Source organism: Micromonospora sp. R77 (genome assembly GCF_022747945.1).
Classification (GTDB): Bacteria; Actinomycetota; Actinomycetes; order Mycobacteriales; family Micromonosporaceae; genus Micromonospora.
On the sequence record NZ_JALDST010000001.1, the window covers coordinates 1,603,707 to 1,660,599 of the forward strand.

General features: G+C 72.7%; 49 protein-coding genes and 3 pseudogenes (2 of these 52 only partly in view). 14 read left to right on the forward strand and 38 right to left on the reverse strand.

Going from position 1 to position 56,893, the window contains the following annotated elements; all coding sequences use genetic code 11:
* The 4 genes from MRQ36_RS07280 to MRQ36_RS07295 form a co-directional block, all read right to left on the reverse strand.
* A protein-coding gene (locus MRQ36_RS07280) for a SigE family RNA polymerase sigma factor (RefSeq protein WP_242794061.1) crosses the window boundary here: on the reverse strand, positions 1–144 show its 5' portion. Its footprint begins 351 nt before the window's first position; only the first 144 of its 495 coding nucleotides appear in the window; its start codon is at positions 142–144; the stop codon falls past the left edge of the window.
* Positions 145–185: 41 nt separating this feature from the next.
* Complete coding sequence (locus MRQ36_RS07285) at positions 186–1,976, reverse strand: 3-hydroxyacyl-CoA dehydrogenase family protein (RefSeq protein ID WP_242794063.1); 1,791 nt, start codon at positions 1,974–1,976, stop codon at positions 186–188.
* Between the two features lie 119 nt (positions 1,977–2,095).
* Positions 2,096–3,160, reverse strand: coding sequence for an alpha/beta hydrolase (locus MRQ36_RS07290; protein ID WP_242794065.1), 1,065 nt, complete (start codon positions 3,158–3,160; stop codon positions 2,096–2,098).
* Between the two features lie 83 nt (positions 3,161–3,243).
* Positions 3,244–3,708 carry an FHA domain-containing protein gene (locus MRQ36_RS07295; protein WP_242794066.1) on the reverse strand — a complete coding sequence of 155 codons (465 nt, stop codon included), beginning with the start codon at positions 3,706–3,708 and terminating at the stop codon, positions 3,244–3,246.
* Between the two features lie 239 nt (positions 3,709–3,947).
* Between MRQ36_RS07295 and MRQ36_RS07300 the strand changes: the two genes are divergently transcribed.
* Positions 3,948–5,450 carry an aldehyde dehydrogenase family protein gene (locus MRQ36_RS07300; protein WP_242794067.1) on the forward strand — a complete coding sequence of 501 codons (1,503 nt, stop codon included), beginning with the start codon at positions 3,948–3,950 and terminating at the stop codon, positions 5,448–5,450.
* Positions 5,451–5,492: 42 nt separating this feature from the next.
* Here the strand turns inward: MRQ36_RS07300 and nucS are convergent, their stop codons facing one another.
* On the reverse strand, positions 5,493–6,152 hold the full coding sequence (gene nucS, locus MRQ36_RS07305; RefSeq protein ID WP_242794068.1) for an endonuclease NucS: 660 nt from the start codon (positions 6,150–6,152) through the stop codon (positions 5,493–5,495).
* Between the two features lie 71 nt (positions 6,153–6,223).
* On the opposite strand from nucS, the gene MRQ36_RS07310 reads away from it, so the two are divergent.
* Entirely contained in the window at positions 6,224–6,841 is a 618-nt protein-coding gene (locus MRQ36_RS07310; RefSeq protein WP_242800902.1) for a DUF4126 domain-containing protein, read from the forward strand.
* Positions 6,842–7,036: 195 nt separating this feature from the next.
* On the opposite strand, the gene MRQ36_RS07315 is transcribed toward MRQ36_RS07310, so the two are convergent.
* Positions 7,037–7,624 (reverse strand): hypothetical protein, encoded by a 588-nt coding sequence (locus tag MRQ36_RS07315; RefSeq protein WP_242794069.1) that lies wholly within the window; start codon positions 7,622–7,624, stop codon positions 7,037–7,039.
* Positions 7,625–8,247: 623 nt separating this feature from the next.
* On the opposite strand from MRQ36_RS07315, the gene MRQ36_RS07320 reads away from it, so the two are divergent.
* Positions 8,248–8,544 carry a DUF1540 domain-containing protein gene (locus MRQ36_RS07320; protein ID WP_242794070.1) on the forward strand — a complete coding sequence of 99 codons (297 nt, stop codon included), beginning with the start codon at positions 8,248–8,250 and terminating at the stop codon, positions 8,542–8,544.
* A gap of 215 nt (positions 8,545–8,759) precedes the next feature.
* Here MRQ36_RS07320 and MRQ36_RS07325 read toward each other — a convergent pair.
* A pseudogene (locus MRQ36_RS07325) lies at positions 8,760–10,765 on the reverse strand (protein meaA).
* A gap of 153 nt (positions 10,766–10,918) precedes the next feature.
* Between MRQ36_RS07325 and MRQ36_RS07330 the strand changes: the two are divergent.
* From MRQ36_RS07330 to MRQ36_RS07340, 3 genes are all read left to right on the forward strand, one after another.
* Complete coding sequence (locus tag MRQ36_RS07330; protein ID WP_242794080.1) at positions 10,919–11,767, forward strand: ABC transporter ATP-binding protein; 849 nt, start codon at positions 10,919–10,921, stop codon at positions 11,765–11,767.
* Complete coding sequence (locus MRQ36_RS07335) at positions 11,764–12,609, forward strand: ABC transporter permease (protein ID WP_242794082.1); 846 nt, start codon at positions 11,764–11,766, stop codon at positions 12,607–12,609. Before MRQ36_RS07330 ends, MRQ36_RS07335 begins: the two co-directional genes overlap by 4 nt.
* An 83-nt stretch (positions 12,610–12,692) precedes the next feature.
* On the forward strand, positions 12,693–13,505 hold the full coding sequence (locus MRQ36_RS07340) for an alpha/beta hydrolase family protein (RefSeq protein WP_242794084.1): 813 nt from the start codon (positions 12,693–12,695) through the stop codon (positions 13,503–13,505).
* A 37-nt stretch (positions 13,506–13,542) separates the two neighbouring features.
* Here the strand turns inward: MRQ36_RS07340 and MRQ36_RS07345 are convergent, their stop codons facing one another.
* Entirely contained in the window at positions 13,543–14,391 is an 849-nt protein-coding gene (locus tag MRQ36_RS07345; protein ID WP_242794086.1) for a 3-hydroxyacyl-CoA dehydrogenase family protein, read from the reverse strand.
* Between the two features lie 86 nt (positions 14,392–14,477).
* On the reverse strand, positions 14,478–15,911 hold the full coding sequence (murA, locus tag MRQ36_RS07350) for a UDP-N-acetylglucosamine 1-carboxyvinyltransferase (protein ID WP_242794097.1): 1,434 nt from the start codon (positions 15,909–15,911) through the stop codon (positions 14,478–14,480).
* Between murA and MRQ36_RS07355 the strand changes: the two genes are divergently transcribed.
* Entirely contained in the window at positions 15,910–16,482 is a 573-nt protein-coding gene (locus tag MRQ36_RS07355) for a cob(I)yrinic acid a,c-diamide adenosyltransferase (RefSeq protein WP_242794106.1), read from the forward strand. The genes murA and MRQ36_RS07355 overlap by 2 nt on opposite strands.
* The gene (locus MRQ36_RS07360) at positions 16,458–16,880 is read left to right on the forward strand and encodes a VOC family protein (RefSeq protein WP_242794108.1); all 423 of its coding nucleotides are present in this window, start codon (positions 16,458–16,460) and stop codon (positions 16,878–16,880) included. Before MRQ36_RS07355 ends, MRQ36_RS07360 begins: the two co-directional genes overlap by 25 nt.
* A gap of 163 nt (positions 16,881–17,043) precedes the next feature.
* Here the strand turns inward: MRQ36_RS07360 and MRQ36_RS34350 are convergent.
* The 14 genes and pseudogenes from MRQ36_RS34350 to glyA form a co-directional block, all read right to left on the reverse strand.
* Positions 17,044–17,314: pseudogene (locus MRQ36_RS34350) on the reverse strand (hypothetical protein); the annotation flags it as partial.
* Between the two features lie 493 nt (positions 17,315–17,807).
* The gene (locus MRQ36_RS07370) at positions 17,808–18,263 is read right to left on the reverse strand and encodes a DUF2550 domain-containing protein (protein WP_242794110.1); all 456 of its coding nucleotides are present in this window, start codon (positions 18,261–18,263) and stop codon (positions 17,808–17,810) included.
* Positions 18,264–18,275: 12 nt separating this feature from the next.
* Entirely contained in the window at positions 18,276–18,554 is a 279-nt protein-coding gene (locus MRQ36_RS07375; protein WP_242794112.1) for a F0F1 ATP synthase subunit epsilon, read from the reverse strand.
* A 140-nt stretch (positions 18,555–18,694) separates the two neighbouring features.
* Positions 18,695–19,843, reverse strand: coding sequence for an LCP family protein (locus MRQ36_RS07380; RefSeq protein WP_278187453.1), 1,149 nt, complete (start codon positions 19,841–19,843; stop codon positions 18,695–18,697).
* 209 nt (positions 19,844–20,052) lie between these two features.
* Entirely contained in the window at positions 20,053–21,489 is a 1,437-nt protein-coding gene (gene atpD, locus MRQ36_RS07385) for a F0F1 ATP synthase subunit beta (protein WP_242794114.1), read from the reverse strand.
* Entirely contained in the window at positions 21,489–22,418 is a 930-nt protein-coding gene (locus MRQ36_RS07390; RefSeq protein ID WP_242794116.1) for a F0F1 ATP synthase subunit gamma, read from the reverse strand. The genes atpD and MRQ36_RS07390 overlap by 1 nt, the downstream gene beginning before the upstream one ends.
* Positions 22,419–22,421: 3 nt before the next feature.
* A complete protein-coding gene (gene atpA, locus MRQ36_RS07395; RefSeq protein WP_242794122.1) occupies positions 22,422–24,074 on the reverse strand; it encodes a F0F1 ATP synthase subunit alpha in 1,653 nt (550 codons plus the stop codon).
* Between the two features lie 86 nt (positions 24,075–24,160).
* Positions 24,161–24,982, reverse strand: a complete 822-nt coding sequence (locus MRQ36_RS07400) for a F0F1 ATP synthase subunit delta (RefSeq protein ID WP_242794123.1) — start codon at positions 24,980–24,982, stop codon at positions 24,161–24,163.
* Positions 24,982–25,527 (reverse strand): F0F1 ATP synthase subunit B, encoded by a 546-nt coding sequence (locus tag MRQ36_RS07405; protein WP_242794124.1) that lies wholly within the window; start codon positions 25,525–25,527, stop codon positions 24,982–24,984. Before MRQ36_RS07405 ends, MRQ36_RS07400 begins: the two co-directional genes overlap by 1 nt.
* A gap of 29 nt (positions 25,528–25,556) precedes the next feature.
* A complete protein-coding gene (locus MRQ36_RS07410; RefSeq protein ID WP_242794125.1) occupies positions 25,557–25,790 on the reverse strand; it encodes an ATP synthase F0 subunit C in 234 nt (77 codons plus the stop codon).
* A 68-nt stretch (positions 25,791–25,858) separates the two neighbouring features.
* Positions 25,859–26,656 carry a F0F1 ATP synthase subunit A gene (gene atpB / locus MRQ36_RS07415; protein ID WP_242794126.1) on the reverse strand — a complete coding sequence of 266 codons (798 nt, stop codon included), beginning with the start codon at positions 26,654–26,656 and terminating at the stop codon, positions 25,859–25,861.
* 11 nt (positions 26,657–26,667) lie between these two features.
* Positions 26,668–26,904: an AtpZ/AtpI family protein gene (locus MRQ36_RS07420; RefSeq protein WP_109800244.1), complete on the reverse strand. Its 237-nt coding sequence runs from the start codon at positions 26,902–26,904 to the stop codon at positions 26,668–26,670.
* A 175-nt stretch (positions 26,905–27,079) separates the two neighbouring features.
* Positions 27,080–27,511, reverse strand: coding sequence for a hypothetical protein (locus tag MRQ36_RS07425; RefSeq protein WP_242794127.1), 432 nt, complete (start codon positions 27,509–27,511; stop codon positions 27,080–27,082).
* The gene (gene glyA, locus MRQ36_RS07430) at positions 27,504–28,793 is read right to left on the reverse strand and encodes a serine hydroxymethyltransferase (RefSeq protein WP_308194786.1); all 1,290 of its coding nucleotides are present in this window, start codon (positions 28,791–28,793) and stop codon (positions 27,504–27,506) included. Before glyA ends, MRQ36_RS07425 begins: the two co-directional genes overlap by 8 nt.
* Before the next feature lie 35 nt (positions 28,794–28,828).
* On the opposite strand from glyA, the gene MRQ36_RS07435 reads away from it, so the two are divergent.
* Positions 28,829–30,313 (forward strand): SDR family oxidoreductase, encoded by a 1,485-nt coding sequence (locus MRQ36_RS07435; RefSeq protein WP_242794128.1) that lies wholly within the window; start codon positions 28,829–28,831, stop codon positions 30,311–30,313.
* 90 nt (positions 30,314–30,403) lie between these two features.
* On the opposite strand, the gene MRQ36_RS07440 is transcribed toward MRQ36_RS07435, so the two are convergent.
* From MRQ36_RS07440 to prmC, 4 genes are all read right to left on the reverse strand, one after another.
* Positions 30,404–32,518, reverse strand: coding sequence for a transglycosylase domain-containing protein (locus MRQ36_RS07440; RefSeq protein ID WP_242794129.1), 2,115 nt, complete (start codon positions 32,516–32,518; stop codon positions 30,404–30,406).
* Positions 32,519–32,652: 134 nt separating this feature from the next.
* The gene (locus MRQ36_RS07445) at positions 32,653–33,264 is read right to left on the reverse strand and encodes a phosphotyrosine protein phosphatase (RefSeq protein ID WP_242794130.1); all 612 of its coding nucleotides are present in this window, start codon (positions 33,262–33,264) and stop codon (positions 32,653–32,655) included.
* A gap of 1 nt (position 33,265) precedes the next feature.
* The gene (locus MRQ36_RS07450; protein ID WP_242800908.1) at positions 33,266–33,910 is read right to left on the reverse strand and encodes an L-threonylcarbamoyladenylate synthase; all 645 of its coding nucleotides are present in this window, start codon (positions 33,908–33,910) and stop codon (positions 33,266–33,268) included.
* A complete protein-coding gene (prmC, locus tag MRQ36_RS07455) occupies positions 33,910–34,857 on the reverse strand; it encodes a peptide chain release factor N(5)-glutamine methyltransferase (RefSeq protein ID WP_242794131.1) in 948 nt (315 codons plus the stop codon). The genes MRQ36_RS07450 and prmC overlap by 1 nt, the downstream gene beginning before the upstream one ends.
* Positions 34,858–34,931: 74 nt before the next feature.
* On the opposite strand from prmC, the gene MRQ36_RS07460 reads away from it, so the two are divergent.
* Positions 34,932–36,467 carry a diguanylate cyclase gene (locus MRQ36_RS07460; RefSeq protein ID WP_242794132.1) on the forward strand — a complete coding sequence of 512 codons (1,536 nt, stop codon included), beginning with the start codon at positions 34,932–34,934 and terminating at the stop codon, positions 36,465–36,467.
* A 9-nt stretch (positions 36,468–36,476) separates the two neighbouring features.
* Here MRQ36_RS07460 and prfA read toward each other — a convergent pair whose 3' ends face one another.
* Both prfA and rpmE read right to left on the reverse strand, forming a co-directional pair.
* Positions 36,477–37,565, reverse strand: a complete 1,089-nt coding sequence (gene prfA, locus MRQ36_RS07465) for a peptide chain release factor 1 (RefSeq protein WP_242794133.1) — start codon at positions 37,563–37,565, stop codon at positions 36,477–36,479.
* Between the two features lie 106 nt (positions 37,566–37,671).
* Positions 37,672–37,896: a 50S ribosomal protein L31 gene (gene rpmE / locus MRQ36_RS07470; RefSeq protein WP_242794134.1), complete on the reverse strand. Its 225-nt coding sequence runs from the start codon at positions 37,894–37,896 to the stop codon at positions 37,672–37,674.
* A gap of 272 nt (positions 37,897–38,168) precedes the next feature.
* Between rpmE and MRQ36_RS07475 the strand changes: the two genes are divergently transcribed.
* Positions 38,169–39,065 (forward strand): AAA family ATPase, encoded by an 897-nt coding sequence (locus tag MRQ36_RS07475; RefSeq protein WP_242794135.1) that lies wholly within the window; start codon positions 38,169–38,171, stop codon positions 39,063–39,065.
* A 114-nt stretch (positions 39,066–39,179) separates the two neighbouring features.
* On the opposite strand, the gene MRQ36_RS07480 is transcribed toward MRQ36_RS07475, so the two are convergent.
* Positions 39,180–41,756, reverse strand: coding sequence for a phosphodiester glycosidase family protein (locus MRQ36_RS07480; protein ID WP_278187960.1), 2,577 nt, complete (start codon positions 41,754–41,756; stop codon positions 39,180–39,182).
* A 137-nt stretch (positions 41,757–41,893) separates the two neighbouring features.
* Here MRQ36_RS07480 and MRQ36_RS07485 point away from each other — a divergent pair, with 137 nt between their 5' ends.
* The gene (locus tag MRQ36_RS07485) at positions 41,894–42,307 is read left to right on the forward strand and encodes a hypothetical protein (RefSeq protein ID WP_242794137.1); all 414 of its coding nucleotides are present in this window, start codon (positions 41,894–41,896) and stop codon (positions 42,305–42,307) included.
* Between the two features lie 30 nt (positions 42,308–42,337).
* Positions 42,338–42,514, forward strand: coding sequence for a hypothetical protein (locus tag MRQ36_RS07490; RefSeq protein WP_242794138.1), 177 nt, complete (start codon positions 42,338–42,340; stop codon positions 42,512–42,514).
* A gap of 277 nt (positions 42,515–42,791) precedes the next feature.
* On the opposite strand, the pseudogene rho reads toward MRQ36_RS07490, so the two are convergent.
* Together rho and thrB are read right to left on the reverse strand one after the other, a co-directional pair.
* A pseudogene (gene rho, locus MRQ36_RS07495) lies at positions 42,792–44,943 on the reverse strand (transcription termination factor Rho).
* 296 nt (positions 44,944–45,239) lie between these two features.
* Positions 45,240–46,178, reverse strand: coding sequence for a homoserine kinase (gene thrB / locus MRQ36_RS07500; protein ID WP_242800910.1), 939 nt, complete (start codon positions 46,176–46,178; stop codon positions 45,240–45,242).
* A gap of 112 nt (positions 46,179–46,290) precedes the next feature.
* On the opposite strand from thrB, the gene MRQ36_RS07505 reads away from it, so the two are divergent.
* Positions 46,291–46,842 (forward strand): hypothetical protein, encoded by a 552-nt coding sequence (locus MRQ36_RS07505; protein WP_242794139.1) that lies wholly within the window; start codon positions 46,291–46,293, stop codon positions 46,840–46,842.
* Positions 46,843–47,363: 521 nt separating this feature from the next.
* On the opposite strand, the gene MRQ36_RS07510 is transcribed toward MRQ36_RS07505, so the two are convergent.
* From MRQ36_RS07510 to lysA, 6 genes are all read right to left on the reverse strand, one after another.
* A complete protein-coding gene (locus MRQ36_RS07510; RefSeq protein ID WP_242794140.1) occupies positions 47,364–48,608 on the reverse strand; it encodes an MFS transporter in 1,245 nt (414 codons plus the stop codon).
* Between the two features lie 21 nt (positions 48,609–48,629).
* Positions 48,630–49,439 carry a polysaccharide deacetylase family protein gene (locus MRQ36_RS07515; RefSeq protein ID WP_242794141.1) on the reverse strand — a complete coding sequence of 270 codons (810 nt, stop codon included), beginning with the start codon at positions 49,437–49,439 and terminating at the stop codon, positions 48,630–48,632.
* Positions 49,440–49,578: 139 nt separating this feature from the next.
* Positions 49,579–52,848 carry an efflux RND transporter permease subunit gene (locus tag MRQ36_RS07520; protein WP_242794142.1) on the reverse strand — a complete coding sequence of 1,090 codons (3,270 nt, stop codon included), beginning with the start codon at positions 52,846–52,848 and terminating at the stop codon, positions 49,579–49,581.
* 265 nt (positions 52,849–53,113) lie between these two features.
* Positions 53,114–54,163, reverse strand: a complete 1,050-nt coding sequence (thrC, locus tag MRQ36_RS07525; RefSeq protein ID WP_242794143.1) for a threonine synthase — start codon at positions 54,161–54,163, stop codon at positions 53,114–53,116.
* Between the two features lie 105 nt (positions 54,164–54,268).
* Positions 54,269–55,594: a homoserine dehydrogenase gene (locus MRQ36_RS07530; protein WP_242794144.1), complete on the reverse strand. Its 1,326-nt coding sequence runs from the start codon at positions 55,592–55,594 to the stop codon at positions 54,269–54,271.
* Positions 55,591–56,893: the 3' portion of a diaminopimelate decarboxylase gene (lysA, locus tag MRQ36_RS07535; RefSeq protein ID WP_242794145.1), read on the reverse strand. 80 nt of this gene lie beyond the right edge of the window; the window shows 1,303 of its 1,383 coding nt (coding positions 81–1,383); the start codon falls outside the window, past its right edge — the gene reads right to left on this strand; its stop codon occupies positions 55,591–55,593. The genes MRQ36_RS07530 and lysA overlap by 4 nt, the downstream gene beginning before the upstream one ends.

Consider the following 56,893-nt stretch of genomic DNA (forward strand, 5'->3'; position numbering starts at 1 on the left):
CCGGTCGATCTTCCGCCAGTGCACGTACGCGCGGGCCAGCACGTCCTGGGTCAGGTCCTCGGCCCGGTGCTCGTCGCCGGTCAGCAGCCGGGCCAGGCGGATCAGGGCCGGGCCGCGGCTGCCGACGTACTCCTCGAAGGTCACACCCTCATGACGCCGTCACCGGCGTGCGGCGTTGACCCGGGTCAGCGGTTGGTGTGGTCGCGGAAGCCGCGACCGCTCTTGCGGCCGAGGTAGCCGGCCGTGACCAGGTGCTCCAGCAGCGGCGCGGGGGCGAAGCCCGGCTCCCGCAGCTCCAGGTAGAGCTCCCGCTGGATGGCCAGCGAGACGTCCAGGCCGACGACGTCGAGCAGTTCGAACGGCCCCATCGGGTAGCCACAGCCGAGCTTCATCGCGTGGTCGATGTCGTCGGCGGTGGAGTAGCTCGCCTCCAGCATCTTCACCGCGTCGTTCAGGTACGGGAAGAGCAGCGCGTTGACGATGAAGCCGGACCGGTCGCCGCAGACCACGCCGGTCTTGCCGAGCGCCGCGCAGACCGCGCGGGCGGTGGCGGTGGTCTCCGCCGAGGTGCGGATGGTCTGCACCACCTCGACCAGCGGCATGATCGGCGCCGGGTTGAAGAAGTGCAGGCCGACCACGTCGGCGGGGCGCTGGGTGGCCATCGCGACGTCGATCACCGGCAGCGACGAGGTGGTGGTGGCGAGCACGACGCCCGGCTTGCAGATCTCGTCCAGGCTGGCGAAGAGGGCCTTCTTGACGCTCAGCTCCTCGACCACCGCCTCGACCACCAGGTCGACGTCGGCGAGGTGGTCCAGCGTGGCGGACCAGTTGATCCGGCCGAGTGCCGCGTCCCGGTCGGCCTCGCTGAGCTTGCCGCGTACCACGCCCTTGTTGAGCGAGGTCTTCACCGTCTCGAAGACCTTGGCGGACTTCTCCGCGCCCCGGGTCACCGAGACGACCTCGTAGCCGGCCTTCGCGAAGACCTCGATGATGCCGGTGGCCATCGTGCCGGAGCCGACCACGCCGACCTTCGCGATGGCCCGCGCGCCGTCGGCGAGCGCGGGCCCCGTCGTGGTCGGGGTCTGCTCGTCGGGTACGACCCTCGGCGAACCGGGCTTCTCGTAGGTGTAGAAGCCCCGGCCGGACTTCCGGCCGAGCAGCCCGGCGGTGACCATCTGCTTGATCAGCGGCACCGGGGCGTGCCGGCGGTCCCGCCCGCCGCGCCGGTACATGGTGTCCAGGATCTCGTAGGCGGTGTCCAGGCCGATCAGGTCCATCAGCGCGAGCGGGCCCATCGGCAGCCCGCAGCCGAGCTTCATCGCGGCGTCGATGTCCTCGCGGGTGGCGTACCTGCCCTCGAACATGCTCACCGCGTGGTTGAGGTAGCCGAAGAGCAGCGCGTTGGCGATGAAGCCGGCGCGGTCGCTGATCGTGACGTCGACCTTGCCGAGCCGCTCGCACAGCGCCTCGACGTCGGCCACCACGTCGGCGGAGGTGACCACCGTGCGGACCACCTCGACGAGCTTCATCACCGGCGCCGGGTTGAAGAAGTGGATGCCGATGACCTGGTGGGGCCGGGTGGTGGCGACCGAGATCTCGGTGACGCTCAGCGACGAGGTGTTGGTGGCGAGGATGGCCTCGGGCTTGCAGACCCGGTCCAGCTCGGCGAAGATCCGCTGCTTCAGGTCGAGCTGCTCGGGGACCGCCTCGATCACCAGGTCGACCGAGTGCAGCGCGTCCAGCCCGACCTGGAAGTCGACCCGGGCGTGCAGGGCGTCCCGGTCCGCCTCGGCGAGCTTGCCCTTGGCGACGGCCCGGTCCGTGGAGCCCTTCAGGGTGGCCCGGCCGCGCTCCAGCGCGTTCGCCGAGATCTCCACGGCCACCACGTCGACGCCGTTGCGGGCGAAGACCTCGACGATGCCGGCACCCATGGTGCCCAGACCCACCACACCGACGCTGGTGAACTCGCGCGCCACGACCGGCCTCCCAGAAAGCTCCGCGCCGCCGACATGAACGGCCGCTAAGGTTATGCGCCGGAGTCTGCCACGTGACGCTGGGTTGTCGAGACGCCGTGGGATATTTCACGCAGGACGCCTCAGGGCGTCGCGGGCACCCCCGTGAGGGCCAGCAGCTCCGCCACGAACTCCGCCGGACGCTCCAGGTGCGGGCTGTGCCCACAGCCGGGCAGGACCACCTCCCGGTACGTCCCGCCGGCCGCCGCGTAGCGCTCCAGCACCGCCCGGGTCTGCCCGACCATCGGCTGCGGCGGGCAGTCGTCCGCCCCCGGCCAGCCCGGCACCACCCCCAACTGCCCCAGGTGGGCCAGGTCGAACAGCGAGGTGTCCGAGACGATCACGTCGGCGTCGCCGCGTACCCAGGTGACCGGGGGCTTCACCGCGGCGGAGACCAGGTCGTCGGCGACCCGGAAGTGGGCCGGCGCGAGGGCGTTGAGCACGCCCCGCTCCCCCGGCGCGGTGCCCGGCCAGTGCGCCGAGGCGACCGCCGTACCCGGATAGTTGTCGTCCCCGACGGCGGTGGAGAGCATGCTCTCCAGCAGCAGTTCCTCGTCGGCGCCGAGCGAGGCCGGGTCGGCGACGTAGGTGGCCCGCAGCACGTTGCGGGGGCTGGTCGGGGCGTCGTCGCTCCGGTCACCGGCGGCGAGCCGGGCGACGAAGTCCGGGTTGACCGTGCCGGCCCCGGTGCCGGCGAAGTCCGGCGTGGTGGGGCTGCCGTCGAGGTCGCGGGTGCCGCCGAAGCCGTACGGGGAGACCGGCGCCTCCAGCAGCAGGGCGGCCACCCGCTCGGGGCGGGCGGTCAGCAGGCGCATCGCCACGCCGCCGCCCAGGGAGTGCCCGACCACGACCGGCCGGGCCTCGGGGGCGAAGAGCCCCGGTACGTCGAGCAGGGCGGCGACGTCGTCGGCGAGGTCGGCGAGCCCCCGGGTGGCGTCCACCGGGGCGGTCTGCGTGTCGCCGTAACCGCGCAGGTCGGGCGCGACCACCCGGAGCGTCGCGGGGAGCCGCCGGATCAGCGGCTCCCAGAACGCCGACGACGAGGCGTTACCGTGCACGAGCAGCACCGGTACGCCGTCCGGCGGCCCGGCCACCCGGACCGCCTGGGTGATGCCGTTGGCGGACACGGTGTGCGCTGCGCTCTCCATCCGCGGCATGCTGCCACGGCACCGCGGTGCGGTCCATGTGCCGGACCCCCACGACCCGGCACCGGACGGTGTGCCCCGTACGGTCAGCGACCGCCCGGGAGCGCCGGTTCCCCGCTCCACGCCTCGGCGGCCGGCCGACCGGCGGGCGAGGTGGCGATGGGCAGCGGCACGGTCGGCCGACGGTGGTCGGTACGCGGCGCGGAGAAGCGCAGCCCCACCGGGTCGGTCCGGGCCAGCCCGGGGTCGAAGAAGCGCAGGTCGGTGCGGCCGATCCGGATCACGTCACCGTCGGTGAGGTATTCCGGGCCGGCGATCCGGCGGTCGTTGAGCCAGGTGCCGTTGGTCGAACCCAGATCCATCAGCACCACGCCGTCGGCGGTGAGCGTGACGCTGGCGTGCCGCCGGCTCAGGTGCGGATCCGCGAGCGGGATGTCGACAGTCGGCGCCCGGCCGATGACCTGCGGTCGGTGCGAGACCCGGAAGCTCACCCCCCGCGTCGGCCCGCCGGCCACCGTCAACAACGGCATCAGTTCCGGATGATCCTCCATGGACAGTCCTCCACCCCACCGGTCGCCCCGCGCGCCAGCCTGCCACCTCATGATGCGGGACCCCACCACCGCGCGGCTACCTCCTGATCCCCGGGCGGTCAACTCCCGTTCGCCGGTTCGGCGGGTGCACGTGGTTCGATCCCCCGGCCGCAGCGGGGTGCAGCGACGTCGATGTCGGGCGGTCCGATCCGCCGACCGGAGCCCTACCGGCGGGTAATCTGCGGGTCTAGACTTCCGCCATGACGGCTGTGCATGCCCCGGGTACCCCGGTCATCGAGGACGGACGACTGGTCTCGACGAGCCCGGCGACGGGCGCGGAAGCCGGACGCTTCCCGGTGGCGACCGCCGAGGACGTCGAGCGCGCGGTCGCGCGGGCCCGCCCGGCCGGCGAGTGGTGGGCCGGGCTCGGCTTCACCGGCCGGCGGGACCGGCTGCTGCGCTGGCGCTCCGTGCTCGCCCGCCGGATCGAGGAACTGGCCGACCTGATGCACCTCGAGGGCGGCAAGCCGGTCGGCGACGCCGTCGTCGAGATCCTCACCGCGCTCGAACACGTCGACTGGGCCGCCCGCAACGCCCCGCGGGTGCTCGGGCCCCGCAAGGTCCGCTCCCGGCTGATCCTCGCCGAGTTCACCGGTCACCTCGAATACCAGCCGTACGGCGTGGTCGGCGTGATCGGTCCGTGGAACTACCCGGTCTTCACCCCGATCGGCTCCGCCGCGTACGCCCTCGCCGCCGGCAACGCCGTGGTCTTCAAGCCCAGCGAGTACACCCCGGCGGTCGGGCAGTGGCTGGTGGACCGGTTCGCCGAGGTGGTGCCCGAGCAGCCGGTCCTCACCGCCGTGCACGGCCTCGGCGACACCGGCGCCGCGCTGTGCCGCTCCGGCGTGGGCAAGCTGGCCTTCACCGGCTCCACCCGCACCGCCAGGAAGGTGATGGCGGCCTGCGCCGAGACGCTGACCCCGGTGCTGCTGGAGGCGGGCGGCAAGGACGCCATGATCGTGGACGCCGACGCCGACCTGGACGCCGCCGCCGAGGCGTGCGTCTGGGGCGCGCTCACCAACGCCGGCCAGACCTGCATCGGCATCGAACGGGTCTACGCCGTGGACCAGGTCTTCGACACCTTCGTCGACAAGGTGGTGGCCCGCGCGGGCCGGCTGACCGTCGGCCCCGACGGCGCCGACCTCGGCCCGATCACCATGCCGGCCCAGATCGACATCATCCGGCGGCACATCGACGACGCGGTCGCCCGGGGCGGGCGGGCGGTGCTCGGCGGGCCCGACGCGGTCCAGCCGCCGTACGTCCACCCGACCGTGCTGGTGGACGTGCCGGAGGACTCGGCCGCCGTCCGCGAGGAGACGTTCGGCCCGACCATCACCGTCAACCGGGTCCGCGACGTCGACGAGGCCGTCGAACGCGCCAACGCCCTCCCGTACGGCCTGGGTGGTTCGGTCTTCGGCCGCAAGCGGGCGGTGGCGGCCGCGCGGCGGCTGCGCTCCGGGATGGCGGCGGTCAACTCGACGCTCACCTTCGCCGGGATGTCCACGCTGCCGTTCGGCGGCGTCGGCGACTCCGGCATCGGCCGGATCCACGGCGAGGACGGGCTGCGCGAGTTCGGCCTGGCCAAGTCGGTCACCCGGCGACGGGCCCGCTCGCTGCTGCCGTCGATGACCTTCGAGCGCACCCCGGCGGACATCGCGCGCCTGGTCAAGGTCGCCAAGCTGATGTACGGCCGGAACCGCTGACGCACTCCGGGTCGGCGCGCGGGGGTCCGCCCCGCGCGCCGCTCAGAACAGGGTCAGCTCGTCCCGCTCGATGCCGCGCAGCTTGTCGTAGTCGACCACCACGCAGCGGATGCCCCGGTCGGTGGCGAGCACCCGGGCCTGCGGCTTGATCTCCTGCGCCGCGAAGACGCCGGTCACCGGGGCGAGCAGCGGGTCCCGGTTCATCAGCTCCAGATAGCGGGTGAGCTGCTCCACGCCGTCGATCTCGCCGCGCCGCTTCACCTCGACGGCGACGGCGCCGGAGTTGGCGTCCCGGCAGAGCAGGTCGACCGGCCCGATCGCCGTCATGTACTCCCGGCGGACCAGCGTGTACCCCTCGCCGAGGGTGCCCGGGTTGGCCGCCAGCAACTCCTGCAGGTGCGCCTCGACGCCGTCCTTGCGCAGCCCCGGGTCCAGACCCAGCTCGTACGAGGTGTCCTGGAAGATCTCCTCCAGGGTGATCCGCAGCTCCTCACCGGCCTTGTTGACGACCCGCCACACCCCGGGGGCCTCCTCCAACCGGCACGGAGGGCTCATCCAGTTCAACGGCTTGTATGCCCGGTCGTCCGCGTGGATCGACACCGAGCCGTCCGCCTTCACCATGAGCAGCCGGGTGGCCGGCGGCAGGTGTGCCGAGAGCCGTCCGACGTAGTCCACCGAGCACTTCGCAATCACCAACCGCACCCGACGAGGGTAGCCGAGACCCCCGCCGGCGCCGACGAGCGCCACTGGCACGGCGGTGCGATATTGAGATGGTGTTCGAAGTCCTCACCGGTTCCGGTCTCGCCGCCTCCGCCGGCCTGAACGCATACATCCCGCTGCTCCTGATGGGTCTGCTGGCCCGCTACACCGACCTGGTCGACCTGCCCAGTGGCTGGCAGTGGCTCGGCAACGGCTGGGTCATCCTGATCCTCGCGGTGCTGCTCGCCGTCGAGGTGGTCGCCGACAAGGTGCCCGTGGTCGACCACGTCAACGACGTGGTGCAGACGGTCGTCCGGCCCACCGCCGGTGGCCTCGCCTTCGGTGCCGGATCGAGCTCCGAGACCGTCACGGTCAGCAACCCGGACACCTTCTTCTCCTCGCACCAGTGGGTGCCGGTGGTGACCGGTGTGCTGATCGCCCTCGGCGTGCACCTGCTCAAGTCGGCCGCCCGCCCGGTGATCAACGCGACCACGGCCGGCTTCGGCGCACCCGTCGCCAGCACCGCCGAGGACGCGACGAGCGTGGTCATGTCGGTGGCGGCGATCCTCCTGCCGGTGCTGGTGCTGGCGTTCCTGGTCGGCTTCGTGGCGTTCCTCTTCTGGTTCCTGCGCCGACGCAAGGACCGGCGTCGGGAGCGTCAGGCGGCTCGTGCTGCGGGGTTCCGGGTCTGATCTCTGGTTTCATTGGTTGCGGTCGAGGGCTGGGGGCGACCGTGCCCCGCTCCGGGCGGTCAGGCTTGATCCCTGCGCCGGGCACGGTCGCCCCCAGCCCCGCCGCGCGCCCGGTCCGCGGAGATCCATGGACGGATACGCCGCTGGCCGGCACCCCGGGTTCGGGGTGCCGGCCAGCGGCGGTTGCTCCTTGGCTCAGCTGGTCCAGTGCTGGGCGACGAGGTCGGCGGCCTGCTGCTCCCACTGCGCGTACGCGTCCGGGTACGCGGACACCTGCACGGTCTGGGCGGCGTCGGTCAGCGGCATGTCCTGCCACCCGTCGACCTGCTTCAACCCCTTCAGGAACGCCAGCGTCGAGTGCTCGGGGTCGGTGATCTGCTCCGGCGTACCCCAACCACTGGACGGGCGCTGCTGGAACAGACCCAGCGAGTCATGATCGTTCTTGTCACCCAGGTGGCCCAGGTTCTCCAGCTTCGACTCCTGCAGACTCGTCGCGATCGAGATGACCGCGGCCCGCTCCGGCAGACCCGCCTTCTTCGTCGCGGCGATGATCGCCTTCGCGTTCGACACCTGCTCGCCGTTCAGGTCGATGTGCGACTGCGCGCCCTGCACACCGTGCGGGATCAGCTTGCTCGTGTCGGGCTTGTCGGCCTGCACCGCCGCGACCGGCTTACCGGCCGCCACGGGAGTGTCGGCGTGAGCGGCGATCGGACCGGCGAACACACCACCGGCGAAAGCCAGACCAGCAATACCCAGCACACTCTTACGCAGCATCGTGTTCATCGAAAGCTCCTCGGGGGTCGGCGCTCCCCATAGGGGCGGGGAACGCAAGCACCGTCAGGCGCTCACACACAAAGGGGGAAGTCTTCGTCCGGCTGGCTCGCGGGGCGGGGGGGGCCTCTTCGCGGCACCGGGACCAGGTGTAACGACCGGCCGCCCACCCGCCTTCCGGGGTCAGCACCCGACGTGTGGCCTGCACCAGCCTGCCGGTGGGCTCGTTCACCGGGTGCTGGTGCTCGGTCGTACGGGGACTGTAACGACCCGCCCCCCGCCACGATTCCGGCCTGACGATGGCCCCGGTCACCCCCCGACCCGGACAGCCGCCCAGAAACCGCCCACCCGGCCCCGACAACCGACCGCCAACGGACCCGGTCTGCACCCCCGGCGCGTCGATCATGGAGCAGTGGTGCCCAATAGGTGACTTTCACGGCTTTCGTTCACCACCACAACTCCATGATCGACGCGAGGCGTGCTGCGCGCGACGGGGGGTCTGCTCCGCGTCGGCGCGCTCGTGGTCTCGTCCACGTCTCGGGCGGAAGGCGGGTGACGGGGAAGGCGGTGAAAGGGCGGGTGGAGCAAACGGTCAAATGCCTAGAATTGGGGCACCGAGCCTAAGGAGGGTCGCCATGACCGCGGCGATTCAGATGCCCCGGGTCCAGGAGTGCACCGTCGCGTCCTGCGCCTACAACCACACCAACGACTGCCACGCCTTCGCCATCACGATCGCCAGCAGCGACCACGCCCACTGCCACACCTTCGTCGACATGCCGGTACGCGGCGGCAACGACCAGCTGGTCGCGCAGGTGGGGGCCTGCACCCGGTCGGACTGCCAGCACAACTCGGGCCTCGAGTGCCACGCCCCGGCGATCAGCGTCGGCCCGGCCACGGACCTGGCCGACTGCCTCACCTACCAGAGCCGCTGAACCCACCGGCGCCACCGAACCCCACCGGCCCCCGAACCCACCGGCCCCACCGAACCCACCGGCCCCACCGCTGCGCCGACCACCGGCGCCGCTGAACCACCGGTGCGCCGACCACAAGCGCCACCGAGCCAGCGGCGCCAGGGAACCCGCCAGAGCCGCCGAACCCGCCGACACCGCTGGACCCGCCGGCCGCCGATGGCCGGCGGGGCTGACTCTCAGCTCAGGTCGTTGGCCTCGCGGATCACGGTGACGAGGTCGTCGATGATGTCGGTGAGCGCGAAGTCCTTCGGGGTGAAGACGCGGGCCACCCCGGCGGCGCGCAGCGTGTCGGCGTCGGCGGCGGGGATGATGCCGCCGACGACCACGGGCAGGTCGGGGCGGCCGGCGGCGCGCAGCCCGTCGAGGACCGCCGGCACGGCGGCCAGGTGCGAGCCGGAGAGGACGGAGAGGCCGACGAGGTCGACGTCCTCCTCGACGGCGGCGGCGACGATCTGCCCGGCGGTGAGCCGGATGCCCTGGTAGACCACCTCGAAGCCGGCGTCGCGGGCGCGTACCGCGATCTGCTCGGCGCCGTTGGAGTGGCCGTCCAGGCCGGGCTTGCCGACCAGCAGCCGCAGCCGGCCGCTGCCGAGTTCGCGGGCCGTCGCGGTGACCCGCTCGCGGACGGTGGCCAGTCCCGCGTCGCCGCCGGCACCGGCACCGCCGGCGAGGCCGGTGGGCGCCGGTACTCGCCGAAGACCTGGCGCAGGGCGGCCGACCACTCGCCGGTGGTCACCCCGACCCGCACGCACTCCAGGGTCGCCGGCATCAGGTTCGTGGTGGTCGCGGCCTCCGCGCGGAGCCGGGCCAGCGCCGCGTCGACCGCCGCGTCGTCCCGCCCGGCCCGCCATTCGCGTACGGCGGTGACGGCGGCGGCCTCGACGGCCGGGTCGACCTGTTCGACGGCCTCGGCACCCGCCGCGGTCAGCGGCGACGGCTCGGTCTCGGTGAAGCGGTTGACGCCGACCACCACGTCGGCGCCGGACTCGATCCGCCGACGCCGCTCGGCGAGCGAGGCGACCAGGGCGCTCTTGAGGTAGCCGGTCTCCACGGCGGCCACCACGCCGCCCATCTCCAGCACCTTGTCCAGCTCGACCCGGGCCCCGTTGACGATGTCGTCGACCAGCGCGGTCATCACGTGCGAGCCGGAGAAGAGGTCGGGGTATTCGAGCAGGTCCGACTCGTACGCCAGGACCTGCTGCATCCGCAGCGACCACTGCTGGTCCCAGGGGCGGGGCAGGCCGAGCGCCTCGTTCCAGGCGGGCAGCTGCACGGCGCGGGCGCGGGCGTCCCGGGAGAAGGTCACGCCGAGCATCTCCAGCACGATGCGCTGGATGTTGTTCTCCGGCTGCGCCTCGGTGAGGCCGAGCGAGTTGACCTGCACGCCGTACCGGAAGCGGCGCTGCTTGGGGTTCTGCACGCCGTAACGCTCGCGGGTGATCTCGTCCCAGAGCGCGCCGAACGCGCGCATCTTGGCGATCTCCTCGACGAAGCGCACCCCGGCGTTGACGAAGAAGGAGATCCGCTGGACGACGTCACCCATCCGCTCGGCGGGCACCTGACCGGAGTCGCGGACCGCGTCGAGCACGGCGACCGCGGTGGCGAGGGCGAAGCCGACCTCCTGCACCGGCGTCGCGCCGGCCTCCTGGAGGTGGTACGAGCAGATGTTGACCGGGTTCCACTTCGGCATCGTCTTCAGCGTGTGGGCGACGATGTCCGCGGTCAGCCGCAGCGAGGCAGCCGGCGGGAAGATGTAGGTCCCCCGGGACAGGTATTCCTTGATGATGTCGTTCTGGGTGGTGCCGGAGAGCATCTCGGCGGTCCAGCCCTGCTCCATGGCCACCGTGCCATAGAGGGCGAGCAGCCACATCGCCGGCGCGTTGATGGTCATCGAGGTGTTCATCTCGGCCAGCGGGATGCCGTCGAAGAGGGCCCGCATGTCGCCGAGGTGCGCCACCGGCACGCCGACCCGGCCGACCTCGCCCGAGGCCAGCTCGTGGTCCGGGTCGTAGCCGGTCTGGGTCGGCAGGTCGAAGGCGACCGAGAGCCCGGTCTGCCCCTTCGCCAGGTTGCGGCGGAAGAGCGCGTTGGTCGCGGCGGCCGAGGAGTGCCCGGCGTAGGTGCGCATCACCCAGGGCCGGTCGCGCTCCGGCAGCCGCCCCGAGGGAGCCTTCTCATCCATGGCCGGAGTCTAAGTTACCGTTCAGTAAAACGGGCTGTGGAAAACCACACAGGTCCATGTCGCGGACACCCGGGGCGAGAACGCCCGGCATGGGCCGGGACCACCACACCCCCCTGCTCCCCCGGATTGTCGCCAGGTCGCACACTTGACGGCATGGATGACGAGCTCGCGATCTCCGTACGGGGGCTGCGCAAGGCGTACGGCGACAACGTCGCGGTGGCGGGGGTGGACCTGGACGTCCACCGGGGCGAGGTGTTCGCCCTGCTCGGCCCGAACGGCGCGGGCAAGACCACCACGGTGGAGATCCTGGAGGGCTATCGGCGGCGCGACGCCGGCGAGGTGTCGGTGCTCGGCAGCGACCCGGCCCACCCCGACCCGAGCTGGCGGTCCCGGGTCGGCATCGTGCTCCAGGGCACCGGCGAGTTCGACGAGCTCACCGTCGCCGAGGTGGTCGGCCACTTCTCCGGCTTCTACCCGGAGGCCGACGACCCGGCCAAGGTGATCGAGCGGGTCGGGCTGGCCGGCAAGGCCACCGCCCGCACGCACACCCTGTCCGGCGGGCAGAAGCGGCGGCTCGACGTGGCGCTCGGCATCATCGGCCGCCCCGAGCTGCTCTTCCTCGACGAGCCGACCACCGGCTTCGACCCGGAGGCCCGGCGCGAGTTCTGGGAGCTGATCCGGGACCTGGCCGCCGCCGGCACCACCATCGTGCTCACCACGCACTACCTGGACGAGGCAGAGGCGCTGGCCGACCGGGTCGGCGTGATCGCCGGCGGCCGACTGGTCGAAATGGCCCCGCCGAACCTGCTCGGCAACCGGCAGGAGGCGCTGGCGACGGTCTCCTGGCGTACCCCGGACGGGACGCTGGAGACCGCGCAGAGCGCGACGCCGACGGCGCTGGTGGCGGAACTGGCCGCGCGGCACGGCGGCGAGGTCCCCGGCCTCACGGTCACCCGACCGACCCTGGAAGACGTCTACCTGCGGATGATCGGACACTCATGACCACCACGACGAAGCCGGCGGCCCCGGTCGCCGCCGCACCGGCCCGGCGGCTCGGGGCGGGCGCCCTCGCGCTGCGGCAGGGGCGGTTGGAGATCACCCAGTTCCTGCGCAGCCGGGAGTCCGTCGTGTTCACGATGGGCTTCCCGATCATCATGATCCTGATCTTCGCCTCGATCTTCAGCGGCGAGATCGGGGGCGGGGTGAAGTTCACCCAGTACTTCATCACCGGCATGATCGCGACCGGCCTGATGACGGTGAGCTTCCAGAACCTCGGCATCTGGATCCCGATCGAGCGGGACCGGGGCGTGCTCAAGCGCTACCGGGGCACCCCGATGCCCAAGTGGGTGTGGTTCGCCGGCAAGGTGATCATGGTGGTGGCGATCGGCGTCGCCGAGACCGCCCTGCTGCTGGTCGTCGCGGTGCTGCTGTTCGACCTGAAGCTCCCCGACACCGCCGGGAAGTGGCTCACCTTCGGCTGGGTCGCCGCGCTCGGTGTCACCGCCTGCACCCTCTGCGGCATCGCCATCTCGTCGCTGGCGCGTACGGCGCGCAGCGGCTCGGCGGTGGTGACCCCGGTGGCGCTGGTGCTCCAGTTCATCTCCGGGGTGTTCTTCGTCTTCACCAACCTGCCGACCTGGATGCAGCAGGTGGCGGCGCTCTTCCCGCTGAAGTGGATGTGCCAGGGGCTGCGCGCGGTCTTCCTGCCGGAGAGCTTCGGCGCCCAGGAGCCCGGCGGCTCGTTCGAGCTGGGCCGGGTCGCCCTCGTGCTGGCCGCCTGGTGCGTCATCGGCCTGGTCCTCTGCCTCACCACCTTCCGCTGGACCACCAAACGCGACGGCTGAGGGGTAAGCACGGGCCCCCTGTTAACGCCTGGCGCATAGCAGGGGGCCCCTCCTAACGCCGCCCGGGTGCGACACTCGCCGGCATGGCTCACGTACTGACCCGACGGCGGGTGCTGCTGGCCGGGGCCGGCACGGCGGGCGCCGCACTGGTGGGTGGGCTCGCCGCCCGGGAACTGTCCCGCCCCCGGAACGGGCCGGCACCCGCCGTACCGGACGCGCCCGCCGGCGACGAGCGGCTGGTCCGCATCAACTCCGGTGCCCGGGGCCGCGAGGTCGACTTCTGGACGGCCGTCCCCGACGGGTACGGCGACGGTCGCGGCCTGCCGGTCTGCCTGGTCCTGCACGGCGCCTCCGCCACCGCCCGGGACTTCCCTCGGTTCGGCTTCGCCCACTTCCTCACCGACGCGGTACGCCGGGGCGTGCCACCCTTCGCGCTCGCCGGAGCGACCGGTGGCCGGCTGTCCTGGCGCCGCTCCGGTGACGACGACCCGCAGCGGATGGTGCGCGAGGAGGTGCCCACCTGGTGCGCCCGGCGCGGCTTCGACACCAGCCGGATGGCGGCCTGGGGCTGGTCGATGGGGGGCTTCGGTGCGCTGCTGCTCGCCGAGGCGTACCCGACGTGGTTGCGCGCGGTGGCCGCCTTCTCCCCCGCGGTCCGGCCCGGCGACCCGGTCTTCACCGGGGCGGACCGGCTGCGCGGCACCCCCGTCGGCCTCTGGTGCGGCCGACAGGACAACTTCCTGCGGGACGTCCGCGCGCTCGCCCGGGCGCTGCCCGAGCCGCCGGCCCGCGCCGAGTGGGCCGACGGCCGGCACAACTTCGCCTACTGGGGCACCGTCATCCCGGACGCGTTCGCCCTGGTCGGCGCGGCGCTGGCCCCCGCCCGCAGACGGTGACGCCCCCGACCGGCGGCCGGGGGCGTCCGCAGAGGGCTCAGTACGAGTAGAAGCCCTGGCCGGTCTTGCGGCCCAGGTCACCGGCGGTCGCCATGCGCTGGAGCAGCTCCGGCGGGAAGAACTTCTCGTCGGCGGTGTCGGTGTAGATGTTCTTCGTGGCGTTGAGCAGCACGTCGACGCCGGTCAGGTCGACCGTGGCCAGCGGGCCCATGGCGTGGCCGAAGCCCAGCTTGCAGGCGGTGTCCAGGTCCTCCGCCGAGATCACGCCGGACTCGACCAGCTTGACCGCCTCCATGGCCAGCGCGCAGATCAGCCGGGTGGTGACGAAACCGGCGATGTCCCGGTTGACCACCACCACGGTCTTGCCGATCTCCTCGGCGAACGCCTTAGCGGTGGCCAGCGTCGCGTCGCTGGTCTTGTAGCCACGGACCAGCTCGCAGAGCTTCATCATCGGCACCGGCGAGAAGAAGTGGGTACCGACGACCGACTCCGGGCGTTCGGTGGCGGTGGCGATCTGGGTGACCGGGATGGCCGAGGTGTTGGTGGCCAGCACCGCGTCCGCCTTGCAGATCTTGTCCAGCGCGCGGAAGACCTCGTGCTTGATCTCGATCTTCTCGAAGACCGCCTCGACCACGATGTCCGCGTCGGCCGCCGCCTCCAGCTCGGTGGTCGGGGTGATCCGGCCCAGGGTCGCCTCGACCTCGGACGCCTCGATCTTGCCCTTCTCGGCGAACTTCTCCAGCGACTTCCGGATGCCGTCGACGCCCCGCCTGGTGGCCGCGTCGTCCACGTCCCGCAGCGTCACCTGCCAGCCCGCCTGCGCCGCCACCTGGGCGATGCCCGCGCCCATCAACCCGGCACCGACGACCGCGAGTCGACCCGCCATCTGCTTCTCCCTCGCTGCGATTGAGTGTCTGTCAGCAGAAGGTTAGTCGGCGGGCCTGAACGACGGCTAAGCCCCTTCCCGGGTGCTCAGATGGTGAGGTCCGGGGCCTCCGGGGCGGTGCCCCGCTCCACCTCGACGCCGAGGGCCCGCAGGTCGGCGACGAAATCCGGATAGCCGCGATCGACGTGGTGCACGTGGGAGACCTCGGTGACCCCGTCGGCGCAGAGCCCACCGATGATCAGGCCGGCGCCGGCCCGGATGTCGGTGGCCCGCACGGGTGCGCCGGAGAGCCGGTCCCGGCCGCGTACGACGGCGTGGTGGCCGTCGGTCTTGATGTCGGCGCCGAGGCGCATCATCTCGTTGGCGAACATGAACCGGCCGTCGAAGATGTTCTCGGTGATCAGGGACGCCCCGTCGCTCACCGCCGCCAGCCCGATCGCCATCGGCAGCAGGTCGGTGGCGAAGCCCGGATAGGGCAGGGTGACCACGTCCACCGCGGTGGGACGGTCGTCCATCCGTACCCGGAAGGCGTCCCCGCGGGTCTCCACCAGGCCGCCGGCCGAGACCAGCTTGTCCAGCGCGACCTCCAGGAAGGCCGGGTCGATGCCGGTCACGGTGACGTCGCCGCGGGTCATCGCGGCGGCGAACGCCCACGTCCCGGCGACGATCCGGTCCCCGACCGTGGCGTGCCGGACCGGGCGCAGCTCGGGCACCCCGACGATGCGCAGGGTGGAGGTGCCGGCGCCGGAGATCCGGGCACCCATCTGGCTCAGCATGGTGCAGATGTCGACGATCTCCGGCTCCCGCGCCGCGTTGTCGATCACCGTGGTGCCCCGGGCCAGCACCGCCGCCATCACCAGGTTCTCGGTGGCGCCGACGCTGGGGAAGTCCAGCACGATGTCCGCGCCGTGCAGCCCGTCCGGCGCGGCGGCGATGACGAACCCGTGCTCGCCGGAGATGTCGGCCCCCATCCGGGTCAGCCCGGAGATGTGCATGTCCAGGCCGCGCGAGCCGATGGCGTCGCCGCCCGGGTGGGCCACCCGCACGTGGCCGCGCCGGGCCAGCAGCGGACCGAGTACGCAGATCGAGGCCCGCAGCCGCCGGACCAGGTCGTAGTCGGCCTCCGTGCCGGGCTGTTCGGGTACGTCGATGACGACCGAGCGGGAGCGGGCCGTCCCGCCCCGGGCGACCATCGGGTCCACCGGGTCGTCCGCGGTGAACCGGACGCCGCAGCCCAACCGGCGCAGCACCTCGCCCATGATGGCGATGTCGGTGATCCGGGGAACGTTGGTGATCACGCTCCGGCCGGGAGCCAGCAGCGCCGCCGCCATCAGCTTCAGCGCCGAGTTCTTCGCGCCGACCACGTGCACCGTGCCGGCGAGGCGGGCCTGTCCGTGCACCCGGATGACGTCGACGTCGGTGACCGTCGGATCGTCGGCGTCACCCGGCCCGACCCCGCGGCCGGTCGGACCCGGCCGTGCCGGGATCGTCAGGTCCGGTATCCGTAGGCTGTGCGTCATGGCCGTCCACCTCACGCGCATCTACACCAAGGCCGGCGACGCCGGCATGACCAGGCTGAGCAACAACGAGCAGGTGCCGAAGACCGATCCACGGATCGCCGCGTACGCGGATGTCGACGAGTGCAACGCGGCGATCGGCGTGGCACTCGCGCTGGGACAGCTCGACGACGAGCTGCGGGCCGTGCTGGGCTCGATCCAGAACGACCTGTTCGACGTGGGCGCCGACCTCGCCACCCCCGTCGAGCCGGACCCGCAGTATCCGCCGCTGCGGGTCACCGAGGAGTACGTGGAGCGCCTCGAGGGCTGGTGCGACGAGTACAACGCACGCCTGAGCAAGCTCGACTCCTTCATCCTCCCCGGCGGCACCGCCGGGGCGGCACTGCTGCACGTGGCACGGACGATCGCCCGGCGGGCCGAGCGTGCGGCGTGGGCGCTGGTCGCGTACGACTCCGAACGGACCAGCTCCCTCCCGGCAAAGTATCTCAACCGCCTCTCCGATCTGCTCTTTATCCTGTCAAGAACGGCAAATCCGGACGGAGATGTGCTATGGGTTCCGGGCGGGAAGCGCTGACCGTCGGAACCCTGCACCACGTCGAGGTCTGGGTACCCGACCTCGGGGCCGCCAGACTCAGCTGGGGCTGGCTCCTCGGCGAGCTGGGCTGGACGCCGTACCAGGACTGGCCGGCCGGCCGGTCCTGGCGGCTCGGCCCCACCTACCTGGTGCTGGAGCAGTCCCCCGCCCTCTCCGGCCGGGTGCACGACCGCCTCGCGCCCGGCCTCAACCACCTGGCCTTCCACGCCGGCCCGCCGGCCGCGGTGGACCGGCTGGTCGCGGCCGCCCCGGGCCACGGCTGGGAACTCCTCTTCCCCGACCGCCACCCGCACGCCGGCGGCCCCGGGACCTACGCCGCCTACCTCACCGACAACCAGGGGTACGAGGTGGAGCTGGTCGCCGATTCCCGTCCCTGAATCTTGGACAGTTGTCGTTCGCTGGAAACGGCAACTGTCCAAGATCCGGGGGATGGACACGCCGCTGGCCGGCACCCATGGTGGGGTGCCGGCCGGCGGCGGTTCGGGCTTCGGTCAGCTGGTCCAGTGCTGGGCGACGAGGTCTGCGGCCTGCTGCTCCCACTGCCCGCTCCGGCAGGCCGGCCTTCTTCGTCGCGGCGATGATCGCCCTGGCGTTGGCGGTCTGCTCGTCGTTCAGGTCGATGCGCGACTGGGTGCCCTGCACACCGTGCGGGACCAGCTTCGACATGTCCGGCTTGTCGGCCTGCACGGCCACCGCGACCGGCTCGGTTCCGGTGACGGGGCCCGTGTCGGCGCGAGCGACGATCGGACCAGCGAACACTACCGGCGAAAGCCGGACCAGCAACCCTCTCAGCCCCGCCCGGCCCGGTCACCCCTGTCGATCATGAACATATGGTCGATCGGATGCGCGGTTCGGCACTTTTTGTGCAGCACCACAAGTCCATGATCAGCCTCAGCGGGGATGTTGGTGGCGGGAGGTGGCGCGGTGTGGGGCTCGTCTGGGGGCGCTAGCAGGCCAGGATCGGCGGCCAGCCTAGGCACGGGAGCCGCGGCGGGGTAGGGGCACAGGTCGTGCGGCGGGGTCCAGGCATGGAGGCCGCCAGGTCGAAGAGTGAGCGGCTGGTCCACCGCTCCGTCCACGGTCCGGGCGGCAGAGGGGGTTGGACCTGATTCATCAACGTCATCAGATCTGTAGCGCCTGTGTCACCCGACCGGGGGTGCTGCCGCCCGTCGGCCGACATGAGCGCGTGGCGTACCGGAGGAGAGCCGGCGGGGGCGAAGGCTGACGCGGCCGCGACCAGAGCGGGGGGTGCGGCGCCCGTGGCCCGCGCAGGGAACCGGCCTGAGCGAGCGGTCGGCCCGCCGTCAGGCGGCGGGCCAGTCCTGGGAGGCGAGACGCGGCGAGGCCGCCCCCGGCGGGGCGGCCTCGAGCCAGGAGAGGAAACCGGTGACCGTGGACCGCGCCATGGCGATCTCCACCGGGGCGTGCTGACTGGTACAGCGGAGGATCACCCAGTCGGCCGGCATGGAGAAGCGCTCCTGCCCCTCCGGGAGGCGCCGCCGCTCCACGGCGAGCACCTTGCGGGAGAGCACCCGCTTGGGGCGCAGGGCGAAGCTGAACATCCGGTACCACCGGAGTTCGTCGCCGACGAACCGGCCGAAGCCGGGCGACCAGCCCCGGCCGTCGAGCATCGTGGTGACCCGGACGCTGAGCCGGATGATGCCACCGCTCCGGGTGACGAGAGCCCGCCGGATGAAGAGGACCAGAAGCGCGGCGAGGACCACCGCGAAGCCGATTCCGATCCCTTCCACGATCTCCATCGGCGGGTCGGCTCAGCGTGCCGGCGTGGCGGGGGTGGCGCTCTCGGCGAGGACGGTGACGCCCTCACCGGTCACCGACAGGAAACCGCCGGCGACGTCGTAGGCGATCTGCTCGCCACCGGCCTGCTTGATCCGGACCTGGCTCGGCTCGGCGAGCTGACCGAGCAGGGGTGCGTGCCCGTGCAGCACACCGAGCTCACCCTCGGTCGTCCGGGCGACGACCATCTCGGCCTCACCGGACCAGACCTTCTCCTCGACGGCTACGAGCTCGACGTGAAGCTGCTGTGCCACGCTGTCTCCTTGCTGCGGCGGCGGATTGTCGAAAGTCTAGTCGCGACCCTGGTGCGTCCCCAACGCGGGTGCCGAGAGCTGCGCCACCGGTGGCACGCGAAGCGGGCCCGGGCGTGCGCCGGGGCCCGCTCGCGCTCAGGTTAGCTGTTCTTCTGCTTGAAGTCGGGGTGCTCCAGCATGAAGGCGTCGACCCGCTCGGTGCGGATGGCGGTGAAGAAGTCCTGCGCCGTCGGCAGCAGCCGCTCCCCCCGGTACGCGGAGCCGGTGCCGATCCCCTCCCCCGGCAGCTTGATCGTCTCGATCGAGTCCGCGCGGATGCCCTTGAGCGCCAGCGCGAAGTCGACCACGCTGTTGCCCCGCCCGTTGAAGATCAGCGACTGCCCGGCCGCCCGGACCACCTTGTCCAGCTTGATCGGGTTGGTCACCACGTCGGCGCTGAACGCCTGGCCGACCATCGCCTTGATGAACTGCTGCTGATGCCGCTGGCGGCCGTAGTCGGCGTCCGGCACACCGTTCTTAGGGTAGCGCTGCCGGACGTAGTCCAGCGCCTGCCAGCCGTTGAGGTGCGCCTCGCCCTTCTTGTACTCCGCCTGCGGGCCGAGGTAGCCCCCGCCGCCGGGCCGCAGCTCGCGCATGGTGCCGTCCGGCCTGCGGTGCTCCGACTTCACGTCCCGCTCGATGTACATGTCGACGCCACCCATCGCGTCGACGATCTTCTTGAAGCCGGTGAAGTTGATGATCGCGCCGGCGTCGAAGCGCTGGATGCCGGTGACCTGGCTGACCGTCTTGGCGAGCAGCTCGAAGCCGCGGGCCGCGTCCGGGTTCTGCCCGGGCACCCGGCTGCCGTACGACATGGCGGCGTTGAGCTTGTCGGTGCCGCCGGGGTAGTTCGCCTTGGGGAAGGCGGGGATCTCCACCCGCAGGTCGCGCGGGAGGGAGAAGAGATAGCCGCGGTCCATCCCGGCCGGCACGTGCAGGACCATGATCGAGTCGGCCAGCGGCGGCGTCTCCGGCTTGCGGGGGTCGATGCCGACCAGCAGGATGTTCAGCGGACCCTTGATGTTGCTCTTGCGCTCCTTGGCGCCGGCCGCCTGGTCGCCGAAGAGGTCACCCTTGCCGACCGAGCCCTCGTAGCGGTGCAGCAGGGTCTCGTAGCCCACCAGCACGCCGCCACTGAGCAGCATGAGCACCACGCCGAAGACCGTGCAGACGCGGGCCCAGCGGGGCACGCCCCGCCAGAAGGACCGCTTGCCGCCGCCCGTGCCGCCCTTACCCACCGGTATCTCCATTCGTCACGCCCATGACTGGAAGACGGGCGCAAGCGACCGTTCCGTTGCAAGAGATCAACGCTTGTGACGTGAGCGTCGTGTCAGGAACGGTACCTCGCGTGCGGGAGAACCGCTGGCCGGCGAGGCGGACATGCGGCGACAGCGGCCCCGAACAGGCCGAAGGCCACCCCGACAGAGCCGGGGTGGCCTTCACTGCTTGTGACGAAGGTCTAACCCTCCATCAGCTCCTTGGCCTTGGCCTCCAGGTCCTCGAGACCGCCGCACATGAAGAACGCCTGCTCGGGGAAGTGGTCGAACTCGCCCTCGGCGATCCGCTTGAACGCGTCGATGGTCTCGGCGATCGGCACGGTCGAGCCCTCCACGCCGGTGAACTGCTGGGCGGCGTAGGTGTTCTGCGACAGGAAGCGCTCGATCCGCCGCGCACGCTGCACGGTGATCTTGTCTTCCTCGGAGAGCTCCTCGATGCCGAGGATGGCGATGATGTCCTGCAGGTCCTTGTAGCGCTGCAGGATCCGCTTCACCTCGGTGGCCACCGCGAAGTGCTCCTGGCCGACGAACTCCGGGGCGAGGATCCGGGACGAGGACGCCAGCGGGTCCACGGCCGGGTAGATGCCCTTGTCGGAGATCGACCGCTCCAGGTTGGTGGTCGCGTCGAGGTGGGCGAACGTGGTGGCCGGCGCCGGGTCGGTGTAGTCGTCGGCGGGCACGTAGATCGCCTGCATCGAGGTGATGGCCTGACCCCGGACGGAGGTGATCCGCTCCTGGAGCTCGCCCATCTCGTCAGCCAGGGTCGGCTGGTAACCCACGGCGCTCGGCATGCGGCCGAGCAGCGTGGAGACCTCGGAACCGGCCTGGGTGAAGCGGAAGATGTTGTCGATGAAGAGCAGCACCTCCTGCTTCTTCACGTCACGGAAGTACTCCGCCATGGTGAGCGCGGAGAGCGCGACCCGCAGCCGGGTGCCCGGCGGCTCGTCCATCTGGCCGTAGACCAGCGCGGTCTTGTCGATGACGCCGGACTCGGTCATCTCGGCGATGAGGTCGTTGCCCTCACGGGTGCGCTCACCCACGCCGGCGAAGACCGAGGTACCACCGAAGTTCCGGGCGACCCGGGTGATCATCTCCTGGATGAGCACCGTCTTGCCCACGCCGGCACCGCCGAACAGGCCGATCTTGCCGCCCTTGACGTACGGGGCGAGCAGGTCGATGACCTTGATGCCGGTCTCCAGCATCTCGGTCTTCGGCTCCAGGTCCGCGAAGGCCGGGGCCTTGCGGTGGATGCCCCACCGGTCGTCCGCCTGGATGGTCTCACCCTCGGTGAGGTTCAGGCACTCGCCGATCGCGTTGAACACGTGGCCCTTGACCGCGTCGCCCACCGGAACGGTGATCGGCTCGCCGCGGTCACGCACCTCCGCACCGCGGACCAGGCCGTCGGTCGGCTGCATCGAGATGGCGCGGACCAGGTTGTCACCCAGGTGCTGGGCGACCTCCAGGGTCAGCGTCTTCTCGCCGCCGGAGAGCGTCACGTCCACGTTCAGGGCGTTGAACAGGGCCGGCATGGCGTCGCGCGGGAACTCGGCGTCGACGACCGGGCCGATGACCCGGACCACGCGACCCGTGGCCGTCTTGGTCTCTACTGGGGCAGTCATCACACTTCACTTCCCGACGCGGCCAGCGCGTTCGCGCCGCCGACGATCTCGCTGATCTCCTGGGTGATCCCGGCCTGGCGGGCCGAGTTCATCTCACGCGTGTACTTCTCGATCATCTCTTCGGCGTTGTCGGTGGCGCTCTTCATCGCCCGCCGCCGGGACGCCGACTCGCTCGCCGCCGACTCGATCAACGCCGCGTAGATCCGCGTGTTGATGTACTTCGGCAGCAGCGCGTCGAGCAGCGCCTCCGCCTCCGGCTCGAACTCGTACGCCGGCAGCAGCCCCTCGGAGCGCGGCCGGTCCTCGACCTGCATCGGACCGATGATCTTGGCGACCGGCGTCTGGGTCATCAGGGAGTGGAACTCGGTGTAGACGATGTGCAGCTCGTCGATACCGACGATCCCGTCCGCCCCGGCGTGCCCCTCCGCGTCGTCCGCGCCGGCCGAGAACGCCTTGATCAGCGTCTCGCCCACCTCGCGGGCGTCGGCGAAGGACGGCTGCTCCGAGAAGCCCGTCCAGTTCGCCGCCATGTCGCGGTTACGGAACCGGTAGAACCCGACGCCCTTGCGCCCGATGACGTAGAGCACCGGCTCCTTGCCGTCGGCCTTGAGCCGGGCGATCAGCGACTCCGCGGTCCTGATCGCGTTGGAGCTGTAACCGCCGGCCAGGCCCCGGTCACTGGTGACCAGCAGGACGCCCGCCCGCCGCACCCGCTCACGCGGGGTGAGCAGCGGGTGGTCGATCCGCGCGTTGGACGCCAGCGCCGTGAGCACGCCGGTGATGGCGTTGGCGTACGGCAGCGAGGCCTCCACCCGGGCCTGGGCCTTGGCGATCCGGCTCGTCGCCACGAGCTCCATCGCCTTGGTGATCTTCTTCATCCCCTTCGCCGAGCGGATCCGCTGGCGAAGAACGCGAACCTGGGCCGCCATGGATCAGCTCTCGGCCGGGCGGTCGGTCGAGCCGTCCCGGAAGCGGGTCACCGTCTCGCGGTTCTCCTCGCCCTCGAGCGGCTTGGCCGGCGCCTCGTTGACCCGGTGCTCGTCCTCCTTACCCAGGAAGACCTGCTTGAACTCGGTGATGGCCGAGTCGAGCGAGCCGATGATGTCGTCGTCCCACTTGTTGTCGGCGATGCCGGCGAGGACACCCTCGTGCTTGTGCCGCAGGTACTGCAGGAACTCCGACTCGAAGCGGCGGACCTCGCCGACCGGGATGTCGTCCAGCTTGCCCTCGACGCCGGCCCAGACCGAGACGACCTGCTCCTGCACCGGGTACGGCGAGTAGTTCGGCTGCTTGAGCAGCTCGACCAGGCGGGCACCGCGCTCCAGCTGGGCGCGGGAGGCCTTGTCCAGGTCGGAGGCGAAGGCGGCGAACGCCTCCAGCTCGCGGTACTGGGCCAGGTTCAGCCGCAGCGAACCGGCGACCTTGCGCATCGGCTTGACCTGCGCCGCGCCACCGACCCGGGAGACCGAGGTGCCGACGTTGATGGCCGGCCGGACGCCCTGGTTGAACAGGTCGGTCTCGAGGAAGATCTGACCGTCGGTGATCGAGATGACGTTGGTCGGGATGAAGGCCGAGATGTCGTTGGCCTTCGTCTCGATGATCGGCAGACCGGTCATCGAGCCGCCGCCCAGCTCGTCGGAGAGCTTCGCGCAGCGCTCCAGCAGGCGGGAGTGCAGGTAGAAGACGTCACCCGGGTAGGCCTCACGGCCCGGCGGGCGACGCAGCAGCAGGGACACGGCGCGGTACGCCTCGGCCTGCTTGCTCAGGTCGTCGAAGATGATCAGGACGTGCTTGCCGCCGTACATCCAGTGCTGGCCGATGGAGGAGCCGGTGTAGGGGGCGAGGTACTTGAAGCCCGCCGGGTCCGACGCCGGGGAGGCCACGATGGTGGTGTACTCCATCGCGCCCGCCTCTTCCAGGATGCCCTTGATCGAGGCGATCGTGGAGGCCTTCTGGCCGATGGCGACGTAGATGCAGCGGACCTGCTTCTTCGGGTCGCCGGAGCGCCAGTTGTCGCGCTGGTTGAGCACCGCGTCCAGGGCGACCGTGGTCTTGCCGGTCTTCCGGTCGCCGATGATCAGCTGACGCTGGCCCCGGCCGATCGGGGTCATCGCGTCGACGGCCTTGATGCCGGTCTGCAGCGGCTCGGACACCGACTGCCGGGCCATCACGTTCGGGGCCTGGAGCTCCAGCTCGCGGAAGCCCTCGTTCGGGATGTCGCCGAGCCCGTCGATCGGCTGGCCGAGCGCGTTGACCACGCGGCCGAGGAAGGCGTCGCCGACCGGCACCGAGAGCACCCGGCCGGTGCGCTTGACGCGCTGCCCCTCCTCCAGCTTCGCGGAGTCACCGAGAACGACGACACCGATCTCCCGGACGTCGAGGTTCAGCGCCACGCCGAGCGTGCCGTCCTCGAACTCCAGGAGCTCGTTGGTCATGGTCGAGGGCAGGCCCTCGACGTGGGCGATGCCGTCACCGGTGTCGGCGACGGTGCCGACCTCCTCACGGGAGACGTCGGTCGAGTAGGAGGAGACGTAGCGCTCCAGGGCGCCGCGGATCTCCTCCGTCGAGATGGTCAGCTCGGCCATCCTCTGCTTCCTTAAAAAATCAGGGGCCCGGGATACCTAGTACCGACCGGTCCGATGGCGTCGAATCAGGGCTGTGGAGGCGCTGGTCAGCGCTTCGCGAGCGCGTTGCGGGTCTCGTTGAGGCGGCGCAGGACGGTGCCGTCGTACAGGTCGGAACCGACCCGCACACTCACCCCACCGAGCACCTCGGGGTCGACCGTCTGCTTGACGGAGACCTCCCGACCGTACATCTCGGAGAGGCGGGCACCGAGGCGTCGCTCCTCGGCGTCACTCAGCGGGGCCGCCACGGTCACGTACGCGACCTGCCGGTCCCGCCGGTCGGCGGCCAGCTCGACCAGCCGGGTGAGCGCCCCGCTGAAGGAGCGTCCCCCGAATCCGGCCAGCGCGGCCCCGACGAGAGAGCCGGTGATCGGCCGGGCCTTGCCGGCGAGCAGCTGGTCGACCAGGGTGGCCCGCTGCCCGGCCGGGGCCATCGGGTCCGACAGCGCCTGCGACAGCGCCGGGGAACCGGAGACGACCTGCCCGAAGCGGAACAGCTCGTCCTCGACCTCGCCCAGCTCGCCGGCGGAGTCGGCGCTCGCCAGCAGCGCCTCGACGCCCAGCCGCTCGGTGGCCTCGAGCAGTTCCGAGGGTGCCGACCAGCGACCGGAGACGAGCGAGGCGACCAGGTCGAGCGCGTCCGCGCCGATCTTGCCGCGCAGCATCCCGCCGAGCAGCCCGGCCCGGTCCGCGCCGGACCGCGCCGGGTCGGACAGCGCCCGGCGCAGCCGCGGCTCCCGCCGCAGCAGGGCGGCGACGGAGAGGATGTCGTCGGCGGTGGAGGCCACCGCCGACGGCTCCGCGCCGCGGACGTACGCGTCGAGGCGCTCGGCCGCGACCTTGTACGACTCCCGGCTGGCGGCCTGCATCAGCGGGCCCCCGTGCTCTCGAGACCGCTCAGGAACCGGTCCACGGTGCCCTTGCGACGCGCCTCGTCGGCGAGCGACTCACCGACGATCTTGCTGGCCAGGTCCACCGCGATGGTGCCGACCTCGGTGCGCAGCTCGCGCACGATGGTGGCCCGCTCGGCGGCGAGCTGCTCCTTGCCGGCCGCGATGATCCGGTCGGACTCCTCCCGCGCCTTGGCGAGGATGTCCTGCCGGATGCCCTCGGCGTCGGCCCGGGCGTCGTCCCGGATCCGGGCGGCGTCGGTCCGCGCCTCGGCGAGCTGGGCCCGGTACTGCTCGAGCAGCTGGTTCGCCTCGGCCTGGGCGGCCTCGGCGCGCTTGATGCCGCCCTCGATCGCGTCGACCCGGGCCTGGAACGTCTGCTCCATGCGCGGGAAGACGAACTTCATCAGCACGAAGCAGAGCACGATGAAGGCGATGCCACCGACCACGATCTCCTGCCAGGCAGGGATGATCGGGTTGTGGGGGGTCGCTTCACCACCCTCGGCGGCGAGGAGGAAGTACATGGGAAAACCTCCCGGTCAGAGGGGCTGGATCAGAGAGTGCCCTGCCAGATGAAGCCGAAGGCGATGCCCAGCAGCGCCAGCGCCTCGATGACGGCGAAGCCGATCCAGACGTACGGGAGGGTCATCCGGGACGACTCCGGCTGGCGGGCCGTCGACTGGATGTAGGCCGAGAAGACCAGGCCCACGCCGATGCCCGGGCCGATCGCGGCCAGGCCGTAACCGATGGCAGCGGTGCTGCCCGATACCTCGGCAAGGATGCTCATTGCGGTTCCTCCTGGTTATCACGCGTGACGGTCACGCGGGACGACAACGGTTGGTGCGAAAGAGTGGATCAGTGCTCGTCGGCGAGCGCGCCCTGCACGTAGCTGGCACTCAGCACCGTGAAGACGTACGCCTGCAGACAGATCACCAGGAACTCGAGGAAGGTCAGCGCGATCGTCATCGCCCAGGACAGCACCGAGACCGGTGCCAGCCAGGCGTTGGCGCTGATCATGGCGAACCCGCCGAGCGTGAAGACCAGCAGGAGCATGTGGCCGGCGAACATGTTCGCGAAGAGACGGACGGCCAGCGAGAACGGCCGGACGATGAAGGTCGAGAAGAGCTCGATCGGGATCAGCAGCGGCAGGATGAACCAGGGCGCCGGCGGGACCAGCGAGTTCTTGAAGTACTTCACGAACCCGTGGTGCCGGATGCCGATCCAGTTGAACATCACGTAGCTGATCACGGCGAGGAACGCCGGGAAGGCGATGTGCGAGTTCGGCGAGATCTGGAAGAACGGGATGATCGCGAACGCGTTGGTCAGCAGGATGAAGCAGAAGAGCGTGGTGAAGTACGGCGCGAACCGCACCCCCGCGTGCCCGATCATGTCGACGGCGATGTTGTTCCGCACGAAGCCGTAGATCGACTCGGCGAACCACTGCTTCTTCGTCGGCACCAGCTGCGGCTTCCGGTAGCTGACCAGGAAGAAGATGATCAGCACGCCGACGGCGATCCAGACCATCGCGGTGATCTTGGTGAACCAGTACGAGTCGTGGGCACCCCAGGGCAGGATGCTGGGCAGGTAGAAGTCCTCCACGCTCGGTGGGAATTCCGCCTGGCCCTGAGCCAGGACATTGGCCTGTCCGAACACCGCGTCCCTTCCTACGTAGGCGTGCCGAGTCGGCGGACGACCAGGATGATCCCCCCGGCCATGCCGAGCACGACGCCGATCCCGGTGGCGATGCCGCCGGAGTCGAGCCACTGGTCGACCAGCCAGCCGATGAAACCCCAGACGAGCATGCCCCCGATGAGGTACGAGAGCGCGGTCCAACCCTGGCCGGCACCGGACGGAACGTCGCCTGTGCCGCCAGTGCTGGGGGGTTTCTGGTCACCGGCCATGACGGGGCGAACGATATCAGTCGGGGATACGAGGCTGTGCCTCACCCCCCGCACAACCTGGTTGTGTGGGACACGGGCGGGCGAAGTCGTCTGGAGGCACGCTACTCCCCTCACGCCACTGAGAGAATGACCGATCGCGGACACACCGGCGCGTCGTCCGAAGAATGGGATCGGCTCAGCCGCGGACGTGCCGGGCGTGCACCGTGGTCAGCCACCAGACGTGCACGCCGGTCCAGACCAGCACCCCGGCGGCGATGCCCAGGCAGAGCGGGACCAGGCCGGCCCAACCGGTCGCCGCGACGCCGATCATCAGCGCCCCGAGCAGGCTCATCTTGGCCACGTAGAGCCCCAGCCCGAACGGCAGCAGCAGCTGTGGGTCGCGGGCGTCGGCCCACGCCAGCACCACCGTGGTGAGGGTGTAGCTGGCGACGGTGACGGCCACCCCGGCCGCCGCGCCGAGCGCCCCGGCCGTCCCGCCGGTCACCCCGCCGACCACGCCGGCCAGCGCGGCCAGCACCGCCGAGGCGGCCAGCAGCACCGGCAGGTGGCGCAGCCGCCAACCCCGGTCCGCGGTCCCCTCCGCCGCGCGCACCCCGGCCTCAGCCACGGGGGTACGCCGGGAAGGCGGCGACCAGGTCGGCCACGTCGGCGGCGATCCGGGTCAGCTCGTCGGCACCCCCGGGTGCGCCGGGATCGGCGCGTACCGCCCGGGCGATCAGCGCGGCGACGGTCCGCAGCTCTCCCTCGCGCATGCCCTGGGTGGTGACGCTCGGCGTGCCCACCCGGATGCCGGAGGCGACCATCGGCTTCTGCGGGTCGTACGGGATGGCGTTCTTGTTCAGGGTGATCGCCGCGGCGTCGCAGCGGGCCTCGGCGTCCGCGCCGGTGACCCCGACCTCGCGCAGGTCGATCAGGGCGAGGTGGGTGTCGGTGCCGCCGGAGACCGGGCGCATCCCCGCGTCGGCCAGCCCGGCCGCGAGCGCCTGGGCGTTGCTCACCACCTGCGCGGCGTACGCGCGGAACTCGGGCTGGGCGGCCTCGCGCAGCGCGACCGCCTTGGCCGCCACCGCGTGCATCAGCGGGCCGCCCTGGGTGAACGGGAAGACCGCCTTGTCGATCCGCGGCGCCAGCGACTCCCGGCAGAGGATCATGCCGCCGCGGGGACCGCGCAGCACCTTGTGCGTGGTGGCGCAGACGACGTCGGCGTACGGCACCGGCGACGGGACGGCCCTCCCGGCGACCAGCCCGATGAAGTGCGCGGCGTCCACCATGAGGTACGCGTCGACCTCGTCGGCGATCTCCCGGAACCGGGCGAAGTCGATCAGCCGGGAGTAGGCGGTGGCCCCGCAGATGATCATCTTGGGTCGGTGCGCCCGGGCGAGGTCCCGCACCTCGTCGTAGTCGATCAGCTCGGTGTCCCGCCGGACGGTGTAGCCGACGGTGTGGAACCACTTGCCGGAGAAGTTGACCCGGCTGCCGTGGGTCAGATGCCCGCCGTGCGGCAGGTCCATCGCCAGCACGGTGTCCCCCGGCTGCACCAGCGCGGCGTACGCGGCCAGGTTGGCGCTCGCGCCGGAGTGCGGCTGGAGGTTGGCGTGCTCGGCGCCGAAGAGCTCCTTCGCCCGGCCGATGCCGATCTCCTCGGCCCGGTCCACCTCGGCGCAGCCGCCGTAGTAGCGCCGGCCGGGATAGCCCTCGGCGTACTTGTTGGTCAGCGTCGAACCGAGCGCGGCGAGCACCGCCGGCGAGGTCAGGTTCTCGCTGGCGATCAGTTGCAGGCCGCCCCGGAGCCGGTCCAGCTCACCGAGCACCACCCCGGCGATCTCCGGGTCGACGGTGCTGAGCTGCTCGAAGTCCGGGCCCCAGAAGGTGCTCCTCGCGTTCTCCACAGCGCATGAGTCTATTGGGCCGCACACTGGAGACCGTGAGATGCCTCGTCACCGGTGCCACCGGATACATCGGCGGGCGGCTCGCGCCCCGACTGCTCGCCGAGGGACACACCGTACGCTGCCTGGCCCGCAAGGCCGGACGGCTGCGGGACGTACCGTGGGCGTCCCGGGCCGAGATCGCCGAGGGCGACCTGCGGAAGCCGGAGACCCTGCCGGCGGCCTTCGACGGCGTGGACGTCGCGTACTACCTGGTGCACTCGCTCGGCCAGCAGGGGTTCGAGGCGGCCGACCGGGAGGCGGCGACCAACTTCGCCGCCGCGGCCCGCGCCGCGGGCGTACGCCGGATCGTCTACCTCGGCGGGCCGGAGCCGACGGAGGAGGGCGAGGTCCCGTCGCCGCACCTGCGGTCCCGGGCCGAGGTGGCGCGGATCCTGCTGGCCAGCGGGGTGCCCACGGCGGTGCTCCGGGCGGCGGTGATCATCGGGTCGGGCTCGGCGTCGTTCGAGATGCTGCGCTACCTGACCGAGCGGCTGCCGGCGATGGTGACCCCGCGCTGGGTGCGCAACCGGATCCAGCCGATCGCCGTCCGGGACGTGCTGCGCTATCTGGTGGACTGCGCGTCGCTGCCGCCCGAGGTCAACCGGGGCTTCGACATCGGCGGCCCGGACGTGCTGACCTTCCAGGAGATGATGCAGCGCTACGCGGCGGTCGCCGGGCTGCGCCCCCGGATGATCGTGCCGGTCCGCCCGCTGACCCCGTCGCTCTCCTCGCACTGGGTCGGCCTGATCACCCCGGTACCGAACGCCATCGCCCGGCCGCTGGTGGAGAGCCTGATCCACGAGGCGGTCGCGCACGAGCACGACATCGCCCGGTACGTCCCCGACCCGCCCGGCGGGCTGACCGGCTTCGACCGGGCGGTCGAGTTGGCGCTGACCAAGGTGCGCGACGCCGAGGTGGAGACCCGCTGGTCGACCGCGAGCGGGCCGGACGCTCCGGCCGAACCGCTGCCGAGCGACCCGAAGTGGTCCGGCGGCACGGTCTACACCGACGTCCGGGAGCGGGCCGTGGACGCCCCGCCGGCCGCACTCTGGCGGGTCATCGAGGGCGTCGGCGGCGAACACGGCTGGTATTCGTTCCCGCTCGCCTGGTCGGTGCGGGGCTGGCTGGACCGGCTGGTCGGCGGGGTGGGACTGCGCCGGGGCCGGCGCGACCCGCACCACCTCCAGGTCGGCGAGGCGCTGGACTTCTGGCGGGTCGAGGAGATCGTCCCGGGTGAGCTGCTGCGGCTGCGCGCCGAGATGCGGCTGCCGGGGCGGGCCTGGTTGGAGATGCGCGCCGAACCGGCCGGCGAGGGCCGCAGCCGGTACGTCCAGCGCGCCGTCTTCCTCCCCCGCGGCCTGCCCGGTCACCTCTACTGGGGTTCCGTCGCCCCGTTCCACGCGGTGGTCTTCGGCGGGATGGCCCGCAACATCGCCCGCGGCGCCGAACAGTCCCCCGCCGTGGCGTCCCGGTCCGCCTGAGCCGGGATCCCGGTCCGCCTCGCGCGGTGTCCAGGCCCGCCTGGGCCCCGGTCCGCTCGTCCGGGGTCCCGGCCCGCCGGCGGAGGCCGGTCAGTTGCCGCCGCGGGGGCCGGTGACCCGGAGGGCGACGTTCTCGCCGGGCGGGACGAAGTCGAGGACCGGCTGGTCGCGGAGGGCGGCGGCGAGGATCCGGCCCACCGCGTCGATCTGCCGGGCCTGCACACCCCCGCCGACCGCGTCCCGGGGGTCGTCCGGGTTCGCCGCGATGGTGGCGACCGCGAGCTGCGGGGTGAACGCGACCACGGTCTCGGTGGCGTTCCGCTCCGAGCTGCCGGTCTTGCCCGCCAGCGGCCGGCCCAGCCGGGGCTGGAGCTCCTCGGCGGTCCCGCCGTCGCAGCGCCGGTACATCGACTGGTCGCCGACCGGGCAGCGGGACGCGTCGGCCGCCGCCCGGGCCACCTCGGTGTCGAGCACCTGCCGGCAGTCCGGCTTTCCGGCGGCCACCCGGTGGCCCGCGCTGTCGGTGATCGAGGTGACCGGCGTGGGTGCGCACCAGGTGCCCTCGGCCGCCACGGTGGCGTACGCACCGGCCAGGTCGAGCGGGGTGGTGGCGGCGACGCCCAGGGTGAACGCCCCCCAGCCCTTCGCGCTCTCCCGGGCCAGCCGGGCGTCCTCCGGTGAGCGCAGCACGATGCCCAGCCGCTGGGCCATCTCCACCACCCGGTCGGCGCCCACCTTCTCGGTCAGCCAGGCGAAGTAGGTGTTCACCGAGCGGCCGAAGGCGCTCCACATGGTGCGGTGCCCGTTCATCCAGGACGGGTTGGCGTTGGCCGGGCACCAGTAGCCGCCGCAGCTGGCCGGTCCCCCGCCCGCCCGGTAGTCGGTGACGTACACCGACGGGGCGTCGAAGTCGGTGTCCAGCGGCAGCCCGGCCTCCAACGCGGCCAGCAGCGCGAAGAGCTTGAAGGCGGACCCCGCCTGGTAGCCGACGATCCCGCCGCCCCCGGCCACGAGCTGGTTGACGGTGTTCGGGTAGTTTCGCTGGCCGGCCGGGTTGGGGGCGACGCCGAAGTTCCGGTTCACCGCCATGGCCAGCACCCGGCCGGTGCCGGGCTGCACCACGGCGGTCGGCGCGGCGCGCTTGTTGCCCACGTCGTAGATCTTCAGCACCTGGGTGGTGGCCTGCTGCTGCACCTGCGGGTCGAGCGAGGAGACGATGGAGAACCCGCCGCGGCGCAGCGTCTGCTGCCGCTCGTCCGGGGAGCTGCCGAACGCCGCCTGGGACCGCCACCACTGGGTGAACCAGTCGCAGAAGAAGCCCCAGTCGTTGTGCTCCTCGGGCACCGCCGCGCAGTCGTTCGGCATCGCGCTCGGCGTGAGCCGCAGCTGTTCGGCCTTGGCCCGCGCCGCGTCGGCGACCGGGACCTGCCCGGTCTCCACCATCCGGTCCAGCACGTACGCCCGGCGGCGCAGCGCCGAGTCGGCGTCGCCGTTGATCGGGTCGTCGGTGTCCGGAGCGCGGACCAGCCCGGCGAGCAGCGCCGCCTGGGCCAGCGTGAGGTCGGCCGGTCTGGTGGAGAAGTAGCGCCGGCTCGCCGCGGCGATCCCGTACGCCCCGGCGCCGAAGTAGGCGATGTTGAGGTAGCGGCTGAGGATCTGGTCCTTGTCGAGCTCGCGTTCCAGGGCGAGCGCGTAGCGCATCTCGCGGATCTTGCGACCGGCGGTGATCTCGGTGGCCCGGGCCCGCTGCTGTTCGGTCAGCCGCGGGTCACCGGCCAGCGCATTGCGGACGTACTGCATGGTCAGCGTGGAGGCGCCCTGGCGGGCCGCGCCCTCGCGCCGGTTGACGGTCAGGGCCCGGGCCACGCCGCGCAGGTCGACCCCGTGGTGCTGATAGAACCGGACGTCCTCGGCGGCCACGATGGCCTGCCGCATCACCGGCGCCACCTCGGCCAACGGGACGTCCGTCCGGTCCTCCAGATAGAACGAGGTGATCAGGGTGCGGCCGTCGTTGGCATAGAGGTTGGACCGCTGGGCCGGCCGGGGCGTCCGCAGCGTGTCGGGGAGCCCGGAGCCGGGCAGCAACCCCCGGACGCCGAGCCCGAGCACCAGGGCGGCCGGCAACGCGGCCACCGCGAGGCCCAGTCCGGCGAGCAGACCGGCGAGCAGGATCGTGAAGACCTTGTGGAGATGGGCCCGGTTCATCAGCTCTCCCCGCAGGAGCCGGCCACGTTCGGACCCGTTCAGAATGACCGGAAAGGCCTACTGAACCGCCGTCTTCGCCCGAACCAGCAGGAATTTCACGGAGAAGGGTTAAACCGGGCGAAACCGGCCTCCGCTCAGGGCAGCAGCGCGGTGGCGAGCGGGTGCACCGTCTCCTCGATCTCGTCGGCGACCCGGCTGAAGCACTGGTCACCCCGACCCCAGGGGTCGTCCAGGTCGTCCGTGGGCAGGGGCGACGCGCCCTGCCGGGCCGCGTCCGCGGCGGCCACCAGGGCCACCCCGCGGGCGTACACCGCGTCCGGGTCGGCCGCCACCGGCGGCAGCGCGGCCGCGTCGACCAGACCGAGCAACCGGCCGAACTCCCCCAGGACGAAGGTGCGGGACGCCGCGTCCGGCCGCAGCGCCACCACGTACTCCTGCTGGTCGGCGGTGGCGGTGAGGACCAGGTCGGCGGCGTCGATGAGATCCGACCGCAGCTTGCGGGCGGCGAACCCGGTCACGTCCCCGCCGCGCGAGATCACCTGCCGGGCGGCCGGGGGATTCATCTCCTCACCGGCGTGCCAGCCGCCGGTGCCCGCGCTGTGGCTGTGCACCAGCTCGTCCGAGCGGTCCGGGTCGGCGCCCTGCCGACCCAGCCGCTCCCGCACCGCGAGCAGCAGCAGGCGCTCGGCCATCGGTGACCGGCAGATGTTGCCCATGCACACGTGCAGCACGGTGAACGGCGGCACCTCAGGCCCCCCGGGAGTCGAGCAGGTCCGGCACCACGTCGCGCAGCTTCGGCAGCGGGATCGCCCCCGCCCGCAGCAGCCGGGGCACCTCACCGGTCAGGTCGACGATCGTGCTCGGCACCGGATCGACGGCCGGCCCGGCCTCCAGATAGGCGCGGACGGCGTAACCCAGCTGCTCCCGGGCCTCGTCGGCGGTGACCGCCGCCGGCTGGCCGACCTTGTTGGCCGACGCCACCGCCATCGGGCCGGTCTCCCGCAGCACCTCCAGCGCCACCGGGTGCAGCGGCATCCGCACCGCCACCGTCCCGGACGAGTCGCCCAGGTCCCAGGAGAGGGTCGGCGAGTGCTCCACCACGATCGTCAACGCGCCCGGCCAGAACGCCTCGACCAGGTCCCGGGCCGCGCGGGGCAGCGAGAAGACCAGCCCGTCGAGGGTGTGTCGGGAGCCGATCAGCACCGGCGGCGCCGCCCGCGAGCCGCCCTTGGCGTCCGCGAGGGCCTTCACCGCGTACGGCGTGAACGCGTCCGCGCCGATGCCGTAGACGGTGTCGGTCGGCAGCACGACGAGTTCACCGTTCTTGACCGCCTCGATGGCAGCGGCGATGCCGCGGTCCCGGTCGGCGAGCGCCCGACAGTCGTAGAGCATCACGAGGAGCCAGTCTGCCACGCCGGGCCCGATTCGGAGCGGTGGCCGTCCGCCCGCCGGGACGCGGTCGCGAAGCGGGGCCGTCCCACCAGGTCGCGGTGCTCCCGGACCGCCGCGTACCGGCCGTCGGCACGGAGCAGTGCCGGCACCGCCGAACCGTGCGTGTCGTCGTGCTCGATGCCGAGCACGCCGCCGGGGCGCAGCAGCTGCGCCGCGCGGGCCACCACCGGCCGGATCACCGCCAGCCCGTCCGCCCCGCCGAAGACCGCCTCGTCCGGGTCGTGCGCGGCCACCTCCGGGGGTACGACCACCGACCGGGGCACGTACGGCGGGTTGCACAGCAGCACGTCCACCCGGCCGACCAGGTCGGGCAGCAGCTGCGGGTCGGTGACGTCGGCGGCCACCACCTCGACCGGGGTGTCCCCGGCGGCGGCCCGGTCGGCGGCGTTGCGGCGCAGCCAGTCCAGCGCGGCCGGGGACCGCTCCACTGCCACCACCCGCGCCCCCGGCAGCTCCTGGGCCACCGCGAGGGCGATCGCGCCGGAGCCGCTGCACAGGTCCACCACCAGCGGCGCAGCGCGCCGGCGCCCCTCGTCGACGCCCCAGCCGGCCAGCAGTTCGGTCTCCGGTCGGGGCACGAAGACCCCGGGACCGACCGCCACGGTCAGGTGCCGGAAACCGGCGGAACCGGTCAGGTGCTGCACCGGCTCGCGGGCCGTGCGCCGCTGCACCAGGGCGTCGAAGCGGGCCCGCTGGGCGGCGGTGAAGCCGTCGGCCAGGGCCAGCCGGCCGCGCGGCACGTCCAGCACGTACGCGGCCAGCAGCTCCGCCTCGACCCGGGGCGCCTCGATCCCGGCCCCGGCCAGGACCCGGGCCGCCCCGGCGATCACCGGCGAGGCACGCTCGCGTTCTGTCCCTTCGGACGGGTGTTGCGGGAGGGAGGTCACGCCATAATCATGAAGCGTCGCGGGTCACGGCACGAGCGGGTGCGTCCCGACGCACACCGACAGGGAGGTCGCGAGTGGGCTGGCTCGACCGGGTCGACGACCAGGTTGACGCCCTCCGGCACGCCCGCGCCCTGCAGGAGGCGAGCCGATCGGCGGAGGCCTGCGTCGTGCTCGACCGGGTGCTGCGCGGCACCGTCGACCCGTACACCCGGGCGGACGCGCTGGTCCAACGCCTCTCCGCGCTGATCAATCTCGGCCGCACGGCGGAGTTCACCCGGGCCATCGAGGAGGCCAACGCCGCCGTCCGCGACCTCGCCGAGCCGTACCTGCACGGTCACCTCAACGCGCTCGCCGCGCTCGCCGCCCACCACCAGGGGGCGCTGGACCGCTGCGTCACCCACCTGGTGAAGGCGGCCCGCGCGCTGGGCGCGGTCGACGACCCGGACGAGCACACCGCCTGGGGCTGGCACGACCTGGCGATGGCGTACTCCTATCTCAGCTTCCACGGCCACGCGCTCGGCGCCATCGAACGGGCCCGGCAGTTGGGACTCGCCGCCGGCATCCCCGAGGAGACCTTCGCCGCCCCCGGCATCCGGCTGCGCAACGCGGTGGCGCTGGACCACAACGGGGACAGCGACGGCTGCCTGCGGGTGCTCCGGGACGTCGCCGGGGACCTCAACCGGTTCCTGCGCGCGGGTCGGGGCGGCAGCATCCGCCCCAGCAGCCTCGCCGCGTACGGCTATTCGGCCGCCCGGCGGGCCGCGCTCGGCGACCGGGTGGACGCCGGCACGGACGCCGACCCGAGCCGGCTGCTCGCCCACGGCGGGGACAGCGCCCGGGCCCACGACATGCGGAAACTCGGCCAGATCTGCCTGGCCGTCGCCGAGGGCCGCCCGATCGAGGCGGTGACCCGGCTGGACAGCGTCCGGGTCTCCACCGAGACGCTCGGCGCGGCCGAACCGGCCCGGCTGCGCAGCATCGCGCTGGCCCGGGCCGGCGACCACGCCGGGGCGCACCGCGCCGACCGGCACGCGTTCCGGCTCGCGGCACAGCGCAGCGACCGGCTGCGGGACGTCTACATCGACGGCATCGCCGCCCGCATCGGTCACGAGGAGATGCGCCGCGAGGCGGCCCGGTACGAGGGCGAGGCGCTGACCGACCCGCTGACCGGCCTGCCCAACCGGCGGCGGCTGGAGCGCTACATCGCGGCGGTGGTGGCGGCCGGCGAGCGGGTGGTGATCGGCGTCTGCGACCTGGACGGCTTCAAGGCGGTCAACACCCGGCACGGGCACCACTCCGGCGACCTGGTGCTCCAGCGGATCGCCGGGGTGATCAACCGGGTGATGCGACGCGGCGACTTCGTGGCCCGCTACGGCGGGGACGAGTTCGTGGTGGTGCTGCCCGGGGCCGGGATGGCCGAGGCGGCCGAGGTGGCCCGCCGGATCGAGGCGGCCGTGGCCACCGAGGACTGGGAGTCCCTGGTGCCCGGCACCCCGGTCGGGGTGAGCATCGGCTTCGCCCAGGTCGGCACCGGTGACAGCCTGGTCAGCGCGTTCGAGACCGCCGACCGGGAGATGCTGCTCGCCAAGACCCGGCTGCGCGCCTCCTGAGCCGACCCGTCAGCGCCGGGTGAGTTCGGTCTCCCCGGCGAGGCGGGCCGCCCGGTCGGCCTCGGCCAGGGCGTCCAGCACCCCGTCCAGCTCACCGGCCAGCGCCAGGTCGAGGTTGTACGCCGTATAGCCGATCCGGTGGTCGGTGATCCGGTTCTGCGGGAAGTTGTAGGTGCGGATCCGCTCCGAGCGGTCCACCGTCCGGACCTGCGCCTTGCGGGCGTCGGACGCCGCCGCGTCGGCCTGCTCCTGGGCGGCGGCGAGCAGCCGCGCCCGCAGGATCCGCATCGCCTGCTCCCGGTTCTGCAGCTGCGACTTCTCGTTCTGGCAGGAGACCACGATCCCGGTCGGCACGTGGGTGATCCGGACCGCCGAGTCGGTGGTGTTGACCGACTGCCCACCGGGCCCGGACGAGCGGAACACGTCGATCCGCAGGTCGTTCGGGTCGATGGTGAGGTCCACCTCCTCCGCCTCGGGCAGCACCAGCACCCCCGCCGCGCTGGTGTGGATCCGGCCCTGCGACTCGGTGACCGGTACGCGCTGCACCCGGTGCACCCCGCCCTCCCACTTCAGCCGGGACCAGACGCCGTTGCCGCCCTCCGGGACGCCCTTGGTCTTGATCGCCAGCGACACGTCCTTGATCCCGCCGAGGTCGGAGTCCTGCGCGTCGATCACCTCGGTGACCCAGCCGTGCCGCTCGGCGTAGCGGGTGTACATCCGCAGCAGGTCGCCGGCGAAGAGCGCCGACTCCTCGCCGCCCTCACCCGCCTTGATCTCGACGATGACGTCCTTGGCGTCGTGCGGGTCGCGGGGGATCAGCAGCTCCGCCAGCTTCTCCTCCAGCGCCGGCAGGGCGTCCGCGATCGTGTCCGCCTCGGCGGCGAACGTCGGATCCTCGGCGGCCAACTCCCGGGCGGCGGCCAGGTCGGCGCGGGCCTGCTCCAGCTCACCGGCGGCCTTGTGCAGCGGCACCAGTTCCGCGTACCGGCGGCCGACCCGGCGGGCGGTGCCCTGGTCGGCGTGGATGGCCGGGTCGGCGAGGCGCTTCTCCAGCTCGGCGTACTCGTCGAGGAGGGCGGCCAGGCGCTCACTGCTCATGCTGCGGGTGCTCCTTCGACGGCGGTGACCAGGAGAGGGGAACGAGGCGGAAACGGACGAACGCCCGCGCCCGGCACGGAGCCGGACACGGGCGTCGTCGGTGAAGCTACTTGGCCTTCTTCGCCTGAACCTTGGCGTACTTCTGCTGGAACTTGGCGACCCGGCCGGCGGTGTCGAGGACGCGCTGCTTGCCGGTGTAGAACGGGTGGCAGGCGCTGCAGGTCTCGACGTGGATCGAGCCGCCCTTGGCGGTGCTGCGGGTGGAGAAGGTGTTACCGCAGGAGCAGGAGACCTCGGTGGTCGTGTACTCCGGGTGGATGTTGGGCTTCATGTCGCCTCGGTCCTTTCGTCGGTGGTCGCCGGGTCGCCAGCGTGGGTCCGTCGCGCCGTGCGCGACGGGCTTGGCGTGAACCGGAACCGGTGGCCGATTGACCAGTGTGCCATGGGCTCGCACCGACCCGACAAGCGGGCCGCACACCAGGTCCGGCAGGCGTAACGCCGCCTCCGGCGTACGCATTCCCGCCCGGTCCACGGGCATTCCGCACGCCGTACGGTGGGAGCCGGCGCGGACGCCGAACCGGACGGAACGGGGGTGGGGGGGGCATGTTCCGCCTGATCGCGACCCGGGGGCTGCCGGCCTCCGGCAAGACCACCTTCGCCCGGCGGCTGCAACCCGGCGTGGTCCGGGTCAACCGGGACGACCTGCGCCGGATGCTGCACGGCGAGCGGCTCTTCACCCAGTGGGCCGAGGGGCAGGTCACCCGGGTCCAGCGGGCCCAGGTGGAGGCGCTGCTGGCGGCCCGGGTGAGCGTCTGCGTCGACGACACCAACCTGCGCTCCCGGGTCCTGCGGGACTGGGCGGAGCTGGCGGAGCGGTTCGGGGCCGCCTTCGAGGTGCACGACTTCACCGACGTACCGCTTTCCGAGTGCCTGCGGCGCGACGCCGCGCGGCCGGTCGACGAGCAGGTCGGCGGGGCGGCCATCCGCCGGCTGCACGAGCGCTACCTGGCCCACCGCCCGCTGCCGCTGCCGGTGCCCACGGCCCGCACCGGCGGGCCGGCCCGGGTCGAGCGCACCGGGACCGGGCGCCCCGACGTCGTCCTGGTCGACATCGACGGCACCGTCGCGCTGACCGTCTCGCGCAGCCCGTACGACATGACCCGGGTCGGTGAGGACGCGCCCAACGAGGCGGTGATCGCCGCGGTCCGGGCGATGCACGCGGCCGGTTACGGGGTGGTCTTCTGCTCCGGCCGGGACGCCTCCGCGCGGGCCGCCACCGAGGCGTGGCTGGCCCGCCACGTCCACGTGCCCTACCTGGCGCTGCACCTGCGGGCGATCGGCGACCAGCGCCGGGACGCCGTGGTCAAGCAGGAGATCTACGAACGGGAGATCCGGGACCGCTACCGGGTGGTGGGGGTCTTCGACGACCGGATGCAGGTGGTCCGGATGTGGCGTTCCCTCGGGCTGACAGTCTTCCAGGTCGCCGAGGGCGACTTCTGACCTCCCCCGTGGTGGCCCGCCGGCTGCCCGGTCGCCGAGGGCGACTGCGCCGGGGGCGGACGGCGGAACCGGCCCCGGGAGTCGCGACGCACCCGCGCCTCCCGGGGCCGACCGTCAGGCGGCGGGCGCCTCCCCAGGTTCCTCCGCCGCCGCACAGGTGACCGTGGCCTCGGCGCGCACGCCGTTCACGGTCACCGCCAGCACCACCTGCCCGCCGGCCCGCAGCGCGGTCAGCCGGCCGGTCGCCGGGTCGAACCGGGCCACGTGCCAGGGCTTCACCCCGTTGGCCGGGCCGATGTGCAGGTTCGGTGAGCCCGACCAGTCCGCGCTGACCGGCGCGGCGACCGGCACCGTACGCCCGCCGGGCTGGGTGAACGTCGCCGTGACCGGGGCCGGTACACCCACCGGCACACGCGCCGGGGCGGCCAGGGCCAACCGGTCGACGTGGGCGTGGAACTCCGCGTCGACCCAGCGGGGGCCCTCGGCGAGCGGGTCGCGGCGGGCCCGCTCCGCCTCGGCCGGGGTGACCGGGTCGACGCCGAACTCGGTCCACCCGGTGAAGCCGCCGAGCTGCGGCGGGGTGGACGGGTTCTTGCCCGAGTTGCCGTTGACCACGTACGGCACGCCGTCCACCCGGTCGGCGTGGAAGGTGCCGACGTGCCCGTTGACCACCAGCGCGCCCTTGCCGGTGCGGTGCTGGAAGTCGGCGAGCCACTGCTCGACCAGCGCCGCCTCCTTGCGGTCGAGGAGCTGGCTGGCCTTCGCCGGGCTGGGATCGCGCGGCGGGTGGTGGAAGAGCACGGCCACCGAGCCGACGGCCGGGTCGACGGCGGCGGCGTCCAGGGTGTCCCGCAGCAGCCGCACCTGGTCGAAGCCGGCACCGCGCAGCGAACCGGTGGAGGTGTTCAGCGTCACGAACCGGGTGCCGGAGTGGTCGAAGACCCGGGAGGTGTCGCCGAAGACGCTCCGGAAGTTGCCGATCGGGGCGCCCATGATCTCGTGGTTGCCGGGCACGTAGTACCAGGGCAGCGCGTCGCCCAACTCCTCGTCGAGGATCCGCTTGGCCAGGGCGAAGTCGGCCGGGTAGGCGGTGTCCACGAAGTCCCCGTCGATGACCAGGAAGTCCGGCTTCGCGGCCCGGATCTCGCGGAGCGTACGGCGGGCCTGGGCGACCAGGTCGCTGTCCGGGTCGGCGGCGACGAACTGGGCGTCGGAGAGCACCGCGAAGCGCCAGGGCGCGCCGTCCACCGTGCCGTCGCGCAGCACCACCCGGTCGGTGCGGGGTGGCTCGGCCGGCGCGTCGACGGTCGGTGGCACCTTCGCCACCAGGTCGTCGATGACGATCTCGCTGGTGTACTGGGCGGCCGGGTCGGTCTCCGCCACATAGAACCGGCGGACCCGGACCGGGTACTGCACGCCGGCCGGGACGGCGAACTCGACGTACTTCCAGCCCGTCCAGGTGACGTACGGGCCGCGGAGCACGTGCTGGGTGTCCTGGGCGTCGTGCAGGTGCAGGCTGGGCCACTCCCCCTTGCCGTTGCCGTGGATCCACATGCCGAACGCCTGCGGCTGGCCGGGCACCTCGATCCAGGCCGGCGGGTCGGCGTACGCGGCCCGGGTGCCGGTGGAGGTGCTGAAGTCGTACGACAGCTTGAGGCCGGTGCCGGTGTGGCCGGGGGCGGGAGCCACCGAGCCGCTGGCCCGGGCCTGGCTGAACTTCCAGGAGGCGGCGTCGTCGAAGCCGGCGACCGGGACGTCGGTGAGCCCGACGGTCACCGGCAGCACGGTGGTCCGGCCGCCGACGTGGACGGTCACCAGGGCGGAACCGCTGTCGCCGAGCGCCTGCACCGACAGGTTGCCGTCGGCGGTGGGGGTGACGGCGAGCAGCGACCGGTCGTACTCCAGCCGCAGGTCGGCCGGCTCGATCGGCGCGGTGTTCCCCTCGGCGTCGAAGCCGACCACGCCGAAGAGCGCGCTGTCGCCCCGGGCGTTCAGGCCGAGCCGGTCCACGGTGGAGTCGATCCGGTCCAGCGGTCCGAGCACGGTGAGGTCGAGGGTGCCGCTGGCGGAGTCCCGCCAGGCGGTGACGGTGCTGCGGCCCGAGGTACCGGCCCGGAAGACGCCCCGGTCGTCCACCCTGCCCCGGTCGGCCGGGTTGGCCCGCCAGTGCGGCGCGCCGGCCGCCGGCCCGTACGTCTCGTCGTAGCCGGCGGCGGTGAGCCGGCGGGTGAGGCCGGGGAAGACGCGGTCCGGCCGGCCGCCGCGTACCGGCGCGACGCCCGGCGCGGCGGTGGGGTCGCTGGCGGTCTCCAGCCAGTAACCGGTGAGCCGGCCGCTGCCCGCCGGGGCGTAGATGGCCAGCCCGTTCGGCACCGGCCGCTCGCTGCCGTCGGAGGGGCTGTTCTCGACCTGGACCGTCGCCGCGCCCGGCTCCCGGGCCAGCAGCGTGGAGGAGCCGCCACCGTCGAGGTTCAGCGCGGTGTACGCGCCCAGCTCGACCATCATCCGGCCCAGCTCGGTCTGGGTGACGCCCCGGCTGTCCACCTGCCGACCGTCCACCGTCATCATGATCATCTTTCGGCCGTCGGCGGTGAAGCCGACCGAGGTGCGCGGGGCCAGGGTCGCATCGGCGATCGGCTGCACCACGCCGTCGCGGACCAGCACGTTGCCGCCGCCGACCGCCGCGCGCAGGCTGCCGCCGTCCGACGACTTCGGCCGCCAGGTGAGGTCGACCGGGTCGCCGGCCGCAGCGCGGCGAGCGCGTCGGCCCGGCCTCCCGGCCGAGCAGCACGGTGGTCCCGGCCGGGATCGGCCCCTCGCCGGCCGCGGTGGCCACGGTCGCGACCCGGCCGCCGGTCACCGTCACCTCGACCGTCCGGGCCGCGCCACCGACCGCCCGCTGCCGGGGGTACGACCCCCAGAGCGGGGTGAACACGCCGACGCCGTCCCGCTGGACCATGTTGTTGAACTGGGTGAGCCGGACCGGCCCACCCGGCAACGCGGCGCTGCCGTCGAAGCCGACCTGGACGACCCGGCCCAGCCCTTCGGCGCTGATCGCGGCGGCGTTGGGATGCCCGGCGACCGGCGACTGGACGAGTTCGCCGGAGCGGATGCCGACACCCTGCGCCGCACCGGAGTTGTTGATGTCGAAGAAGTCGCCGTTGACGGCGGCGACGGCGCGGGACCGGTCCACCGCGGCGCGCAGCGGCTCGTCGCGGGTGACCGCGCCGGAGTCCACGTAGTCCACGGTGACGCCACCGGAGAGGTCGGCGGTGAGCGCGTCGGCGCGCAGCCAGCCGTCGGTGTCGTACCGGTCGAAGGAGGTCAGGTCGAGTCCGGGGGCGACCGGGCGGCTGGTCCGCGCGGTCTCCAGTCCGCCGGCCGGCTCGACGCCGGTCGTCGGGGCGGCGGTGGGCCGCCGGGCCAGCGTCACCGCCGAGGCGGGATAGGACGACGCGGCGGGGAACTCCTCGGCGGCGGTGTCGGCACCGGGTGCCGCGAGCGCGGCGGGAACCGGCCCGGGGAGGGCGAGCAGCGGCGTGAGCAGCAGGAGGCCGGCCAGCCGCGCGGATCGACTGCGGGTACGCATGGACGACAGTCAACCCGATCCTGAACAGAAGTTTCAATACCCGGTTGCTTAACCGAAGAAAAACTTCACGGTCGTGCCCGGACACGAAGAAGGGCACGGCCGACTGGCCGTGCCCTTCTGTCGGTCCTACCGGGACGTCACTCCCCCGGCGTCGACTTCGCGATCTGCATCAGGAACTCGATGTTGGTGCGGGACTGCTTGAGGCGGTCCAGCAGCAGGTCGAGCGCCGCCTGCGAGTCCAGCGAGTGCAGCACCTTGCGGAGCTTGTGGATGATCGCCAGCTCCTCCGGCGCGAGCAGGACCTCCTCCTTACGCGTACCGGAGGGGTTGATGTCGATCGCCGGGAAGACCCGCTTGTCGGCGATCTTCCGGTCCAGCTTGAGCTCGGCGTTACCGGTGCCCTTGAACTCCTCGAAGATGACCGTGTCCGCCATGGACCCGGTCTCGACCAGCGCGGTGGCGAGAATGGTCAGCGAGCCGCCGTTCTCGATGTTGCGGGCCGCACCGAGGAAGCGCTTCGGCGGGTAGAGCGCGGTGGAGTCGATACCACCCGACATGATCCGGCCGCTGGCCGGCGCCGCCAGGTTGTACGACCGACCGAGCCGGGTCACCGAGTCCAGCAGCACGACCACGTCGTGGCCCAGCTCCACCAGGCGCTTGGCCCGCTCGATCGCCAGCTCCGCCACCGTGGTGTGGTCCTGCGGCGGACGGTCGAACGTGGCCGCGATGACCTCGCCCTTCACCGAACGCTGCATGTCGGTGACCTCTTCGGGCCGCTCGTCGACCAGCACCACCATCAGGTGGCACTCCGGGTTGTTGCGGGTGATCGCGTTGGCGATCGCCTGCAGCACCATCGTCTTACCCGCCTTCGGCGGGGACACGATCAGCGCCCGCTGGCCCTTGCCGATCGGCATGACCAGGTCGATGACCCGGGTGGTGAGGATGTGCGGCTCGGTCTCCAGGCGGAGCCGCTCCTGCGGGTACAGCGGGGTCAGCTTGTAGAACTCCGGCCGCCGCCGCGCCTCCTCCGGCTCCATCCCGTTGATGGTGTCCAGCCGTACCAGCGGGTTGTACTTGTCGCGCCGCTGGTCGCTGCCGCCGGTGTCCCGGGCGGCCCGCACGGCGCCGGTGATGGCGTCACCGCGGCGCAGGCCGTACTTCTTGATCTGGGACATCGAGACGTAGACGTCGTTCGGGCCGGCCAGGTAGCCGGTGGTCCGGACGAAGGCGTAGTTGTCGAGCACGTCGATGATGCCGGCCACCGGGACGAGCACGTCGTCCTCGCTGACCTGCGGCTCGCGCCCGCCGCCCTCGTTGCCGCCCTCGATCCGGTCGCCCCGGCCGCGCCGACGGTCCCGGAACCGGCTGCGCCGGCCGCGCCGACCGCCGTTCTCGTCGTCGTCGCCGTCGTTGTCCCGCTCGGCCCGCTGACCACGGTCGTTACGGTCGCCGCCCCGGTCGTTGCGGTCCCGGTCGTTACGGTCGTTACGGTCGTTGCGGTCCCGGTCGTTGCGGTCGCCCCGGCCGTCGCCCCGCTCGTTGCGCTCGGCGCGCTCGCCACGGTCGGACCGCTCGTTGCGCTCGCCCCGCTCGCCGCCGCGCTCGCCCCGGTCGCCGCCGCGCTCCGCCCGCTCGCCGCCGCGCTCGGCCCGGTCGCCGCCGCGCTCGACGCGCTCCGTCCGGTCGCCACCCTGCTCGGCCCGCTCGCCACCGCGCTCGGCCCGGTCAGCACCGCGCTCGGCCCGCTCGCCGCCGCGCTCGGCCCGCTCGGCCCGGTCAGCGCCGCGCTCGGCCCGGTCGGTCCGCTCCCGGCCGTTGCGGCCCTCGCCACGCTCGCCGGTCTCGGCGGTGGTGGTCTCCTCGGTACGCACCTCGGCCGGCCGGGTCTCGGCAGCCGCGGCACGGCCCCGACGGGTCCGGGTACGACCCTCGGTCGGCTCGGCGGCCGGAGGCCTGCTCGGGGCTGCGCCGCTCGGTCTCGGCCCGGTCCTCCCGCACCTCCGCGCGCACCTCGTCACGGGTGGGGGCGGCCGCGGCCGCAACCTCGGCCCGCGGTCGAGGGGTCCCGGCGGCGGCGCCGCCCTGCCGCTCGGAGATGGCGCTGATCAGCTCGCCCTTGCGCATGCGAGCAGTGCCGGAGATGCCGAGCGACGCGGCCAGGCTCTGCAGCTCCGGCAGCAGCATCGCCGACAGGCCGGTACCACTGCGCCGACGACGGGTGGGGGCGGCGGTGGTGGCATCGCCAGCGACGTTGGAAACATCCGACGTCACGTCGGTGGTGTCGCTCAATGGATTCCTTCCCTCGATAGGCCGGGACTGCCCGGAGTCGTGGAACCAGGTGGCCGGGCGGCCTCGGTGCACCCGCCTCGCATTGACGCGTCGCGGGAGTCTGTTACACAGCAGCCGGGCGGTTTCCCGACCCACCAACATCGGTGAGCAGGTCTCGCCGTCTGCGGCGACCTGTGGAAACTGCGGCGCGGCGTGGGCCTTGGCAGGGGTGACGGGCTGACCGCCGAGAGCTTCGGGGGTGCGCCGACCCGCAGGGAGATCGCATGCTTCGCGGCTGTGCTAAGTCTAGAGCGTAATCAACTCTTCCGACCTGCGGCAACAGGGCCCCGCTCGGCGTGTCCCAGTCTACCCCGGGTGACCCGGCCTCCGCTGACGTCTATCGGCAACTCCCAGCGCTGCCATTCTGTTCCCGCGTCGAAGCTCGCCGGCGGCTCGGTCAGGGCCAGCACGGTCGGTCCGGCCCCACTGACCACAGCCGCCACACCCGCCGCACGCAGCGCCTTCACCAGGGCAGCCGTCCCCGGCATGCCCTCGGCCCGGTAGTCCTGGTGCAGCCGGTCGACCGTGGCCGGCAGCAGCAGGTCGGGCTCGGCGGTCAGCGCGTGCACCAGCAGCGCCGCCCGCCCGGCGGTCAGCGCGGCGTCGGCGTGCGGCACGGTGGCCGGCAGGGCGGCCCGCGCGGCGGCGGTCAGCCCGCGCTCGGCGGGCACGAACACGGTCGGCCGGACACCGTCGGCCACGGCGAGCGACACCGCCCGCGCCCCGGTCGGCTCGGTCCAGGCGACGGTGAAGCCACCGAGCAGGCAGGGCGCGACGTTGTCGGGGTGACCCTCGATCTCGGCGGCCAGGCGCAGCGCCGCGTGGTCGTCGAGTCGCTCGGCCCCGTCGACGACCAGCCCGCGCGCCAGCAGCACGCCGGCGACGATCGCGGCCGAGGAGGAACCCAGGCCGCGGGCCTGCGGGATCCGGTTGACGCACTCCAGCGCCAGCCCGGGCGGCTGCCCGCCCAGCACGTCGAAGGCGGCCCGCATCGACGTCACCACCAGATGCCGGTCGTCCGCCGGCAGCTCACCGGCCCCCTCGCCGGTGACCGCCACCCGTACGCCGCCCGGGATGACCTCGGCCGCCACGTCGTCGTGCAGCCCGAGGGCAAGCCCGAGCGCGTCGAACCCCGGGCCAAGGTTCGCGCTGGTCGCGGGCACCCGGACCCGGACGGGACCGGAGGTGAAAGTCATCGGCACCGGCTCATGCTAGGGCCCGGGACCGACATCCCGCCGGTCCGCCCGCCCCCTGGGAATTGCGGCCTGCCACTAGCCTGACGCCGATCCACCGACGGCGGGAGGCCACGTGCAATTCCTGGGTTACTCGGGCTGGCAGCTGCTCACCCAACTGCCCACCCTGCTGGTGCTGGCGGCCGGCCTGGTGCTGGCGCTGGCCAACCGGCGGCTGCCGCGCGGCCCGCGCGGGCTCCTGCTCGCCGGCCTGGCCGTGCTGCTGCTCGGGACGCTGCTCAGCCTCGGCTGGCTCCTGGCGCTCCCCCGGCTCGTGCAGAGCGGCGGAGCCGCTCAGTTCACCCGGCTGAGCATGATCGTCGGGCCGCTGCTGGCGCTGGTGCACCCGCTCGGCCTCGGTCTGGTCGTGGCCGCCGCCCTCACCGGCCGGACGACAGCCCCGAGCCCGCCGGCTGGGCCGGGGCACGGTTGGCAGCCCGGTGCGGGTGGTCCCGTGCCGCAGCAGTGGACGGGGTCGAACATCCCCCGCGCCGACGCCACCGCCCCGGACTCCTCGGCCCTGGACTCCTCAGCCCTGGCTGCCCCAGGCCCGGCTGGTCCAAGCCCGGCTGGCCCAGGCCCCGCGGCCCCCGGCCCGGACACCCCGGGCTCGAGTTCACCGTCCTAGACCGGCAATCTCGGTTGGCTGGTCTCTCCCGGCCCGGCGCGACCGGTTGTCGCAGTGCCCTACGCCCGGACTGCCCGCATCGGCCGGACTGCCTGCACCGTCCAGCCGCTGCGCACCGTCCAGCCGCCGTACACCGTCCGGGCGCCGCGCACCGCCCGCCCCGGCGGGCCAGCCGGGACAGACACTGCTCGTGCGCTACAGCTTTGATGACGACGATGAATCACCCGCTCGCGCCTCTTCCGTGATTCATCTTCGTCATCAAAGCTGTAGCGTCCCGAAGGGCAGCCCACGGCACAGCCGGGACGGGCCGGCCTGCCCTCTGCCTGGCCGGGCAGCATTGACCGACAGCCAGCGCAGAGCGAGGCAAGGCCAGCCCGGACGAGGCAAGCCAGCAGGGAGCAGGCCAGCAGAGGGCAGGCCGGCATGGTGTTCGCGAGCAGGGCAGAGTGGCGGCGGACCGGCGCGGGCAGATCGGTGCCCTCGGCCGAAGAGTCGGCGGGTCACCGAGCGGACCCGCTGGATCAGGGGGTGGAGGTGGGCTCCGGTTCGGTCGCCGGGTCGGTGAGGGAGAGCCCCCGGGTCGCCAGCCACCAGCCGGCCGCGTAGACCAGGGTGACCAGACCGCAGCCGGCCAGCACCACCCGCTCGTCCACGGTGTCCACGACCAGCGCGACCACGAGCTGGCTGAGCGAGATGGCCAGCGTCGCCAGCATCATGTCGGTGGCGAAGACCCGGCCGCGCAGCCGGTCCGGCACCTCCCCCTGGAGGGCGAAGTTCGACAGCACCCAGTTGCTGCCGCCACCGAAGTGGGCGAGGAAGACCAGGACCAGGACCAGCGGGAACCAGGCCACCACCGAGGTACCGAGGTAGGCGAGGCCGTACAGGGACATCGACAGGGCCAGGCCGGGCAGCAGCCAGGCCCGGTTGGTCAGCACCCGCCGCATCAGGATCGGCCCGACCAGGGCGCCGGCGCCGCGGAACGCGAAGAGCAGGCCGGTGCCGATCGCACCGACGCCGTACACCCCGGCGAGCAGCGGGAAGACGGTCAGCACGCCGTTGCCCAGGCCGACCGCCGACTTCACGGTCACCAGCGCGAGCACCCGCGGCCGGTGCCCGATGTAGGCCAACGCCTCGCGGATGGCCGGCCAGGTCCGCTGCACCGGCCGGCCGGCGTCGCGGGGTGCCTGCAACGGCCGGCGGATCAGCGCGGCCAGGCCCGCGGCCAGCGCCAGACCGACCGCCGCCACCCAGAAGCAGGCGTACGGGCCGGCGGCGGCGCTGAGCACGCCGCCGAGGGAGGCGCCGACCACGCTCATGGTGCCCCAGGCGGAACCGGCCACGGCGTTGCCGGCGGCCAGGTCCTCCGGGTCGAGCACGTTCGGCAGGGCGGCCTGGGCGGCGGGCGAGTAGAACGCCTTCGCCACCGCGACGAGGCCGATCGACAGCATGGCCAGCCAGGCCGTCCCGGCGCTGTGCACGCCGAGCAGCAGCAGCACGCCGGCCAGGGCGGCCAGGTTGGCGATCATCATGATCTTCCGGCGGTCGAACCGGTCGGCGATGGTGCCGGTGTACGGCAGCAGCAGCGCCACCGTGCCGGTGTCCACGGCCAGCACCAGGGCACCCCAGACCCCGCTGCCGGTGAGCTCGGGCAGGAGCACGAGCAGCGGCACCATGACGAACCAGTCGGCGCCGAAGACCACCAGTTCGGCCAGGAAGAGGTTGCGGAAGTCGCGGTTACGGGCGAGGACCGAGACGGTGGGTGACACGCCGGAACCCTATCCGGCCGCTCACACCGACGCGGCGCGACCGAGCAGGTGGGAGACGGTCACGAAGGTGTAGCCCCGGTCGCGCAGCCCGGTGATCATGTCGGGCAGCCCACGGAGCGCCACCAGGCGGTCGTCGGTGCCGACGTCGTGGCCCAGCAGGATCGTGCCGGGCCGGACGTCGGCGACGATCCGGCGGGCGTGCCCGGCCGGGTCGTGCGGGAACTGCCCCTCGACCATCTGCAGCGTCCAGAGCACCAGCCGGTAGTTCAGGCGGGCGGCGGCGTGCAGCGCGGCACCGCCCAGGTGCCCCCAGGGCGGGCGGAACAGCCTGGGCACCCGGCCCGTCGCCGCCACGATGGCGTCGTGACTGCGGCGCAGGTCGTCGTACGCGCCGTGGGCGTCGAGGCGGGCCAGGTCGTGGTGGACCCAGCTGTGGTTGCCCACCTCGTGCCGGTCCAGCCGGCCGCGCAGCAGTCCGGCGTGCTGCCGGGCCCGGGAGCCGACCAGGAAGAAGGTGGCCGGTACGGCGTACCGGTCGAGGGTGTCCAGCACCATCGGGGTCCACTGTGGCAGCGGGCCGTCGTCGAAGGTGAGGGCGATCAGGCGCTCGTCGGTGCGTACCCCCCAGGCGACCTCGACCAGGCCGCCGCCCACGTCCTGCTGGTGGTTGCCCAGGGTGGCGCTCGCCGGTCCGCCGCTGATCGGGAGGCGGCGGTCGGCGATCCAGGCCGTCTCCGCGGTGGCGGCGGCACCGACGGCGGCGCCGCCGGTGAGCAGCCCGGCGGCGCGCAGCAGTGAACGTCTACCCCACCGGCCCGTGCGTTCCCCCATGGCTCAGCTCCCGCTCCGGAGGCCCGCCCGGTGCGGGGCGAACCGACACCCCACATTATGTGTCGGCTCGCACACGGTGCGGAGTCGGACACCCGACGCCGGGTGGCCCGACCCCGCACCGGGGCGCGGGAACCGGGCGTCACTCCGCCGGCGGCAACGGGGATTGACGACTCCGGGGCAGGCGCAGCACCTCGAACTGGTCCGTACCGTCGACCAGGGCCGCGGAGGGCCGGGCCGGCGGCTCCGCGACCGGACCGTCCGCCGCGGCCGCCGCGGGCCGATCGGCCGGTGCGGCCGGCGCGGCGGATGCCGTGGGTACGGCCACCGGCGTCGACGGCGGCGTGGTCGCACCGGTACGCCGGGCCCGCCGCTGTCGCAGCGACTCCTTCGTACGTTCCACCATCGTGTAGAGCGTCGGCACCAGGATCAGCGTCAGCAGCGTCGAGCTGAGCAGGCCGCCGATCACCACCACGGCCAGCGGCTGCGAGATGAAGCCGCCCTCGCCGGTGAGGCCGAACGCCATCGGCAGCAACGCGAAGATCGTCGCCACCGCGGTCATCAGGATCGGCCGCAGCCGACGCCGGCCGCCCTCGACCACCGCCTCGGTGACGCCCATCCCCTGCGCCCGGTACTGGTTGATCAGGTCGAGCAGCACGATCGCGTTGGTGACCACGATGCCGACCAGCATCAGCACGCCGATCAGCGCCGGGACGCCGAGCGGCGTGCCGGTGGCCAGCAGCAGCCCGATCGCACCGGTCGCCGCGAACGGGATGGAGATCAGCAGGATCAGCGCCTGGCTCAGGCTGCGGAACGTACCCACCATGATCAGGAAGACGATCGCGATCGCGGCCAGCACCGCCAGCCCCAGGTCGGCGAAGGCGTCCTTCTGGTCGGCGCTCACCCCGCCCACCGTGAACGTCGCCCCCGGCACGTCCAGGTCGTCGAGGCGCTTCTGCAGCTCGGCGGTGGTGGCACCGAGGTTCGAGCCGGTGGCCGTACCGGTGACGGAGACGCTGCGCTCGCCGTCGATCCGGGTCACCTGCTGCGGCCCGTCGACCTGGGCGACGTCGGCGATGTCGTCCAGCTTGACCGGGCCCACCGGCAGGGCGCGCAGCTCCGCCACGGTCAGCGGCGGCCGGCCACCCCCACGCAGCACCACGTTCTGCACCGTGCCGTCCAGGGCGACCTGCCCGAGCGGCGCACCCCGGTACGCCTGCGCGACGATCTGCCCCACGGCCGCCTCGCTCAGCCCCACCCGGGCCGCGGCGACCCGGTCGACGGTGACGTCGACCCGGGGCACCCGGTCGGCCAGCGTGGTGGCGACGTCCTCGACGTCCGGCGTACCGGCCATCGCGTCGCGGGCGGCCTCGGTGGCGCGGGTCAGCGTCTCCGGGTCGGCGGCCTGCACGACCACCTCGAGCTGGTTGGCCGACGCCCCGCCCTGCCCCGCGCCGAAGCTCAGCTCGCCGACCTCCGGGCCGAGCGCGTCGAACTCCGTACGCAGCTTCCGCTTCACCGCGGCGGCGTCGCTGTCCTCGTCGAGGGCCACGTTGAAGGTGGCGGTGTTGTTGCCGCCGCCACCCGCCCACGGCTGGTCGCTGCCGCCCGCGCTCACCTGGTACGTCCGCACGCCGTCGGTCCGCCCGAGCACCTGCTCGACCTTCGCGGCGGCCTGGTCTGTGCCGGCCAGGCCGGTCCCGGCGGGCAGCTCCTGGCGGATGGTCAGGGTGTCCTGACCGGAGTCGTCCAGGAAGTTGGTCTCCAGCTTCTGCGCCAGCCCGAAGGTGCCGAACAGCACGAGCAGCCCCAGCCCGACGGTGATCCAGCGGGTCTTCCGGGACCCGGTGGCGAACCCGATCGCCGGCAGGTACGCCCGCTGCAACGGGCTGCGCAGCTCCTTCTCGGCGGCCCGGCGGGCGACGTCGTCGCCGGCACCGGCCCGGCGCGGCCTCAGGAACCAGTACGCGAGCACCGGGATGACGGTCAGCGAGACCAGCAGCGAGGCGAGCAGGGCCACCGTGACGGTGATCGCGAACGGCGCGAAGAGCTGGCCGACGAAGCCGCCGACCAGCGCGATCGGCGCGAAGACGGCCACCGTGGTCAGGGTCGAGGCGGTCACCGCGCCGGCCACCTCACGGACGGCGGTGAGGATGGCGTCCCGCTTCGGCTCGCCGTACTCCAGGTGCCGTTTGATGTTCTCCAGCACCACGATGGAATCGTCGACCACCCGGCCGACGGCGATGGTCAGCGCGCCGAGGGTGAGCAGGTTGAGCGAGTAGTCACCGGCCCAGAGCGCGATCAGCGCGACCAGCACCGACAGCGGGATGGAGACCGCGGTGACCAGCGTGGAGCGGACGCTGAGCAGGAAGACCAGGATCACCACGACGGCCATCAGCAGGCCGAGCAGGCCCTCGGTGGTCAGGCTCTCGATGGACCGCTCGACGAACGGGGCCTGGTCGAACACGACGGTCAGCTCCGCGCCGGAGGCGGCCTTCAGGTCGTCCAGCCGGTCGCGGATCTCGTGCGAGATCTGCACGGCGTTGCCGTCCGGGGTCGCGGTGACCGCGATGCCGAGGCTGGGCTTGCCGTTGGTGCGGGTGAGCGCGGTGGCCGGGGCCAGTTCCTGCTTCACCTCGGCCACGTCGCCGAGGCGCAGCGGGGCCGCCGGGGCGGTGCTGACGACGATGCCGCGCAGGTCGTCCACGGTGCGGATCGGGGTGCCCACCTGCACCGGCAGCGAGCGGCTGCCGTCGGCGACCGCGCCGGCCGGGAGCGCCACGCCGTTGGTCTTGAGCGCCTGGGCCAGCGCGGTGGGCGCGAGCCGGGCGGCGGCGAGCTTCGCCGGGTCGGGGGTGACCACCACGACCTGGTCGCGGGTGCCGGTCACGTCGACCGTCCGGACCCCGTCCAGTCCCTCCAGCTCGGGTACGACGGTCCGGCGCAGCTTCTCCGCCAGTGCGCGCTCGTCGTCCCCGCCGGTCGCGGCGACCACCACGGCGGGCAGGTCGTCGGTGCTGCCGGCCAGGACCTGCGGGTCGACCCCCTCGGGCAGCTGCGCGTCGATCCGGTTCAGCGCGGTCTGCATCTTGTTGACCACGTCGTCCAGGTCGGTGCCGAACTCGTACTGGACGGTGACCGTGGTGGAGCCCTCACGGGAGGTCGAGGTGACCTTCTCCAGGCCGGGGATGCCCTGGAGGCTGTTCTCGATCGGCTCGGTGACCTGCGACTCGACGATCTCCGGCGCGGCACCCGGGTAGCCGGCCACGATGAAGGCGGCGGGGAACTCCAGCGACGGCAGGAGCTGCTGCTTCAGCGACGGTACGGCGTACACGCCGAACGCCGTGACCACCAGCGCGATGAGGGCGACCAGCCCTCGGTTGAGGAGGCTGAACCTGGCGAGCAGCGACATCGGCGTGACTCACTCCTGAGGGAAAGGGTCTACGGGGTATGCAAAGCATGCCGGACCCGATCTTCCCCACTCCCGCCCACCCCCGCTGCCCCATCCGGCCCCACCACCCGCGCACTCCCCACCCCACCCCACCCCGGTCCACGCGTCGATCATGGAGTTAGCGGTCGGGAAAGCGCATGCCGACCCAGCCAACCCCATGATCACCGCGCCGGACGGGAGGCGACGCGGGTGGGGTGGGGTGGGGTGGGAGGCTCGGGGGGTCGGGTTAGGCGAGGTCTAGGGAGCGGGCGGCGGCCAAGGGGTCGTTGGCGATGGTGACCGGGGCGGGGGCGGTGGAGATGGCCCACTCCGGGTCCTTGAGGCCGTGGCCGGTGACCGTGCAGACCACCGTCGAGCCGGCGGGGACCCGGCCGGCGGCGGCCTGCTGGAGCAGCCCGGCCACGCTGGCCGCGCTGCCCAGCTCGACGAAGACGCCGACCTCGCGGGCCAGCAGCCGGTACGCCGACAGGATCTCCCGGTCGGTGACCGCGGCGATCAGGCCCTGCGAGGCGTCCCGGGCGTCGACGGCCTTGGTCCAGCTCGCCGGATTGCCGATCCGGATCGCGGTGGCGATGGTGGACGGCTCGTGCACCACCTGGCCGGTGACGATCGGCGCGGCCCCGGCGGCCTGGAAGCCGTACATCTTCGGGGCCTTCGTGGCGTTGCCCTCGTGCAGGTCCTCCGAGTAGCCCATCCAGTAGGCGGAGACGTTGCCGGCGTTGCCGACCGGCAGGCAGTGGATGTCCGGCGCGTCACCGAGCGCCTCGACGATCTCGAAGGCGGCGGTCTTCTGCCCGTGCAGCCGGTCGATGTTGACCGAGTTGACCAGGGCCACCGGGTAGTCCTGGGCGAGCTTGCCGGCCAGCCCCAGGCAGTCGTCGAAGTTCCCCTGGACCTGGAGCAGCTTGGCGCCGTGCACCAGCGCCTGGGCCAGCTTGCCCAGCGCGATCTTGCCCTGCGGCACCAGCACCGCGCAGGTGATCCCGGCCCGGGCCGCGTACGCCGCGGCGGAGGCGCTGGTGTTGCCGGTGGAGGCGCAGATGATCGCCTTGTTGCCCGCCTCGACCGCCTTGGAGACGGCGACGGTCATCCCCCGGTCCTTGAACGAGCCGGTCGGGTTGGCGCCCTCGACCTTCAGGTAGACGTCGCAGCCGAGCCGGGCGGAGAGCACCGGGGCCGGCAGCAGCGGGGTGTTCCCCTCGTGCAGGGTGACGACGGGAGTGGCGGCGGTGACCGGCAGCCGGTCCCGGTACGTCTCGATCAGGCCCCGCCACATGTCGCTCTCCTCGCCTCTTGCGGCTGTGTCGTCCACCAAGCGTGGACCAGCCTTCCGCACCGCCCACCGGCACACCTGTGGATAACCATCAGGCGGGACGGAAGGCTACGCCCCGCCCTCGACCCGCAGCACGCTCGCCACCGAGCGGACGATGTCCAGGCCACGCAGCTCACGTACGGTGGCCGCGAGCGCGGCGTCCGGTGCCACGTGGGTGACGATGACCAGATCGGCGTCGTCGCCCCGACCGGCCGGCCCGCCGCCCGCGGGGCCCTGCCGCACGGTGGCGATCGATACGTCGTGCCGGGCGAAGACGCCCGCCACGGCGGCCAGCACACCCGGCCGGTCGGCCACGTCGAGGCTGATGTGGTAGCGGGTCAGCGCCTCGCCCATCGGCCGCACCGCCAGGTCGGCGTACGCGGACTCGCTGGCCGCGTGCACGCCCGCGAGCCGGTTGCGGGCCACCGCCACCACGTCGCCGAGGACGGCGCTGGCGGTCGGTGCGCCGCCCGCGCCCCGGCCGTAGAACATCAACTCACCGGCCGCCTCCGCCTCGACGAAGACGGCGTTGAACGCGTCGCCGACACTGGCCAGGGGGTGGCCGAGCGGGATCATCGCCGGGTGCACCCGGACGCTGACCGTCTCGCCGCCCTGACCGTCGGTGCCCCGGGCGGCGATGCAGAGCAGCTTGATGGTGCAGCCCATCGCCTTGGCGCTGGCCACGTCGGCGGCGGTCACCTCGGTGATGCCCTCGCGGTGCACGTCGGCGGCGGTCACCCGGGTGTGGAAGGCCAGCGAGGCGAGGATGGCGGCCTTCGCGGCGGCGTCGAAGCCCTCCACGTCGGCGGTCGGGTCCGCCTCGGCGTACCCCAGCTCGGTGGCCTCCTCCAGCGCCTCGGCGAAGCCGGCGCCGGTGGCGTCCATCGCGGAGAGGATGAAGTTGGTGGTGCCGTTCACGATGCCGGTGACCCGGTTGATCCGGTCCCCGTGCAGCGACTCGCGCAGCGGGCGCAGCAGCGGGATCGCCCCGGCGACGCTGGCCTCGTAGTAGAGATCGGCGCTGCCCTCGGCGGCCGCGTCGTGCAGCGAAGCGCCGTCCTCGGCGAGCAGCGCCTTGTTCGCGGTGACCACGCTCTTGCCGGCGCGCAGCGCCTCCACCAGCCAGGTGCGGGCCGGCTCGATGCCGCCGACCATCTCCACCACGACGTCCACGTCGTCCCGCTTGATCAGCCCGAGCGGGTCGGTGGTGAACAGGGCCGGGTCCACCGGCAGGTCGCCCCGGTCCCGGCCGACCCGACGGACGGCGATCCCGGCGATCTCCAGCGGGGCGCCGATGCGGGCGGCGAGATCGGCCGACTGCTCGTGCAGCAGGCGTACCACGTCGCTGCCGACCGTGCCGCAGCCGAGCAACGCCAAGCGGACAGGTGAGGTCATCCGACATCCAATGCGAGCAGGTCTTCTTCGGTTTCCCGCCGGACGATCAGACGCGCCCGACCGTCGCGGACGGCGACGACCGGGGGCCGCGGGACATGGTTGTAGTTGCTGGCCATGCTCCGGCAGTACGCCCCGGTGCCGGGCACCGCGACAAGATCTCCGGGCTGCACGTCGGCGGGCAGGAATTCATCCTTCACCACGATGTCCCCGGACTCACAGTGCTTTCCCACCACGCGGGCGAGCAGCGGCTCGGCCGCCGAGGCCCGGCTGGCCACCGTCGCCGAGTACGACGCGTCGTAGAGCGCGGTCCGGATGTTGTCGCTCATCCCGCCGTCGACGCTCACGTACGTCCGCAGCCCGTCGAGGTCCTTCACCGTGCCGACCTCGTAGAGGGTGAACACGGCCGGCCCGACGATGGCCCGACCCGGCTCGATCGACAGGTGCGGTACGGCCAGCTGCTCGGCCGCGCACTCGCCGTCGACGATCTTGCGGAGCCGCTTGGCCAGCTCGTGCGGCGTGGCCGGGTCGTCCTGCGTGGTGTACGCGATGCCGAAGCCGCCGCCCAGGTCCAGCTCGGGCAGCTCCACCCCGCGCGCGTCGCGGATCTGCGCCTGGAGGGCCAGCACCCGGCGGGCGGAGACCTCGAAGCCGCTGGTGTCGAAGATCTGCGACCCGATGTGCGAGTGCAGCCCGCGCAGCTCCAGCACGCCGGAGTCGATGACCTTGAAGGCCGCCGCGGCGGCCGCCCCACCGGCGAGCGAGAAGCCGAACTTCTGGTCCTCGTGGGCGGTGGCGATGAACTCGTGGGTGTGCGCCTCCACGCCGACGGTGACCCGGATCAGCACCCGGGGGCGGACGCCGCGCTCGCGGGCCAGCGCGGTGAGCCGGTCGATCTCGGTGAACGAGTCGAGGATGATCCGGCCCACCCCGGCGTCCAGCGCCCGGCCCAGCTCGGCCACGGACTTGTTGTTGCCGTGGAAGCCGATCCGCTCCGCCGGCATCCCCGCCGACAGCGCGGTGGCCAGCTCGCCACCGGTGCAGACGTCGAGGAACATGCCCTCCTCGGCGATCATCCGGACCACCGCGCGGCAGAGGAACGCCTTGCCCGCGTAGTAGACGTCGGCGTCCGGGAAGGCGGCCCGGAAGTCGCGGCAGCGCGACCGCAGGTCGTCCTCGTCCAGGACGTACACCGGGGTGCCGTACTCGGCGGCGAGGTCGCGGACGTCGAGCCCCGCGACGGTGAGCGCGCCGTCGGCGCCCCGGGTGACGTGCTGCGGCCAGAGCTGCGGCACCAGGGCG

Excerpts from the sequence above, each read along its gene's own strand:
- MRQ36_RS07290 (WP_242794065.1), bottom strand. The coding sequence starts at position 3,160 with ATGGAGAGCGCAGCGCACACCGTGTCCGCCAACGGCATCACCCAGGCG.
- MRQ36_RS07295 (WP_242794066.1), bottom strand. The coding sequence starts at position 3,708 with ATGGAGGATCATCCGGAACTGATGCCGTTGTTGACGGTGGCCGGCGGG.
- MRQ36_RS07300 (WP_242794067.1), top strand. The coding sequence starts at position 3,948 with ATGACGGCTGTGCATGCCCCGGGTACCCCGGTCATCGAGGACGGACGA.
- MRQ36_RS07315 (WP_242794069.1), bottom strand. The coding sequence starts at position 7,624 with ATGAACACGATGCTGCGTAAGAGTGTGCTGGGTATTGCTGGTCTGGCT.
- MRQ36_RS07320 (WP_242794070.1), top strand. The coding sequence starts at position 8,248 with ATGACCGCGGCGATTCAGATGCCCCGGGTCCAGGAGTGCACCGTCGCG.
- MRQ36_RS07330 (WP_242794080.1), top strand. The coding sequence starts at position 10,919 with ATGGATGACGAGCTCGCGATCTCCGTACGGGGGCTGCGCAAGGCGTAC.
- MRQ36_RS07335 (WP_242794082.1), top strand. The coding sequence starts at position 11,764 with ATGACCACCACGACGAAGCCGGCGGCCCCGGTCGCCGCCGCACCGGCC.
- MRQ36_RS07340 (WP_242794084.1), top strand. The coding sequence starts at position 12,693 with ATGGCTCACGTACTGACCCGACGGCGGGTGCTGCTGGCCGGGGCCGGC.
- MRQ36_RS07345 (WP_242794086.1), bottom strand. The coding sequence starts at position 14,391 with ATGGCGGGTCGACTCGCGGTCGTCGGTGCCGGGTTGATGGGCGCGGGC.
- MRQ36_RS07355 (WP_242794106.1), top strand. The coding sequence starts at position 15,910 with ATGGCCGTCCACCTCACGCGCATCTACACCAAGGCCGGCGACGCCGGC.
- murA (WP_242794097.1), bottom strand. The coding sequence starts at position 15,911 with ATGACGCACAGCCTACGGATACCGGACCTGACGATCCCGGCACGGCCG.
- MRQ36_RS07360 (WP_242794108.1), top strand. The coding sequence starts at position 16,458 with ATGGGTTCCGGGCGGGAAGCGCTGACCGTCGGAACCCTGCACCACGTC.
- MRQ36_RS07370 (WP_242794110.1), bottom strand. The coding sequence starts at position 18,263 with ATGGAGATCGTGGAAGGGATCGGAATCGGCTTCGCGGTGGTCCTCGCC.
- MRQ36_RS07380 (WP_278187453.1), bottom strand. The coding sequence starts at position 19,843 with ATGGAGATACCGGTGGGTAAGGGCGGCACGGGCGGCGGCAAGCGGTCC.
- atpD (WP_242794114.1), bottom strand. The coding sequence starts at position 21,489 with ATGACTGCCCCAGTAGAGACCAAGACGGCCACGGGTCGCGTGGTCCGG.
- MRQ36_RS07390 (WP_242794116.1), bottom strand. The coding sequence starts at position 22,418 with ATGGCGGCCCAGGTTCGCGTTCTTCGCCAGCGGATCCGCTCGGCGAAG.
- atpA (WP_242794122.1), bottom strand. The coding sequence starts at position 24,074 with ATGGCCGAGCTGACCATCTCGACGGAGGAGATCCGCGGCGCCCTGGAG.
- MRQ36_RS07400 (WP_242794123.1), bottom strand. The coding sequence starts at position 24,982 with ATGCAGGCCGCCAGCCGGGAGTCGTACAAGGTCGCGGCCGAGCGCCTC.
- MRQ36_RS07405 (WP_242794124.1), bottom strand. The coding sequence starts at position 25,527 with ATGTACTTCCTCCTCGCCGCCGAGGGTGGTGAAGCGACCCCCCACAAC.
- MRQ36_RS07410 (WP_242794125.1), bottom strand. The coding sequence starts at position 25,790 with ATGAGCATCCTTGCCGAGGTATCGGGCAGCACCGCTGCCATCGGTTAC.
- MRQ36_RS07420 (WP_109800244.1), bottom strand. The coding sequence starts at position 26,904 with ATGGCCGGTGACCAGAAACCCCCCAGCACTGGCGGCACAGGCGACGTT.
- MRQ36_RS07440 (WP_242794129.1), bottom strand. The coding sequence starts at position 32,518 with ATGAACCGGGCCCATCTCCACAAGGTCTTCACGATCCTGCTCGCCGGT.
- MRQ36_RS07450 (WP_242800908.1), bottom strand. The coding sequence starts at position 33,910 with ATGCTCTACGACTGTCGGGCGCTCGCCGACCGGGACCGCGGCATCGCC.
- prfA (WP_242794133.1), bottom strand. The coding sequence starts at position 37,565 with ATGAGCAGTGAGCGCCTGGCCGCCCTCCTCGACGAGTACGCCGAGCTG.
- rpmE (WP_242794134.1), bottom strand. The coding sequence starts at position 37,896 with ATGAAGCCCAACATCCACCCGGAGTACACGACCACCGAGGTCTCCTGC.
- MRQ36_RS07475 (WP_242794135.1), top strand. The coding sequence starts at position 38,169 with ATGTTCCGCCTGATCGCGACCCGGGGGCTGCCGGCCTCCGGCAAGACC.
- thrB (WP_242800910.1), bottom strand. The coding sequence starts at position 46,178 with ATGACTTTCACCTCCGGTCCCGTCCGGGTCCGGGTGCCCGCGACCAGC.
- MRQ36_RS07515 (WP_242794141.1), bottom strand. The coding sequence starts at position 49,439 with ATGGGGGAACGCACGGGCCGGTGGGGTAGACGTTCACTGCTGCGCGCC.
- MRQ36_RS07520 (WP_242794142.1), bottom strand. The coding sequence starts at position 52,848 with ATGTCGCTGCTCGCCAGGTTCAGCCTCCTCAACCGAGGGCTGGTCGCC.
- thrC (WP_242794143.1), bottom strand. The coding sequence starts at position 54,163 with ATGTGGCGGGGCCTGATCGAGACGTACCGGGACCGGCTGCCGGTCACC.
- MRQ36_RS07530 (WP_242794144.1), bottom strand. The coding sequence starts at position 55,594 with ATGACCTCACCTGTCCGCTTGGCGTTGCTCGGCTGCGGCACGGTCGGC.